At 60.1% G+C, this 51,968-nt stretch carries 71 protein-coding genes and 1 pseudogene; 42 read left to right on the top strand and 30 right to left on the bottom strand.

Translation table 11 applies throughout. The features are described 5' to 3' along the window. Window positions 1–112: 112 nt before the first annotated feature. The 9 genes from ABE528_RS24220 to ABE528_RS24260 all read right to left on the bottom strand — a co-directional run bounded on the left by ABE528_RS24220 (window position 113) and on the right by ABE528_RS24260 (window position 7,666). Complete coding sequence (locus ABE528_RS24220; protein WP_346654246.1) at window positions 113–982, bottom strand: zinc ABC transporter substrate-binding protein; 870 nt, start codon at window positions 980–982, stop codon at window positions 113–115. Beyond that, window positions 979–1,878 (bottom strand): metal ABC transporter permease, encoded by a 900-nt coding sequence (locus ABE528_RS24225; RefSeq protein ID WP_346654247.1) that lies wholly within the window; start codon window positions 1,876–1,878, stop codon window positions 979–981. Before ABE528_RS24225 ends, ABE528_RS24220 begins: the two co-directional genes overlap by 4 nt. Beyond that, window positions 1,878–2,624 carry a metal ABC transporter ATP-binding protein gene (locus ABE528_RS24230; RefSeq protein WP_346654248.1) on the bottom strand — a complete coding sequence of 249 codons (747 nt, stop codon included), beginning with the start codon at window positions 2,622–2,624 and terminating at the stop codon, window positions 1,878–1,880. Before ABE528_RS24230 ends, ABE528_RS24225 begins: the two co-directional genes overlap by 1 nt. Further along, window positions 2,621–3,523, bottom strand: a complete 903-nt coding sequence (locus ABE528_RS24235) for a metal ABC transporter substrate-binding protein (protein WP_346654249.1) — start codon at window positions 3,521–3,523, stop codon at window positions 2,621–2,623. Before ABE528_RS24235 ends, ABE528_RS24230 begins: the two co-directional genes overlap by 4 nt. Window positions 3,524–3,538: 15 nt before the next feature. Continuing rightward, on the bottom strand, window positions 3,539–4,108 hold the full coding sequence (locus ABE528_RS24240) for a DUF6162 family protein (RefSeq protein ID WP_346654250.1): 570 nt from the start codon (window positions 4,106–4,108) through the stop codon (window positions 3,539–3,541). An 11-nt stretch (window positions 4,109–4,119) separates the two neighbouring features. Further along, window positions 4,120–4,440 (bottom strand): hypothetical protein, encoded by a 321-nt coding sequence (locus ABE528_RS24245; RefSeq protein WP_152956106.1) that lies wholly within the window; start codon window positions 4,438–4,440, stop codon window positions 4,120–4,122. Continuing rightward, on the bottom strand, window positions 4,437–4,976 hold the full coding sequence (locus tag ABE528_RS24250) for a thiamine pyrophosphate-binding protein (protein ID WP_346654251.1): 540 nt from the start codon (window positions 4,974–4,976) through the stop codon (window positions 4,437–4,439). The genes ABE528_RS24245 and ABE528_RS24250 overlap by 4 nt, the downstream gene beginning before the upstream one ends. Continuing rightward, the gene (locus ABE528_RS24255; RefSeq protein WP_346654252.1) at window positions 4,973–6,166 is read right to left on the bottom strand and encodes a PepSY domain-containing protein; all 1,194 of its coding nucleotides are present in this window, start codon (window positions 6,164–6,166) and stop codon (window positions 4,973–4,975) included. The genes ABE528_RS24250 and ABE528_RS24255 overlap by 4 nt, the downstream gene beginning before the upstream one ends. Window positions 6,167–6,328: 162 nt before the next feature. Further along, window positions 6,329–7,666 carry a SidA/IucD/PvdA family monooxygenase gene (locus tag ABE528_RS24260; RefSeq protein ID WP_346654253.1) on the bottom strand — a complete coding sequence of 446 codons (1,338 nt, stop codon included), beginning with the start codon at window positions 7,664–7,666 and terminating at the stop codon, window positions 6,329–6,331. 200 nt (window positions 7,667–7,866) lie between these two features. On the opposite strand from ABE528_RS24260, the gene ABE528_RS24265 reads away from it, so the two are divergent. Beyond that, window positions 7,867–8,307 carry a hypothetical protein gene (locus tag ABE528_RS24265; RefSeq protein WP_152956110.1) on the top strand — a complete coding sequence of 147 codons (441 nt, stop codon included), beginning with the start codon at window positions 7,867–7,869 and terminating at the stop codon, window positions 8,305–8,307. A 66-nt stretch (window positions 8,308–8,373) separates the two neighbouring features. Here the strand turns inward: ABE528_RS24265 and pbpG are convergent, their stop codons facing one another. From pbpG to ABE528_RS24310, 9 genes are all read right to left on the bottom strand, one after another. Beyond that, complete coding sequence (pbpG, locus tag ABE528_RS24270) at window positions 8,374–9,300, bottom strand: D-alanyl-D-alanine endopeptidase (protein ID WP_346654254.1); 927 nt, start codon at window positions 9,298–9,300, stop codon at window positions 8,374–8,376. 131 nt (window positions 9,301–9,431) lie between these two features. After that, complete coding sequence (locus tag ABE528_RS24275; RefSeq protein WP_346654313.1) at window positions 9,432–10,583, bottom strand: tyrosine-type recombinase/integrase; 1,152 nt, start codon at window positions 10,581–10,583, stop codon at window positions 9,432–9,434. Then, window positions 10,466–10,810, bottom strand: coding sequence for a hypothetical protein (locus ABE528_RS24280; protein WP_346654255.1), 345 nt, complete (start codon window positions 10,808–10,810; stop codon window positions 10,466–10,468). The genes ABE528_RS24275 and ABE528_RS24280 overlap by 118 nt, the downstream gene beginning before the upstream one ends. Before the next feature lie 37 nt (window positions 10,811–10,847). After that, the gene (locus ABE528_RS24285; protein ID WP_346654256.1) at window positions 10,848–11,171 is read right to left on the bottom strand and encodes a hypothetical protein; all 324 of its coding nucleotides are present in this window, start codon (window positions 11,169–11,171) and stop codon (window positions 10,848–10,850) included. Between the two features lie 55 nt (window positions 11,172–11,226). Beyond that, window positions 11,227–11,550, bottom strand: coding sequence for a hypothetical protein (locus ABE528_RS24290; protein WP_346654257.1), 324 nt, complete (start codon window positions 11,548–11,550; stop codon window positions 11,227–11,229). 46 nt (window positions 11,551–11,596) lie between these two features. Further along, on the bottom strand, window positions 11,597–12,163 hold the full coding sequence (locus ABE528_RS24295; protein ID WP_346654258.1) for a hypothetical protein: 567 nt from the start codon (window positions 12,161–12,163) through the stop codon (window positions 11,597–11,599). Then, complete coding sequence (locus ABE528_RS24300; RefSeq protein ID WP_346654259.1) at window positions 12,160–12,411, bottom strand: hypothetical protein; 252 nt, start codon at window positions 12,409–12,411, stop codon at window positions 12,160–12,162. Before ABE528_RS24300 ends, ABE528_RS24295 begins: the two co-directional genes overlap by 4 nt. Further along, complete coding sequence (locus ABE528_RS24305; protein ID WP_346654260.1) at window positions 12,408–12,917, bottom strand: hypothetical protein; 510 nt, start codon at window positions 12,915–12,917, stop codon at window positions 12,408–12,410. Before ABE528_RS24305 ends, ABE528_RS24300 begins: the two co-directional genes overlap by 4 nt. An 82-nt stretch (window positions 12,918–12,999) precedes the next feature. Next, a complete protein-coding gene (locus ABE528_RS24310) occupies window positions 13,000–13,194 on the bottom strand; it encodes a hypothetical protein (protein WP_346654316.1) in 195 nt (64 codons plus the stop codon). Between ABE528_RS24310 and ABE528_RS24315 the strand changes: the two genes are divergently transcribed. Next, window positions 13,099–13,392, top strand: coding sequence for a hypothetical protein (locus ABE528_RS24315; protein ID WP_346654314.1), 294 nt, complete (start codon window positions 13,099–13,101; stop codon window positions 13,390–13,392). The genes ABE528_RS24310 and ABE528_RS24315 overlap by 96 nt on opposite strands. Before the next feature lie 371 nt (window positions 13,393–13,763). Here ABE528_RS24315 and ABE528_RS24320 read toward each other — a convergent pair whose 3' ends face one another. Together ABE528_RS24320 and ABE528_RS24325 are read right to left on the bottom strand one after the other, a co-directional pair. Then, a complete protein-coding gene (locus tag ABE528_RS24320) occupies window positions 13,764–14,321 on the bottom strand; it encodes a hypothetical protein (RefSeq protein ID WP_346654261.1) in 558 nt (185 codons plus the stop codon). Window positions 14,322–14,329: 8 nt separating this feature from the next. Then, entirely contained in the window at window positions 14,330–15,835 is a 1,506-nt protein-coding gene (locus ABE528_RS24325) for a DNA cytosine methyltransferase (RefSeq protein ID WP_346654262.1), read from the bottom strand. Between the two features lie 69 nt (window positions 15,836–15,904). Between ABE528_RS24325 and ABE528_RS24330 the strand changes: the two genes are divergently transcribed. Then, entirely contained in the window at window positions 15,905–17,155 is a 1,251-nt protein-coding gene (locus ABE528_RS24330) for a hypothetical protein (RefSeq protein ID WP_346654263.1), read from the top strand. Window positions 17,156–17,212: 57 nt separating this feature from the next. Here the strand turns inward: ABE528_RS24330 and ABE528_RS24335 are convergent, their stop codons facing one another. Further along, complete coding sequence (locus ABE528_RS24335; RefSeq protein WP_346654264.1) at window positions 17,213–17,413, bottom strand: hypothetical protein; 201 nt, start codon at window positions 17,411–17,413, stop codon at window positions 17,213–17,215. Between the two features lie 131 nt (window positions 17,414–17,544). Here ABE528_RS24335 and ABE528_RS24340 point away from each other — a divergent pair, with 131 nt between their 5' ends. After that, window positions 17,545–17,724 carry a hypothetical protein gene (locus tag ABE528_RS24340; protein ID WP_346654265.1) on the top strand — a complete coding sequence of 60 codons (180 nt, stop codon included), beginning with the start codon at window positions 17,545–17,547 and terminating at the stop codon, window positions 17,722–17,724. A gap of 86 nt (window positions 17,725–17,810) precedes the next feature. Further along, window positions 17,811–18,050, top strand: coding sequence for a hypothetical protein (locus tag ABE528_RS24345; RefSeq protein WP_346654266.1), 240 nt, complete (start codon window positions 17,811–17,813; stop codon window positions 18,048–18,050). A gap of 25 nt (window positions 18,051–18,075) precedes the next feature. On the opposite strand, the gene ABE528_RS24350 is transcribed toward ABE528_RS24345, so the two are convergent. Together ABE528_RS24350 and ABE528_RS24355 are read right to left on the bottom strand one after the other, a co-directional pair. Further along, window positions 18,076–18,429 (bottom strand): hypothetical protein, encoded by a 354-nt coding sequence (locus ABE528_RS24350; RefSeq protein ID WP_346654267.1) that lies wholly within the window; start codon window positions 18,427–18,429, stop codon window positions 18,076–18,078. Window positions 18,430–18,540: 111 nt separating this feature from the next. Next, window positions 18,541–18,849: a hypothetical protein gene (locus ABE528_RS24355; protein ID WP_346654268.1), complete on the bottom strand. Its 309-nt coding sequence runs from the start codon at window positions 18,847–18,849 to the stop codon at window positions 18,541–18,543. A 161-nt stretch (window positions 18,850–19,010) separates the two neighbouring features. Between ABE528_RS24355 and ABE528_RS24360 the strand changes: the two genes are divergently transcribed. Then, window positions 19,011–19,190, top strand: a complete 180-nt coding sequence (locus ABE528_RS24360; protein ID WP_144000288.1) for a hypothetical protein — start codon at window positions 19,011–19,013, stop codon at window positions 19,188–19,190. Window positions 19,191–19,303: 113 nt separating this feature from the next. Beyond that, window positions 19,304–19,711, top strand: coding sequence for a hypothetical protein (locus tag ABE528_RS24365; RefSeq protein WP_346654269.1), 408 nt, complete (start codon window positions 19,304–19,306; stop codon window positions 19,709–19,711). Between the two features lie 50 nt (window positions 19,712–19,761). Here the strand turns inward: ABE528_RS24365 and ABE528_RS24370 are convergent, their stop codons facing one another. Further along, window positions 19,762–20,181: a hypothetical protein gene (locus tag ABE528_RS24370; protein ID WP_346654270.1), complete on the bottom strand. Its 420-nt coding sequence runs from the start codon at window positions 20,179–20,181 to the stop codon at window positions 19,762–19,764. Window positions 20,182–20,377: 196 nt separating this feature from the next. Between ABE528_RS24370 and ABE528_RS24375 the strand changes: the two genes are divergently transcribed. Then, window positions 20,378–21,133 (top strand): hypothetical protein, encoded by a 756-nt coding sequence (locus ABE528_RS24375; protein ID WP_346654271.1) that lies wholly within the window; start codon window positions 20,378–20,380, stop codon window positions 21,131–21,133. Between the two features lie 51 nt (window positions 21,134–21,184). Here ABE528_RS24375 and ABE528_RS24380 read toward each other — a convergent pair whose 3' ends face one another. The 6 genes from ABE528_RS24380 to ABE528_RS24405 all read right to left on the bottom strand — a co-directional run bounded on the left by ABE528_RS24380 (window position 21,185) and on the right by ABE528_RS24405 (window position 24,114). Next, window positions 21,185–21,643: a hypothetical protein gene (locus tag ABE528_RS24380; protein WP_346654272.1), complete on the bottom strand. Its 459-nt coding sequence runs from the start codon at window positions 21,641–21,643 to the stop codon at window positions 21,185–21,187. Next, window positions 21,640–21,909, bottom strand: coding sequence for a hypothetical protein (locus tag ABE528_RS24385; protein WP_346654273.1), 270 nt, complete (start codon window positions 21,907–21,909; stop codon window positions 21,640–21,642). Before ABE528_RS24385 ends, ABE528_RS24380 begins: the two co-directional genes overlap by 4 nt. Window positions 21,910–21,928: 19 nt before the next feature. Continuing rightward, a complete protein-coding gene (locus ABE528_RS24390; protein WP_346654274.1) occupies window positions 21,929–22,312 on the bottom strand; it encodes a helix-turn-helix transcriptional regulator in 384 nt (127 codons plus the stop codon). 151 nt (window positions 22,313–22,463) lie between these two features. Further along, window positions 22,464–22,769, bottom strand: coding sequence for a hypothetical protein (locus ABE528_RS24395; RefSeq protein ID WP_346654275.1), 306 nt, complete (start codon window positions 22,767–22,769; stop codon window positions 22,464–22,466). 281 nt (window positions 22,770–23,050) lie between these two features. After that, complete coding sequence (locus tag ABE528_RS24400; RefSeq protein WP_346654276.1) at window positions 23,051–23,299, bottom strand: DUF1654 domain-containing protein; 249 nt, start codon at window positions 23,297–23,299, stop codon at window positions 23,051–23,053. 167 nt (window positions 23,300–23,466) lie between these two features. Then, on the bottom strand, window positions 23,467–24,114 hold the full coding sequence (locus ABE528_RS24405) for a S24 family peptidase (protein ID WP_346654277.1): 648 nt from the start codon (window positions 24,112–24,114) through the stop codon (window positions 23,467–23,469). 109 nt (window positions 24,115–24,223) lie between these two features. On the opposite strand from ABE528_RS24405, the gene ABE528_RS24410 reads away from it, so the two are divergent. The 34 genes and pseudogenes from ABE528_RS24410 to ABE528_RS24575 all read left to right on the top strand — a co-directional run. Then, window positions 24,224–24,472 (top strand): Cro/CI family transcriptional regulator, encoded by a 249-nt coding sequence (locus tag ABE528_RS24410; protein WP_346654278.1) that lies wholly within the window; start codon window positions 24,224–24,226, stop codon window positions 24,470–24,472. Window positions 24,473–24,542: 70 nt separating this feature from the next. Then, the gene (locus ABE528_RS24415) at window positions 24,543–25,391 is read left to right on the top strand and encodes a replication protein (protein WP_346654279.1); all 849 of its coding nucleotides are present in this window, start codon (window positions 24,543–24,545) and stop codon (window positions 25,389–25,391) included. Continuing rightward, a complete protein-coding gene (locus ABE528_RS24420) occupies window positions 25,381–26,193 on the top strand; it encodes an ATP-binding protein (RefSeq protein ID WP_346654280.1) in 813 nt (270 codons plus the stop codon). Before ABE528_RS24415 ends, ABE528_RS24420 begins: the two co-directional genes overlap by 11 nt. Before the next feature lie 2 nt (window positions 26,194–26,195). Beyond that, window positions 26,196–26,492, top strand: coding sequence for a DUF1364 domain-containing protein (locus ABE528_RS24425; protein WP_346654281.1), 297 nt, complete (start codon window positions 26,196–26,198; stop codon window positions 26,490–26,492). Continuing rightward, the gene (locus ABE528_RS24430) at window positions 26,489–26,917 is read left to right on the top strand and encodes a VRR-NUC domain-containing protein (protein ID WP_346654282.1); all 429 of its coding nucleotides are present in this window, start codon (window positions 26,489–26,491) and stop codon (window positions 26,915–26,917) included. The genes ABE528_RS24425 and ABE528_RS24430 overlap by 4 nt, the downstream gene beginning before the upstream one ends. After that, window positions 26,914–28,212, top strand: coding sequence for a site-specific integrase (locus tag ABE528_RS24435; protein ID WP_346654283.1), 1,299 nt, complete (start codon window positions 26,914–26,916; stop codon window positions 28,210–28,212). Before ABE528_RS24430 ends, ABE528_RS24435 begins: the two co-directional genes overlap by 4 nt. Then, window positions 28,209–28,529 carry a hypothetical protein gene (locus ABE528_RS24440; RefSeq protein WP_346654284.1) on the top strand — a complete coding sequence of 107 codons (321 nt, stop codon included), beginning with the start codon at window positions 28,209–28,211 and terminating at the stop codon, window positions 28,527–28,529. The genes ABE528_RS24435 and ABE528_RS24440 overlap by 4 nt, the downstream gene beginning before the upstream one ends. Before the next feature lie 11 nt (window positions 28,530–28,540). Further along, window positions 28,541–29,230 (top strand): hypothetical protein, encoded by a 690-nt coding sequence (locus ABE528_RS24445; RefSeq protein ID WP_346654285.1) that lies wholly within the window; start codon window positions 28,541–28,543, stop codon window positions 29,228–29,230. 88 nt (window positions 29,231–29,318) lie between these two features. Beyond that, window positions 29,319–30,917 (top strand): hypothetical protein, encoded by a 1,599-nt coding sequence (locus ABE528_RS24450; RefSeq protein ID WP_346654286.1) that lies wholly within the window; start codon window positions 29,319–29,321, stop codon window positions 30,915–30,917. 142 nt (window positions 30,918–31,059) lie between these two features. After that, window positions 31,060–31,431 (top strand): chemotaxis protein, encoded by a 372-nt coding sequence (locus tag ABE528_RS24455; RefSeq protein WP_346654287.1) that lies wholly within the window; start codon window positions 31,060–31,062, stop codon window positions 31,429–31,431. Next, a complete protein-coding gene (locus tag ABE528_RS24460) occupies window positions 31,431–31,748 on the top strand; it encodes a hypothetical protein (RefSeq protein WP_346654288.1) in 318 nt (105 codons plus the stop codon). The genes ABE528_RS24455 and ABE528_RS24460 overlap by 1 nt, the downstream gene beginning before the upstream one ends. Next, on the top strand, window positions 31,748–32,086 hold the full coding sequence (locus ABE528_RS24465; protein ID WP_346654289.1) for an HNH endonuclease signature motif containing protein: 339 nt from the start codon (window positions 31,748–31,750) through the stop codon (window positions 32,084–32,086). The genes ABE528_RS24460 and ABE528_RS24465 overlap by 1 nt, the downstream gene beginning before the upstream one ends. A 154-nt stretch (window positions 32,087–32,240) precedes the next feature. After that, window positions 32,241–32,741 carry a terminase small subunit gene (locus ABE528_RS24470; protein ID WP_232893603.1) on the top strand — a complete coding sequence of 167 codons (501 nt, stop codon included), beginning with the start codon at window positions 32,241–32,243 and terminating at the stop codon, window positions 32,739–32,741. Between the two features lie 3 nt (window positions 32,742–32,744). Continuing rightward, window positions 32,745–34,424 carry a terminase large subunit gene (locus ABE528_RS24475; RefSeq protein ID WP_301661796.1) on the top strand — a complete coding sequence of 560 codons (1,680 nt, stop codon included), beginning with the start codon at window positions 32,745–32,747 and terminating at the stop codon, window positions 34,422–34,424. Further along, window positions 34,421–34,582, top strand: coding sequence for a hypothetical protein (locus ABE528_RS24480; RefSeq protein ID WP_346654290.1), 162 nt, complete (start codon window positions 34,421–34,423; stop codon window positions 34,580–34,582). Before ABE528_RS24475 ends, ABE528_RS24480 begins: the two co-directional genes overlap by 4 nt. After that, window positions 34,575–35,873 carry a phage portal protein gene (locus tag ABE528_RS24485; protein WP_346654291.1) on the top strand — a complete coding sequence of 433 codons (1,299 nt, stop codon included), beginning with the start codon at window positions 34,575–34,577 and terminating at the stop codon, window positions 35,871–35,873. The genes ABE528_RS24480 and ABE528_RS24485 overlap by 8 nt, the downstream gene beginning before the upstream one ends. A 16-nt stretch (window positions 35,874–35,889) precedes the next feature. Then, window positions 35,890–36,747, top strand: a complete 858-nt coding sequence (locus ABE528_RS24490) for a head maturation protease, ClpP-related (protein WP_346654292.1) — start codon at window positions 35,890–35,892, stop codon at window positions 36,745–36,747. 2 nt (window positions 36,748–36,749) lie between these two features. Then, window positions 36,750–37,934: a phage major capsid protein gene (locus ABE528_RS24495; RefSeq protein WP_346654293.1), complete on the top strand. Its 1,185-nt coding sequence runs from the start codon at window positions 36,750–36,752 to the stop codon at window positions 37,932–37,934. Window positions 37,935–37,982: 48 nt separating this feature from the next. Beyond that, window positions 37,983–38,516, top strand: coding sequence for a hypothetical protein (locus ABE528_RS24500; protein ID WP_346654294.1), 534 nt, complete (start codon window positions 37,983–37,985; stop codon window positions 38,514–38,516). A 4-nt stretch (window positions 38,517–38,520) separates the two neighbouring features. Beyond that, window positions 38,521–38,862, top strand: a complete 342-nt coding sequence (locus ABE528_RS24505; protein ID WP_346654295.1) for a head-tail connector protein — start codon at window positions 38,521–38,523, stop codon at window positions 38,860–38,862. Then, on the top strand, window positions 38,859–39,188 hold the full coding sequence (locus ABE528_RS24510) for a head-tail adaptor protein (protein WP_346654296.1): 330 nt from the start codon (window positions 38,859–38,861) through the stop codon (window positions 39,186–39,188). Before ABE528_RS24505 ends, ABE528_RS24510 begins: the two co-directional genes overlap by 4 nt. Before the next feature lie 8 nt (window positions 39,189–39,196). After that, window positions 39,197–39,376, top strand: coding sequence for a hypothetical protein (locus ABE528_RS24515; RefSeq protein WP_346654297.1), 180 nt, complete (start codon window positions 39,197–39,199; stop codon window positions 39,374–39,376). Between the two features lie 3 nt (window positions 39,377–39,379). After that, on the top strand, window positions 39,380–39,880 hold the full coding sequence (locus ABE528_RS24520; protein ID WP_212632571.1) for an HK97 gp10 family phage protein: 501 nt from the start codon (window positions 39,380–39,382) through the stop codon (window positions 39,878–39,880). After that, window positions 39,873–40,259: a DUF3168 domain-containing protein gene (locus ABE528_RS24525; RefSeq protein ID WP_346654298.1), complete on the top strand. Its 387-nt coding sequence runs from the start codon at window positions 39,873–39,875 to the stop codon at window positions 40,257–40,259. Before ABE528_RS24520 ends, ABE528_RS24525 begins: the two co-directional genes overlap by 8 nt. A 55-nt stretch (window positions 40,260–40,314) precedes the next feature. Further along, window positions 40,315–40,815: a hypothetical protein gene (locus tag ABE528_RS24530; protein ID WP_346654299.1), complete on the top strand. Its 501-nt coding sequence runs from the start codon at window positions 40,315–40,317 to the stop codon at window positions 40,813–40,815. A 40-nt stretch (window positions 40,816–40,855) separates the two neighbouring features. Continuing rightward, window positions 40,856–41,185, top strand: coding sequence for a hypothetical protein (locus ABE528_RS24535; protein WP_346654300.1), 330 nt, complete (start codon window positions 40,856–40,858; stop codon window positions 41,183–41,185). Between the two features lie 290 nt (window positions 41,186–41,475). Further along, window positions 41,476–41,943: a hypothetical protein gene (locus tag ABE528_RS24540; protein WP_346654301.1), complete on the top strand. Its 468-nt coding sequence runs from the start codon at window positions 41,476–41,478 to the stop codon at window positions 41,941–41,943. A 54-nt stretch (window positions 41,944–41,997) separates the two neighbouring features. Further along, on the top strand, window positions 41,998–45,198 hold the full coding sequence (locus tag ABE528_RS24545) for a phage tail tape measure protein (RefSeq protein WP_346654302.1): 3,201 nt from the start codon (window positions 41,998–42,000) through the stop codon (window positions 45,196–45,198). Between the two features lie 43 nt (window positions 45,199–45,241). Continuing rightward, a complete protein-coding gene (locus ABE528_RS24550) occupies window positions 45,242–45,826 on the top strand; it encodes a hypothetical protein (protein ID WP_346654303.1) in 585 nt (194 codons plus the stop codon). Continuing rightward, entirely contained in the window at window positions 45,826–46,431 is a 606-nt protein-coding gene (locus ABE528_RS24555) for a hypothetical protein (RefSeq protein WP_346654304.1), read from the top strand. Before ABE528_RS24550 ends, ABE528_RS24555 begins: the two co-directional genes overlap by 1 nt. A 2-nt stretch (window positions 46,432–46,433) precedes the next feature. After that, window positions 46,434–46,832, top strand: a complete 399-nt coding sequence (locus ABE528_RS24560) for a hypothetical protein (protein WP_346654305.1) — start codon at window positions 46,434–46,436, stop codon at window positions 46,830–46,832. Beyond that, window positions 46,829–50,182: a DUF1983 domain-containing protein gene (locus ABE528_RS24565; RefSeq protein ID WP_346654306.1), complete on the top strand. Its 3,354-nt coding sequence runs from the start codon at window positions 46,829–46,831 to the stop codon at window positions 50,180–50,182. The genes ABE528_RS24560 and ABE528_RS24565 overlap by 4 nt, the downstream gene beginning before the upstream one ends. After that, window positions 50,179–51,234, top strand: coding sequence for a hypothetical protein (locus ABE528_RS24570; RefSeq protein ID WP_346654307.1), 1,056 nt, complete (start codon window positions 50,179–50,181; stop codon window positions 51,232–51,234). Before ABE528_RS24565 ends, ABE528_RS24570 begins: the two co-directional genes overlap by 4 nt. Before the next feature lie 13 nt (window positions 51,235–51,247). Then, window positions 51,248–51,550 (top strand): annotated as a pseudogene (locus ABE528_RS24575) (phage tail protein); the annotation flags it as partial. Window positions 51,551–51,968 lie beyond the last annotated feature (418 nt).

The raw sequence follows: 51,968 nt of genomic DNA on the forward strand, positions 1-51,968 counted from the left end.
GTGGGTTGGGGGGGGGGGTGTTTTTGTTTTTGTCGGGGTCTTTTCCCCTTTTTTTTTTTCGGGTGCGGGCTTTTTGGGGTGTTACCCGGCAACGGGGCCGGCACAGGCGACATCAGCTTTCGCTCAATGCCCCGACCACCTGTTCGACAGAGGCCTTGAGCCCGGCCACCGCATCTTCCGGATCACTTTCCACCACCAGCAACTTCGCCCCAGCCGCCTCTATCACCTTGGCCAGCGCCGCATCCGGCTGCCGATGGTCCAGCACCAGCGCCACATCCTGCCCCTTGAGGTTGTCGCCCAGCGCCTGCAGCGCCGCCGCATCCCACTTGCCATCCGCCGGCAGCGGCTGCTCCACCACATCCAGGTTCATTCCACTGGCCAGGTATCCCAGGCGTTCTGACAGGCTGACCACACTCAGGTTGTCGACCTTGGCCAGCTGCGTCTGGCTGCTGGCGGTCAGCTCCAGCAGCTGGCGCTTGAGCCCCGCCAGGTTGCCCTGGATCCTGACCTTTTCGGCGGGCGCCAGGCGCTCCAGGTCATTGGCCAGCACATCGGCCATGCGCCCGAGGTTGCTCGGGTTCAGCCAGGGGTAGGCGGCATAGGCGTCATCACCGCTGACGGCGATACCCGGCAGCGCACCATCCACCGGCCGCGCCGCGTCGATCTCGACGATGCGGATGTTGCTGCGCCGGGCCATCGGGTACAGCGGGTCGTCACGCCAGATCGAGCGCACGCCGATCACCGCGTCGGCCTGCTGCGCCGCCTTGGCCAGGCCGGCGCCGCCACGGCTGCTGAAATACGACGGCTGGCGGCTGGCCGGCAGGTTGGCCGGCGCGGCGCGCTTGAGTTGCACGGTGGTGCCGTCGAGCAAGGCGCTGGCCAGGCTGTGGGTCACGGGCAGGGTGGTCAGCACTTGCGTGGCCGAGGCCAGCGCAGGCAGGCCGGCCAGGGCGATGGCCAGGGTCAGCTGTTTCAGGTTCATGCCGGGTTTCCTTGCAGGCGGGGGACGAGGGCGCGGGCCAGCGCGGCAAGGGCAAAGCAGATACCCGCGACCAGGATGATCGCCGCGCCTGAGGGCACCGGCAGATCGAGGACGATCGGCAGCAGGATGCCGAGCAGCGTGCTCAGGCTGGCAATCAGCACCGACACGAAGAAAAACCCCTTCAGCGACTGGCTCACCAGGCGCGCCGCCGCTGCCGGGATCACCAGCAGGGCACCGACCAGAATCGCCCCGATCACCTTCACCGAGGCCACCGTGACCAGGGTCACCAGCACCACGAACAGATAGTCCAGGGTCTTCACCGCCACCCCGCGCACCGCCGCCAGTTGCGGGTTGAAGCTGGCCAGCATGATGCGGTTGTACAGCGGCAGGGCCAGGGCCAGGACCAGCACCGCGACGATGCCCAGCACCACCAGGTCCTGGGCGCTGACGGTCAGGACCGAGCCGAACAGCACGTTCTCGAGGATATGCACGTTGATCTTGCCGGCCAGCATCAGCAACAGGCTGGCGCCGAGGGCCAGCGACACCGAAAGGAACACGCCGATCAGCGTGTCCGGCGACAGCCCGGTGCGGTTGCGCAGGAAGTTGAGCAGGATGCCGAACAGCAGGCAGTAGCCGAACAGGCTGCCATAGGGGCCGGTGTACGGCTCGCCGAGCAGGATGCCGATGGCGACCCCGGTGAGTGCGGCATGGCCGACGGCTTCGGAGAAGAAGGCAAAGCGCTTGACCACCACCAGGGTGCCGAGGCCGCCCAGCACCGGGCCGATCATCAGGCCGGCCAGCAAGGCATTGATCACGAAGCCGTAGGCCAGCGCCTCCGGCAGGTAGCCTGCGCCGGCCCAGTCCTGGACCAGTTGGCGGAATGCTTCAAAGCTCATCAGGCAAGGTGCTCGCTGCGTGGGTGGACGGAAAACAGGCCGAGCAGGCGCTCCGGGGTCAGGGCCTGGGCGGGTGGGGCGTCGAACAGCACCTGGCGGCTCAGGCCGGTGACCCGGTCGGCCAGGCGCAGCACGGCCGCCAGGTCATGCTCGATCCACAGCACGGTGGTGCCGGCCTGGCGCCAGCCTTGCAGCAGCTGTTCGAACACCTGGATGCCGGCTTCGTCGAGCGCAGACATTGGCTCGTCGAGCACCAGCAATTGCGGTTCCGGAATCAACCCCTGGGCCAGCAGCACGCGCTGGCGTTCACCACCAGACAACGCGCCCATGCGCCGCGTGCGTTTGTCGAGCATGCCGACCCGCGCCAACGCCGCATCGATCGCTGGCTGCACCTGCCGCGACAGGCCGAGGAACGCCGGGCGCCGTTGGCACATGGCAGCCATGAAGTCGTCCACGGTCATCGGCAGCCCGCGGTCGAACTCCAGCGCCTGCGGTACATAACCGATCACCTGCTGCGCGGCTGGCCAGTGCAGGGTCAGCTGGCCCTGGTGCGGCATCTGCCCAAGCAGGGTCTTGATCAGCGAGCTCTTGCCGCCGCCATTGGGCCCGACGATGGCATGCACGCTGCCGGCGGCGACGCTGAACTGCACCTGTTCGAGAATGCGCGTGCGGCCCAGGGTCAGGTCGATGCCGGTAAACTCGATGCGTGGCCCGCCGGCTGCGGTGAGCTTGGCGGCAGCAGTCATGCGCGGTTCTCCTGGATGGCGCGGACCACGGTGTCGAGGTTGCGCTTCATCTCCACCTCGTACTTGTCCTGGGTGTATTCCCCGTAGGAAATGTGCGTCAGCGGATACAGGCGTACGCCGGATTCGCGCTGGATGGTTTCAACATAGGCCGAAGGGAAATCCATCTCCGAGAAGATCACCTTCACATCCAGCGCCTTGAGTTGGTCGATGGTCTTTTTCAGCTGTGCCGGGCTCGGTTCGATGCCATGGGCGGGCTCGACCACGGCAGTCACTTCCAGGCCGAAGTCGCGCACCAGGTAGTCGTAGGCCGCATGGATGGTGGCCACGCGGAAGGTGGCGCTGGGCGCTTCGGTCACCTTGGCCAGGGCTTCGGCACGCAAGGCGCGCAGGCGCTTGGCGTAGGCGCGGGCGTTCTGCGTGTAGAGTCTGGCGTTGTCCGGGTCGAGCTTGCCGAGCTCCCGGGCGATGTTGTTGACCTGGGCGATGGTGGTGCTGATCGACAGGAAGGTGTGCGGGTTGACCACTTTGCCGGCGCCGCGTGCAGCGATCCCGGTGGCCGCCAGCAGCGGTACGTTCTGGTTGGCCTCGATGGTCTGGATGCCGGGCTTTTCGCTGGCGGCGATCATGCGGTCGGCGAAGTCGTCATGGCCGACGCCATTGAGCACCACCACGTCCAGCGTGCCGATGCGCTTGATGTCTTCGGCGCGGGGTTCGTAGGCATGCGGGTTGAAGCCCGCCGGAATCAGCGGCACCACTTCGGCCTTGTCGCCGACGATGTTGCTCACGTAGCTGTAGTAGGGGTGCAGGGTAATACCGATGCGCAGTGGCTTGCCGGTATCGGCGAGGGCCAGCGCCGGCAGGGCGCAGGCCAGGAGCAGGGCGAGGGCGTTGCGGAACATGGGGAATCCTTGGGTTCAATGACGGTGTTCGCGGGTGACCCCGGCGTCGTAGTGGCTGACCACCTGCTGCCAGCCGGCGGCGATCAGTGCGGCCTGGCCGAGGTCGTCGGGGAGCACGGCGGCGCTGTCGCGGCGCAGCCACATGTCGACCTCGGTGCTGCCGGCGTTGGGCAGGATCATCAGGAAGCTGCCCGCCAGCTGCGGCGCCTGGCTGCGGCCCAGGTAGGCGCCAGCTGCCAGCCACTGCCACTGGTGGCTGCCACGGCTGTGGCTGCCGGCGTCGGCCACGAACGGTGGCAGGCCTTCCTCGGCCAGCGTTTCGACGCTGGGCGTGGCGGCGCGCTCCTCGCGCAGCAGCTGGATTTCGTCGAAGGCCACGCGCAGGTCGGTGTAGATACCTTGTTCGGCAGCGGTCAGGTCGCGGCGGGCGTCGATCTGGTGGCTGGCGATGGCTTGTTCGTCCTCACGCTCGCCGCGCAGCAGGACCACGCTGGCGGCGAGGGCGACGATCAACAGGCTGACCAGCAGCACGTAGAGGGTTTCGTGCCCGGCGCCGGCCGGGCGCACCACTTGGGTATGGCGCATGGCTGGGCTGCTCATGGTTGTGCAATGTCGGCGTGGTCGACTTCCACGACATGGCCAGGGCCTGCGTCGAACAGCACGTAGAACTCGCCGTCGGGGCGTTTGAAGGTCAGGCTCGAGTCGTCACCGAGCTTGCCGCCGACCAGCACCTGCTCGTCGTAGCCGATCACGTCGAGGGTCACCCCAGGCGCGCCGCTGCCATCGGAAAAGCCGCCAGTGCATTTCACCTGGCCACCTGCCACTTCCTCGCACTCGCACATCGGGTTGTGGGCCAGGGCCGGGCCTGCAGCCATTACCAGCAAAGGCAGGGCGAGCCTGCGCATCAGGTGTTTCATGGTTTGCCTCCTTGTTTTTCGAGCCAGGCCACGGTGGCTGGCGAAGCCTTGGCCAGCGGGACGGAGGCTTGGTGCAGGCTGCCGTCCCAGCCTTCGAGGGTGATCCAGACCTGCGCGTCGGTGCGGGTGCGCGGTGGTATCGGCAGGTTGGTGACCATGCGGTACGGTGCGCCGAAGAAAATGGTGCCGGCGGTGCGCAGGCTGCGCGGCTTGCCGATGCGCAGGTAGACCGCCTTGACGTCCTTCAAGCAGGCCTTGCACAGCGCCGCGTTAAACAGCTTGAAATGGCCAGCGGGGCCATTGGCACGCGGTGCTTCATTGCGCAGTTCGGCGAGGTCGAGGCTGTAAGGGCCAACCTGGATATTGCTGATCGGGTTCGCCCCAAGCCCAGCGTCACCGCGAAACAGCCTGACGTCGGCGAAGTACTTGGGCATGAAGCCCAGCGGAATGAGGAGCAGCAGGATGTTCAGATGGAAGCGCCATTTCAGCCACCATTGCTTGAGTGGGCGAGCGGGCAGTGCGTGGGCCTGGCTCATGGGCGGGCCTCCAGGGTGGTTTCGCGGCTTGCACTACGCGGTGTGCGCTCGCTGCGCTTGAGCGCCGCGGCGGTGGCCTGGGCGGTGCGCTTGGTCCAGATCAGCAGGCCGCTGAACACCATCAGGGTCAGGATCAGGCCGAAGAAGAACCAGATCAGCTTGATCGGCAGGCCACCGAAGTCGCCGGTGTGCAGCGGGCGCATGGACTCGGTGACGAACTCCAGCGCCGAGCGGTCGCTGAGCAGGAACTGGCTGTCGACCTGGCGGGTATACGGGTTGACCGAGGCGCTCTGGAACATCAGCGGGTACCAGCCACGCCCGCCCATTTCGATGTGGCTGTAGGCGGTGGCCGGCAGCGAGATGGAGGTGATGTCCAGGTTCGGGATGGCCAGGCCGGCAATGCGTGCGGCCTCGTCCAGGTCGATGCGCGGTGCCGGGCTGCCATCGACAGTCTGCGGCACTTGCTCACGGGCGATTACCGGCACGACCGGCTCGCTGGAGATGGTGATCTGGTTGTCGGAGAGGATCGCCCGGATCAGGAACCAGATGCTGGTAATGGCAATGACCGCGATGAACCAGATCGACCAGACCCCGGCCAGGCGGTGCAGGTCGCCCCAGAAGATGCGTGCGCCATGGCCGGTGCGGACCGGCTTGAAGAAGCCTTTCCAGAACTTCTTGTACACCACCAGGCCGGTCACCAGCGACGCCAGCATTGGCAGGCCGAGCAGCGAGACCATGTACCAGCCCCAGCTGAAACCATGGGTGAACGGCACCAGCCACCAGCCATGCAGGGCTCGGGTGAAGGCTTCGAAGTTGAAGTCCGGCATCTTGCCCTGGATCGCCCCGGTATACGGGTTGACGTAGAGCATCGGGCTGGAGCCATCGGCGTAGGTGACCTGCGCCGTGAGCGCGAAGTGCGAGCCGTCCGGCTGGCTGAGCGAGTTGACTGCCATGTCTGGTTCGGCTTGGTGCAGTGCATCGAGCACTTGCTGGAAGGTCAGGCGTTCGGCGTTGTCGTCGGGCTTGCTGGCACGCACGTCGGGGTTGGCCAGCCAGACGATCTCCTGGCTGACCACGGCCAGCATGCCGGTGAAGCAGACGATCAGTACGAAGAACCAGATCGGCAGGGCGAGCCAGCTGTGGACCAGGAACCACAACTTGGACGTGGACTTTTTGGGTGATTTGGCCATCGGTCAGTCTTCTGAAGAAAAGGGGCAAGCACAGGCCCAACCAATGAGGGCTGTACTTCAAAAGACGAATGAGAATGAAAATCCTGCAGGATTAAGTGCAAGCAAATGTTTCAAGGGGGCACGATGCGACAGGGCGCTGTTGGCGCCCTGTCGCTTGTCGAATCAGGCGCTGGTCAGGGCTACAGCGGGTTGTTGTGCGTTGCCCTGTTGACGCGCCAGGTCGTGGTACAGCGCCTGGCCGATCTCGGCGGCACGGGACGGCAATACCGAGAGCAAGGTGTCGCTGAGGCCGTGGCTGTTTTCGCAGAAGCCTTGCAGGTAGATCGAGGCCTGCAGGTCCGGGCTGGCCAATACCCGGTAGTTGCGGTCGACGCTGAAATCTTCCACATAGTTGGCCAGCGGTGCGAGCAGGTCGCGGTGCGAGCGGCGTTCGTAGCCGGTGGCGAGAATCACCGCATCGTAGCGGTGGGTCTGCTGCTGGCCGGTGGCCAGGTCGCGCAGGGTCAGTTCGATGCCGTCGCCGGTGGCCACCACGGCTTCCACCTGGCGCCGACACAGCACGTTGTGGCGGAACTGGTGGGCGACTTTCTGCCGGTAGAGGATGCCGTAGATGCGCTCGATCAGGTTGAGGTCGACCACCGAATAGTTGGTGTTGTGGTATTCACCGAGCAATTTGGCACGCTGGTCGGCCGGCTCGTTGTAGACCAGGTCGGTGTAGTCGGGGGAGAAGATCTCGTTGACGAACGGGCTGTCATCGGCCGGCTTGAGGGCGGAGCCGCGCAGCACCATGTCGACCTTGACCGACGGGTAGCTGTCGTTGAGGTCGATGAAGGCCTCGGCGGCGCTCTGGCCCGAGCCGATCACCGCAATGCGCATCGGTTTGCCGGCCGTGCACGGTAGTTTGTTCAGGCTGCTCAGGTACTGGGAGTGGTGGAACACTCGTGGATCGTCCTTGAAGGCGCCGAATTTCTCAGGAATTTTCGGCGTGCCGCCGCTACCGACCACCACCGAGCGCGTGCGCCGGCTGAATTCCCGGCCTTGCCCATCGCGTGAGACCAGGCGCAGGTGCTCGACGCGGCCAGCTTTCACTTCAGGCTCGATGCGCAGCACTTCTTCGCCATACACCGCCTGGGCGGCGAAATGTTCGGCGGCCCAGCGCAGGTAATCGTTGTATTCCAGCCGGCAGGGGTAGAAGGTGCCGAGGTTGATGAAGTCGGCCAGGCGCTGCTTCTGGTGCAGGTAGTTGACGAAGCTGTACGGGCTGGTCGGGTTGCGCAGCGAGACCAGGTCCTTGAGGAACGAAATCTGCAGCTCGCTCTGGGTGGCCAGGGTTTCGCCGTGCCAGCGGTATTCCTTCTGCTTGTCGATGAACAGCGCATCGAGGGCGTGGCCCTGGCTCTGGGCGAGTTCTTCCAGGGCGATGGCCAGGGCCAGGTTGGACGGGCCGAAGCCCACGCCGATCAGGTCCTTGATAGTTTCCGGGTGTGCAGACTGGCTCATGGCTGCGATTCCATAATGGGGCGAATGTGGGCGCATGCCGGGGCTCCGGCGCTTGCGCTTGTACATGGGGTGGAACGAGCCAGCGGAAGGGGAATTTACTGCCCGGGGCTGTGCCTGCGGCCGACCGGACCTAAAGGTCTGCGCCTGTCGGCCGATACGCAGGTCAACTCAAGGACCTTTGCAAAAGCAGGGAGAAAGACATGGTAGGCATCGCAGCAGTCAGCATCAGCAACACGTCGGCCCAGGCGGCCAGCACCCTTCAGGCCAGTGACAGCGAAAAGACCGTGGCAGGCAGTTCGCCGCTGCAGGTCGACACGTCGAAAGTGCGCGGCGACGACAAGCAGGCCCAGGCAGCGGGTGGGGCGCAGGGCAGCAGCGAAAGTAGTGAGCCGGCGCACATCAAGCAGCTGCGCGAAATGATCAAGAATCTGCAGAAGCAGATGGCGGAAGAACAGAAGCAACTGGCCAGCTTGATGGCGCAGAATTCCGCTGATACCACCAAGCTGGCGGCAATCACTGCCAAGCAGGCCAGTATCGCTACCCTCAGCGGGCAGATCATGACGGCGACCGCGCAACTGCTCGAAGCACTGCAGGAAGCCGGTGGCAGCAGCGCCGGCAGTGTGGTCGACACCCAGGCCTGAGCCCGACTGCACCGACCTATGGGGGGCGGGAAAGCCCGCTCCCTCAGGTAATCTGCTGGCCTCGGGTTACTCCGACACCAGGCGCGTCTTGCCGTGCTTGTCCGTCTTGTACTGCATGGCCACTGCCGGTGCCGGTTTGGTCGCGCCGGTCTCCAGCCATTGACGCATGCGGGTGGCGTCGGCGAAGTGGGTGTACTTGCCGAAGGCGTCGAGGATCACCATGGCCACCGGGCGGTTGTCCATCTTGGTCAACAGCACCAGGCAGTGGCCGGCATCATTGGTGAAACCGGTCTTGGTCAGCTTGATGTCCCAGTTGCTCTTGTTCACCAGGTGGTCGGTATTACGGAAGCCCAGGCTGTAGTTTGGCTTGCGGAAGGCCACGGTCTTCTCGCGGGTGGTCGACAGCTCGCTCAGCATCGGGTACTTGCGCGATGCCATCAGCAGCTTGGCGAGGTCATGGGCAGTGGAAACGTTCTGTATCGACAGGCCGGTCGGCTCGACATAGCGGGTGTGCGTCATGCCCAGGCTGCGGGCCTTGGCGTTCATCGCCTTGATGAAGGCCGGGTAGCCGCCCGGGTAGTGGTTGGCCAGCGTGGTGGCGGCACGGTTTTCCGACGACATCAGGGTGATCAGCAGGGTTTCCCGGCGGTTCAGCTCGCTACCCAGGCGCACGCGCGAATACACGCCTTTCATGTTCGGGTTGTTGGCGATGGTCATGGTGAGCATTTCATCCATGGGCAGCTTGGCATCCAGCACCACCATCGCCGTCATCAGTTTGGTTACCGAGGCAATGGGCACCACGCGGTCGGCGTGGCTCGAATACAGTTCCTGGTTGGTGTTCAGGTCGATCAGCAGGGCGCTGCCAGATGCCAGGTGGAGCTTGGACGGGTCGCGTTGGACCTGGGCCGGGGGTTGTGCAGCAGCGGTCGACGGAAGGGTCGCAGTACCTGTGAGCAACAGCAGCAGGCTGAGGATGGACAGGGATGTTTTCACGTTGAGGCTCACTAAAAGTTGGTATGTCGTTGGCTGTGCAAGGGTTTTCCCCCAAAAAACCGATGCATTGTGGAGTATGGCCGAAGTACTGTCGAATGCCTTATATCCAAAGGGCGCAACGTGAAGGAAATTTAATCCTGTACCAATTTCGTACCAATTACCTGCTTTTCCAGCTTCGCCAATTCGGACCAATCGTTGGCCGAATTCAACCACTTTGCATAGGTCGTCAGCAGCACTTGGACAGAGTGCCCAAGCTGTCCAGCGATGAAGGCTGGGTTCATCCCTGACATGAGGCACATCGTGGCATAAGTGTGCCGGCAGTTGTACTGGGGGCGATGCCTGAAACCCTTTGCTTCGATTGCCTGGTTGAAGTGATTGCCCGCCGTGTCCGGTACTGAGATGTGTGGCGATGAACCGGACGGCTGGAACACAAATGGGGATTCGGTCGACACGCGGCGCTTCTGCTTGGACCGGTAGTGCGCAATCTCCCTTGCCTTGGCCAGCGCACCCAGGGCTCGGCTGTTCAACATCACCGTGCGGGTGTACTTGGTCTTTGTCCTCTCAACCACCTGTTTTTCGACCACGATGCGGCATATGTGGGCTGTCTTCTTCTCGAAATCGATCTCATCCCAGCGCAGCGCCATGATCTCCCCTGTGCGCATGCCGGTGTAGAAGGCGAACTCATAGAACGCTGCGAATATCTGCGATTGCCTGGAAAAGTTTTCGTACATCCAGGCGATCAACGCATCTGCCTCTTCGACCGAAAACGGATCGATCTGCTTCTTGCTCTTCTGCGGGAGCTGGATTGAGACCGTAGGGTTCCTGTCTACCACCTCGTCATAAACTGCCGCGCGGAACATCGCCTTGATCCGGGCGATTGCGGCACGCTTCACTGTCGGGCTCTTCCACTCGGTCCTCGCGACCACCTCCTTCAGCACCATCGGCGTCACGGCCTTGATAGGCAATGTGGCCAAGTGGGGCATCCAGTAATTGTTCATCAACCCTTTGTAATTGACCCTGGTGTCGTGCACGACTTCCAGGCTGTCCAGCCAGGTCTGCGCATATTCGCCAAACCGGATTTCGTTCGCTGCCGCGATGTAGCTCGAGGCGGGAAACAACTCGGCGTACCGCTTCTCATCCAGTACGCCGTGCTTGGCCAGGCTGACTACTTGAGCGCGTAGATCAGCGGCCGCCTTGATCCCCTTGGCGGTTTGGGGATGTGCGAGCGTTTCTGACCGACGCTCACCGTTCCAAGTAAAACGGATTCGGATTGACTTGCCGATGAACTCGACTCCAGTGGGTAGCCCCAGCTTCCTTCCAGCCACGCTTCGTATCTCCTGATGCTGTAAAAAATCCGGCCGTCGATCTTCTTCCAGACCCCCTCGGGGATCACGCCGCGGCTTCTCTTGCCTTCCAAGGCCCGCTTGGTCGTCCCGACCAGTTCGGCCATTTTCTCTTCCGGGACCTTGTCGGACACGTAGGTCACCGGCTGGCGTTCTTCGTCTTGCATGATGGTCTCCACGCCGCCGGTGGCGGCAGGTTGGTGGTCAGTCGACCTGGTAGTAGACGTAGCAGTTGACGCACTGGTCTTTCAGAGACTTATGCATCGCCTGCACTCCGGCGCTGTGCTGGTTGCCCTGGCCAGGCCAAGGGGTATCGAGGTGAACGCCTTGCTGGTGGTAGCGGCTTTTCTTCTGAACGTAACCGGGAAGGCCTTGCAACTGGCTGGCTCGAAGCCCAGGCACCGGGATCACTACGCGGTCCAGATTGGCGCTGCCTCTGTCATCGGTGCACGCAGCTGCTGCAGCCTTGCCGGCTTCGATCGCAACGCGGACCTTCCCGGGCAGGCTGTCCAGTTCTTCTTTCGTCATGGCAATAGCTCTCCATGCCCGCGCATGTCGGCGGGCTTGAGTTGTAGGGGAGGGGTTAGGCGGCTTTCTTGAGCTTGGGCGGGCTCGGCGGATAGCCGAAGCGAATTCGGCTGCGTCCGGTGTAGCCGCATTCTCGGCAGCCGGCTGGCCGGTGGGCGTTGTAGCCGTAGCTGCAACTTGAGCAGTCGCAGCTGCAGCCTGAGCAATCCACAGAGCAGACGCCCAGCACCTCGACTTCACCTTCCCGGTTGATGCAGTAGTTGTGGCGGCGGTCCAGGCGGAAGCCGGTGATCTTCTCGGCTTCCTCGTAGGTGGCCGGTACTACGCGAAAGCCCCACTTGGCCGCGGGGTCATCGACCGTGCGGGTTACCTTTCTCATCGCGGCCCCCTGTAGATCAGGTAGGCCATGTACATCAGGCGCAGGATCATGGCGCCACCTGCTTGCGGTAGCCGGCATCCCACAGGTCCCGGACAACATCCTCGTGGATTTTCAGCTCTTGCAGATGGCCTACTCCGTGAGTGCCGTGAGGATGATCCTTGATGCTGCGGATCATCTCGTTCAGGCCTGCGTGGCGCTCTTGCTCTGCGATCTGCTCTGGCGTGAGGATAGGGCGGAATCTGATGCCAGCCGGGTTCATGGAACCTTCAAACTTGCCATCGCCCTTACTGCTCTCCTGCTCCATGAAGATCATCTTCTCGCCGTAGCAGAGGACTTTGCCTTTCAGCCAGTACCCCCAAGAGTCATATGTGCACTCGATTTCAAGGCCAACTGGTGGCAGGCCTTCGCCATTCCACTGCGCGCCGGTGATGCGGCGCTCGATCGCCGCCCAGGTCGGTTCATACTCTGGCCAGTCGGCTTCAACGACCACCGCGTCGACGGTCGGGATGTCGTTGAGCCTGATCACGTCGCGCACCCAGCCGAGCTTGTGCTCGCTCAGGTCCTTCACCTTGAAGACGATGTAGCGCTCTTCACGCTCAAATTTCTCGCTCACAGCTCATACCTCTCATCAATCCAGCGCCCAGGCGCCAGTGCGGGTGTAGGTTCGGGTTGGGTTTCGTGCGGGGAGAGCTGGCGCTGGTTGCCGGCCTGTAGCTGGCTGTCGGGGATGCAGCTGATGCCGACCCCATTCAGCAGGTAGCAGGTGACGCCGCGCTGGCTGTCGTGCTGCGCGTCGATGACGTTCTCGGATGCGCTGGCGCCGGTGGCCAGCAGCAGGAGGCAGAGGGCGAGGCGGGTCATTTGCGCAGACCCTCGTCCGGGTCCAGCCCGTAACGCCGGCACAGCGCTTGGGCTACGCCTGATCCGCAGACAAAGGCGTCCATCATGAGCACCCAGCGCGGGGTCTTCTGCCTGCTGGTTCCGCTTACGCTCCGGACCGCAGTGCCGATCAGGTCATCTTCTGTGTATTCGCACCCCGCCAGCGTGATGGTCCGGCTCTGGCCCTTGAGCCGTTCAATTTCCGCCTGCAGCTCGGCAACTTGGCCGTGCTCGCATTCGTCGCTTTGGTCGTCTATCAGCTTGAGGCCCACCATTTCGTCGTCGCGCCAACCACCGTAATCGTGGTCGTACCGCTCGCAGCAGAAGCCTTCGTCGCCGTCGCGGGTCGGGATCGTGTAGCTGTCGAAAGGACCACCATAGGTCGGCACCATGCCGCCATCGGGGTGCTCGATCCACATGAAGAACTTGCGGCCTGTGATCGGGCATTCGTCCGGGCACCACCGTGCCGCCGTTTGTGCGCTGGGCATACGGATTCCTTGGCCGCCATATCGCGGCAGTAAGTTGTACAGAAAGAAGGTTTTGTATAGGAAGTTGGCCCGGCGGTCAGATTTACTGCTCGCCTCGGAACAATTTATTGGTGCTCAAAACGAGCAGCGCTATCGTGGTTATCCACTTAAAGGACGGCAGGCGAAGGGGTTCGGTATGCGCATACGCGGTGATGTTTTCTGGGCATGGGCTGACCCAACGCTTCACCACCGGAATCATGACGAAGAGCTGGCCGATGGGAGCTGCCTTGATGTTCAAGTCCGTCTGTCGCGCACAGGCCAAACGCAAATGTTCATCGGGGTGTATGCCCCGGGCGGCATGGCTATTCACGAGGAAGCATTTGACTCTCGCCCCGGTGAATCGATGACGAGAGCGATGGCCTGGGGAGTAGGCCGGGCTCGCCGGATTGCAACCGGAACTCTTCCTGAATTCGACCAGATCGCTTGCTCGAAATAGAGGGAAGAGGGGTTGCAGCTGAGGAGTACAAATGTGCTCCGTGCCGATTTACGGAGTAGCCGCTTCGATTTGATGTCACAATGAATGCACAGGGACATCGGCACGTATTCCCGAGCCAGCCCTTCAGGACATCAGTCCAATGTTAAACAACGATGATTTTCGATACGCGGCTCATCGGCACCTCCTCGAATTGGATGCCTCAAATTCGAGGCTTAGGCACCTAATTTCTAATGGCGAGATCAACGGCGTTCCTTGGGACGACGCGGTGGTCTGGCACCAGAAGTCATATGATGCTTGGGCCATCTTCCTGAGCCAGAAAACTCAGCCTTCGTTACCGACCTGATCCGAAATCGCAGATGGATCTGCGATACTCAGCCTGGATCCTGCTCAGACTTTCCAAACAGCGCGGCCCTGGCAATCGAGCCGTCCTCGACAAACCAAGCTTCCTGTTCGTGCCAGAGGATGTTGGCGGGTTCGCCGCTAACGCTGTCCCAGTCGTTGCCAATGTCCTCAGCGAAGTGGTCCCGGTCGGCGTAGAACTTCAAGGCAGCACGCAGCCGCTCAACCTCATCGGCGTGGGTCATCGCTCCCAGACCAACGATAGGCAGCCCAGTCGCCGCCGCATCCCGCTCTGCTTCTTCTTTGGTCCACCAGATGGCAGTACCAACCATCCAGGCTATAGGGTCGGGGTGGGGCTGCTGGACTGGAAGTAGGTCGGCCAGGGCGATATCGGGTGCTTTGCACTGGGCGGCGTCTATGGCAGCCATCGCCAAGTCGCGGTCGCGCATGCCGTGCACGCCTTTCAGGCGAGTGATGCAGGCTGTGGCGGCCTCGACCTGCTGCTCTGTCCAGATGCTGCGCTCTACCAGCATGTAGCCTTCGGGCACGCTGACCATCTCGGTGTTGCTGGATCGGTTTTCTGTGGGCATGGGTAACCTCAAGCGAGACGTTCAAGTTGTTGTTGGATGCGCCGGCCGATCCAGCGGACGACGAACACGGCCTTGCTGTTGCCGATCGCCTTGTAGCGCGGCCCGTCCGGGCATTCCTCGGCGGGCTTGCCGCGATAGGGGATTCGAGTGTGGTCGCCGGGGAAGCCCTGGAGCCATTCGCACTCGCGCGGGGTGAGCCTGCGAACGGCCTGGCCATGCTGTATCGAAGGAGCGCCTTGTCCTGGTTTGCCCCCCCCTGCACTGAGTGTTCCGGCGATCGAGCCGTCTCCGGCCTCGTATCGGAGTTCCGCGCGGGAGTTTTCAGCGAACGCAGCAATCACATGGCCACCGCAGGCTCCGTCTGTTCCAGGAAACCCGCCACCCTGTGTTCTGGCGTCCAGGGTGGCAACCGTCTCAAACCCGGGACTGGCGTCGACCAGGATCGCGTTTTCTTGACCGCTGTTTCTGCCCAGCGGGTGGCTCAGGCCATTCAATACATCCGGATCTTGAGTTCCGTGCACAACCAGGTGGCCATGGCCATGATTGGCATCCTGGCCGCTGCAGCCCTGTAGTCGGCCGAAGCTGGCGTCAAGCGTGGGTGCCACGCAGAATGTCTCGCTTTCGATATCAAGGCGTGTGTCCTTGGCCGTCAGCGTGGCGGCCTGGCTGACATCGCTCTGAAGGCTGTGGCCGCCGTAGGCAGGAACTCCGGCAAGCACCTCAACCGCTGGCCCTTCGTCGCCCTCGCAGTTCGGGCAGCCGTACTGGCCCAGGTCTAAGCCGAAGACGTATCCGCATCCGCACTGGAGCGCAGGGCCGAATGGAGCTCGTCCGGCAAGGTCTTGCCCCTCGCCTCTGCGCGGCGGAGTATCCCGGCGCACGCCTTCGCGCTCAAAAAGTACTTCGAGGGGATCGAATCCTGCTCGAGCACTTGCGACAACGAACACACGGCGGCGTCGTTGGGCCAGGCCGAAATATTGGGCATCCAGAACCCGCCATGCGACTGTTCGCGTGGGTCCATACACACAACCAGCGTCCTTCCATTTGCCCCCTGGCGGTTGGAGTTCTTCGGATTCGCCCACCAGGGCGCCGAGGAAGCAGCCAAACGCGTTACCTTTGTCGGAGAGAACTCCGGGGACGTTTTCCCAAGTGCAGACGGCCTCGGGCTCGCCGCGCATGGTTCGAACATGGTCAATTGCATCGAGCAGCTCCACGTATTTGATAGTGAGGGCGCCGCGGGGATCGGCCAGGCCTTCGCGCATGCCTGCCACGCTGAATGCTTGGCAGGGTGTGCCGCCGACTAGCACCTCTGGCGCCGGAATCTTGCCGGACAGCACCATGGCTGCCAGGCGGGTCATGTCGCCGTGGTTCGGCGTAGCCGGGTATCGGTAGGCCAGCACCGCGCAGGGGAACGGCTCGATCTCGGCGTACCAGTCGGCGCTCCAGCCCAGCGGATGCCAGGCTTCGGTCGCAGCTTCAATGCCGCTGCAGACGCTTCCGTAGGTAATGGGCATGATGGCTCCTGGCCGGTATCATTATTGGCGTGACAGCTGCAGTACGCTCAATCTAAGAAAGGAATTGAAATGATGGTTGCGGTTCGCGACGAGGAAGTTTCTGAAGAATTTTTCGCAAGGCCTGAAATTAGGGAAAAACTACAGAAATGGTTGCTGTACTTCAGGGGGTACTCTGGAAATGAAATTTCAAAGCCTCTCAGCCCATTGCAGGATTTTTTGTGGCGCAGTTTGAATTTTTTAGATACCTCATGCGTCCAGATTGACAAAAATTGTCGTTACACCATCGAGAAAATAGGTCCGGAATTTCATAATGCTTTAGATGTTCAGGATGTCGAAAGCGAGCGAGCTATTGAGGGCTTGGCTGTGCTCTGCTATATGGTTGTGTGTGAGGCTCAAGTAATAATGCCTAATGGTCTGCCAGAAGATGTGCTGGCATTCATGGATGGCGTAAGGGAGTATGATTTCTCAATTCCAAAGCATGGAGTCATTGTAAAGTACGCCCAGCATGAAATGATTGCTAACGTACTCCGAAGCTATATTCATAAGCCAGAGGTGAAAGCCATTTCTGATTTGCCCCAACTGCTCAAGCGAGGTGAGAATTTTTCGCATCAAATTGAAGGGGAGCTAAATAAGAGAATAGGAGAAGTTGGCAAGATTCGAAAGAGTTTGGACGAGTATGAGCAGGCGTTCAATTTCGTTGGGTTGAACCGTGCATTTCGTAGTATGCGGATAATGAAAGTTAATGAGGCGAAAAGGAGTTTTTATCTTTTATTGACAATTGCATTTCTGATGGTTATTCCGCTGTCGGTTAAGGTTTTTGCTATAGTCGTATCTGGAAGTAATTCTCGCGAAGCTTCACTGTCAAGTGATTCCGTGAGAGTCCCTACCCAGGCCCAAGCCCGCGATCAGGGTCAGAAAGTAAATGTTGACAAAGAAATAGATAAGTCTAATCAAAAGGAATTGATCAGTAAGGGGGTTGTGGAGGATAAGTCTGCGCAATATTTTAGAGAGGTTATGAACGTACTTGTGACGGTTGGCCTTGAGCTACTGTTGTTGTATTTATTCAAGGTGTGTTTGCAGAGCTATAGATCCTTAAAGTCGCAGTTGCTGCAGTTGGATCTGAGAATAGCTCTTTGTCAGTTTATTCTGAAGTACTCCGAGCTGTTGGGGAAGCTGCGCTCGACAGAAGGTTCTGCTGAAACACTTGTTCGATTTGAGCAAGTTATATTTAGTGGGATTGTTGGTGGGGAAAGTGAAATTCCCTCGACGTTCGATGGGTTAGAGCAAATGGTTAAGATTTTGGAAAAAATTAAGCCATAACGTCTCATGTTTGACGGATACCCGGGCTGCCATGGAGTGCTTTGCGCTCCCTGGCACTCAGTTGAACGATGCAGAGGAGCCAGGCAGCGTCTGTCGGCCCTCGGTGCGCGGGTACTTGGAGCTACCCGTTGTGTCGTCCTGGACTGAACACCAGTAGTTGGTGTGCCCGTTCTGGTCTATCCAGAGCCGATCTGCTGGCGCCTCGGCGGGATACAGATAGACCTTTCCGTTCGCGGTGATGTTGCCGAAAGTCTTCATCGTTTTCTCCAGTGCAGGCGCCGCCCTTGCCGGGTAGCGTTCATCGTTTGAGAGGGGAAGGCGCCGTAGCTGGCGCGCAGTGTTTTGGTGAGCTATCAGTTCATGGCTGACTCGACCTGATGGAGGTCGCCATGACACTGAAAAGCGATACCGAGGCCCTTGCCTCGATCGAGGAAGAGGCAGAGGCGATGCTGAAAAAGATCGGACTGCCGGACGACCACATGAAGAAAGAGATGGTCATCTGCCTGCGCCAGATCATCGCGATTGCCCGCTACCGGAAAGGCCTGGGCGCCGACCCTGTCGTTGAATAGTGGAAGGCGCTGGCGGGCAGCGCTATATGCGTCGCTCGGCGAGGCGATGGTATGCTTCGCCAAATCATGAGCAGGGAGGCCTTATAGTGGCCAAAAAATATTCGAAAGGATGGTTCTGTGTTGGCTTTGCAATGTTCTTGTTGGGGGGAATCGTGGCGGTTCCAGCCCCCGGCCCGTTGGCTTTTTTGTGTTTAGTCGTCTCGGTTGTTGGCGTCATTATCATGAGCCAGAACTATGAGAACTACCTGAACTGCGACAAGGGCTGCTATTCACAGCAAGAGCATGAGAAGTACTGCCTTAAGCCTGAGGACAAAGAACAGGTCTGAGGCGCTGGCGGGCAGCGCCGGAGGGTCAGGCGGCGACGGGGTACTGTTTCGCCAAGGCCTGCTGCACTGCTGCGATGATGCGGCAGAGGTAGTCCCAGTCAGGGTTTCGCTCCATGGCGTCGGTTGGCAGACTCCACCAGTCGTCCCCGAACACGCGGTGCATGAACTCGCGGTGGGCGCCGCCGCACTCGTCGAGCGAGCTGGTATGGCTAACATCCTCGGCCTCGTCGAGAAGGCTCCGGGCGTCTTCTGCGTCCAGATCCCGGTCACGCCGCATTTGTACGATCACCTTCCGAGCCTTGTCGGCCAGGACCTCAGCACTAAACCTGCGAGAGTTGCCGAAGATGAAGAGATCAAACACTTCGTAACAGGGCTTCATTCTTACGCTATGCCGCTTCTTGAAGAGTGCGAGGTAGCTATGGACACGCTGTGTCGCCGTATTACTGGCGGACCTTTGTCTGAACGAAAACTGAGATCCTACGTGTAGATCTCACTCCAGGCATAAGCGATTGGCCTCTCGCTGATACGCACGCTCAAGCTTCCGCGCCACATCCGGTGTTACTGTGATTTCGTGGCGCGGAGGCTCCAGCAGCGGCAACGCGCCACCCGGGCCCAAGCCATGCAGGTGATGAATCATCAGCGTCATCGCCTCGCCCTGTTCCTCGATCCCGGCCCACTCCATCAGCTCCTGCAGGGCCTTCCTGGTGCCGGGTCGAACCTTAAGGCGCAGATCCTCTTCCTTCACTTTGTTGGCCTTCTCGCGCCGACGCTTGTCGCGCGCCGCCTGGTCCATTGCCATATCCAGTACCTTCCAAGCCGCTGGGCGGCAGATTGATGTGCTGCTGGCGCCGCCCTCGCCGGGGAGGTGTTCATCGTTTGAGAGGGGAAGGCGCCGCAGTTGGCGCGCATTGTTCAGGTGAGCTATCAATTCATGGCTGACTCGACCTGGTGGAGGTCGCCATGACACTGAAAAGCGATACCGAGGCCCTTGCATCTATCGAGGAAGAAGCCCAGGCAATGCTGAAAAAGATCGGTCTGCCGGATGACCACCTGAAGAAGGAAATTGTCATCGGCCTGCGCCAGATCATTGCGATTGCGCGCTACCGGAAAGGCCTGGGCGCCGACCCTGTCGTTGAATAGGGGAAGGGGCTGACGGGCAGCGCCGAGTGATATGCTTCGCCGCTTACCAAACAAGGAGAGTGGTAATGCGGTTGCGAGATCGAGGAAGATCGCCAAGATCAGGATCTGCCGCGATGAAGATCCGAACGGCCTCATTCATAGGGCTTGCGATTTGGATAGCGTTTCTTGGGCTGGGAAAGCCATCTGCGTCGTTGATCAGCTATTCCGTGCCGTTTGGAATTGCTCTGATCGCCACAGGCCCCCTCGAACTGATCCCAGATCGTTTGCACAGGCTTAATTTCTTCGTCAATGCCCTGGCGACTGGATTCTTCATCGTCAGTATCATGTTTGCGATAGTGGCAATCTCTTTCGCCCTGTCATTGAGCAAAAGCGAGCGTTCGATTTTCTGCCTTGCTGGATGGGCAATGCTGTTGATTGTTTACCATTTCGCAATCCCTTGGCTGAAGCGGTCGCCTTTTCACCGACTCAGCGAGGATAGAGGGATGTACAGCCCTCCAACGGATAACGATAAACGGAACTGAGATAGGCCAATGTCGGAGCAGATCAGTCGCTGGCGGGCAGCGCCGGAGGTTCAGGCGGCTTTCGCGTCTTCGAATTTGATGATGAGCCGGGTGGTTTCGGGCTGCCCCTCTACCTTCACTTCGAAGCAGCCCGGGGTGTAGTCGCTGATGCCAGTGATCAAGCCCTGCTTGATGTTGTCACCGATGGCGAACGGCGGTTGAGGGTTGTGCTCTTCGAACCAGGTCTTCACTGCATCGCGCTCTGCCTCGTCCACCAGGTGACCAAGTTCATCTAGGGTATCGATGTCGTCGCGTTGCATATCCCAGCCGGCCCACTTCGCCAGCTCTATGCAGAGATCGAAGCCATCCATGTGGCGGCTGTAGTGCTGCGCCAGGGTCTCGGCGTCGGCCTCAAGCTTCTCGGCGATGGGCTTGCAGCATTCGAGGATCATTTCCTTGGTGGCAGTTGGGCGCGGTGGAATGTGGTTCATGGCTTTCTCCATGCGTGCGCCACCCTACGAGATAGCGCCATTGGTCGAAGTGAGTTATTGCTATCCCTAACCGAGCGAGGTGCTTTAATCTGCAGACTAATCTCAAAGGTCGCCTAGCGCTGAGAGTCGCAGGTCTCCCAAGAAATCAGTATGAGTTGTCAAGTGTTCGGCGAGTATTGTTAGAAAGATATCAATAATGCTGAGGTTGATTGTGACTAATTACAAAGACTCCACCGAAGTTCTTGATGAGGCAGAGCGCCTTACCCGGGAAATAGAATCTCATTACCACGCTGCTCGATTTGCTGAAGGGGAATTAAGTGTAAAGAGGGTTCAAGTAAAGGCCGCAATAGAGTGCATTAGGAGCGCCCTGGAGTATACGGCTCAAGACATTTGGCGGTCTTATACAAAAAAACAGAATAGCGTGTACTTTCCCTATGGGGAGGACTTGTCTTCCTTCCAGAAAGGCGTGAAAAAGAATCTCCCAGATGTTGATGTTCAAGCCCCAGAGTTATATCGATTGATTGAATCCCTTCAGCCTCATGCATGTGGTGATAACTGGGTTTATCAGCTTTGCAAAGCTTCGAACTATAATAAGCACAATGGATTGAGTGAGCAGGTTCGAAAAAATTCTCAGTCCAATAGGTTGGAGATAGGAAACGTTTTCTCGTTTGTTGACTGCGAAGGAATAACTCTCAAGAATTGCTCTATTGATGGCGTGCCAATAGGAAAGTCCGCCGTCGTTAAAATTTCTAACTCGGATACCATGGAGGATTTGATGAAGCAAATAACTCCAGGTATCACATTGGCCAGGGAGTTCCAGTGGGTTGAGTTTCACCTTGAGGCGTGCGACAGAGATCTTCTGGAACTTCTCAAGCGTGGCCAAGAATCGGCACGCTTATTTGTTGAGAAAGTAAATTCTGCGTTAAGTGGGCAAGGGAATGAAAAGGTTTGATAGTTGGCTCATTTGAGGGGGCGATATGAAGAAGCCGCGCGGTGATGCGTTTCATGCTGCTTTCTGCTGATTCCATGCGCCGACGGCAATAAAGATCTTGGCGGCCTCTGCTTCATCGAGTGTTGTGTCAGTAGGGATGGCGATCCAGCCGGCCGCCACCAGGTGATTAGGATTGGCCGTGGCGCGTAGGCCTAAGTAGGCCGCCTCGATTACGTCGGTCAGGTGCTCGGCGCGGTAGTTACCTTGCGGCGCAACCTCTATCGACTTGTTGTACCGCTCGCCGAACTCAGTCCTGCACAGCACGCTGAGGTAGATGGTCCAGCGGTACGGGATGTCGCAGACGGCGTCGACGACCTGGCGCACGCGGATCTGCTTGAGGTTCTTCCAGTTGATCAGCACCTGCTGGCCGCTGGGGTCGATGTTCACCACCGCTGCGTGGTTGGCCGAGACCAAGGCCCGGCACGTCCGCTCCAGGCGTGCCCGTATATTGTGGGGCTTGCGCTTGCTCATTGCCGCGTGCCTGTCTTGCTTGCCGCCCCGGCCTCGCAGGCATCAACAAAGCGCATCGCGGCTTTGTAGCTGTAGGCGAAGCCTTGCACGGCGCCGGTGGCAATCTCTACCACATCCCACATGCCTCCCTTGCCCGAAGCTTGGTAGCGCGGGGCCGGCTGGCCGATCTTGTCGTGCGCCTCGGTCCTGGCTGACTTGCTGCGCTCGAGCAGGGCCGCGAGCACGGCAATTTTCTGCTCGAAAGCAGGGTGCATTGCTGTCTGCATGGGGTGATCCTCGGGTGGGTCAGGCGTGGTATTCGAAGGCCTCGGCCTTGCGAACGATTCGAACTTGGGCGGTGCGGCGCTCCGGGGAGCGGCGGTCGCGGCGCATGGGGTCGCTGTCGTCAATCACCGCATGCATTGCGATGAGGCCAGCGAGGGCGATGCAGAGCGGGCTGATGATCTGTTGGCGCATGGCCTTGGTGACGGCCTCGATGCGGCGCCCGGCTTCGAGCTTGAAAAGCGCGGCCTCGATGCGATTGGCCACCGTGCCCGGGCTGACCGCCATCTGGCGGGCGATCTCTTTGGTGGTGAGGCCTTGGGCCACCCACAGCAATGCTTCGAGCTCGCGGGGAGCCAGCGCCTTGCCGAGCTGGCCAATCCATGAGCCGCAAGTGATCGTTTCCATGAAGTGTCCTCGGTGGGCTGCATTGGTCGTGACGCTCGCTGCCGCGAACCTCCCGGACCAGGGGAGGGCGAACGCCACGACCGATGCAGCCTGGTGATGGGGAACCAGGTAGATCGGGCAGTTAACGACAGGCTGTCGTGGCGCTGGTTGTTCAGGCGGCGCGATCAAGCGCTTGCTGCGCCAACAGCTCAGTTACAGCCTCGGCCGGAGTGCAGCCGTCGGCGTGGAAATCACCCAGGTCGCTTTCCTCCTGCGAGCCTAGGGCAACTTGATGGCCCAGCAGCTTGGATGCCTTGTCGATCCCGCGGTAGTAGGCGCGTTCTTGAGCGTCTGCGCGGCATTCATCAGCCGCCATGGTTGCCATGTTGAACATTGCGGTGCCCTCCGGGCGGTTGATTTCCCGTCTGGCCCTGTCGCCAAGGCCAGCCAGTGAAATCGAAGTGATCCAGGCGCCCATCGTTCTCTGGGCTACGCGCTTCCCCGCATTGGCATGCGCGCCACTTGGTTACCTGAACCCAGCTCACTGCATGAGGCAGCTGCTGCCCTCATGTGCCGCTGAGGGTGACGGGTGTCGAGTTGTGTAAAGAGCGGTGGCTGCCGTAGCTGCCCGCCGGTGTTGCTCGGCGCTGGGTGAATTTAAGCAATCTGAAATTCATAGGTCAAGCATGCTGAATAAATATTTTCAGTAATCTGAAATTCGTGGGCGAAAAAAAGCCCGCGAAGGGCGGGCCAAGGGATTCAAATCTCGCTGTAGTCTCGCCATCCAATGCGGACCACTCCCGACGTTAGGCGATCGATTCGGATGCCCGTCGTCTCTTCCAGATCGCTAAGAATCCTTGCCCAGTCCGCTGCTGACTCACCTGGTGCTGGCTTGAGCTCCACGAACTGGCGCTTCTGCACGTGAGGTGACGCAACGGCCTGCTGGATTCGATATCCAAGGCGCTCGTATGAACGAGATGGGGAATGTGAGAGCGCGAGCGGCAACATCTTTGTAGCTCCTTGTGCTGTATATGCGTACAGTTATCGTGAGGCGGTCGATTTTTCAAGACCTTCGGTGCTTTGTTCGCCGCGACGTGTAAACAATTGGCGCATATCGGATTTCCTGCAGGCATAAAAAAACCCGGCTTCTGGCCGGGTTTCCGCTGATCTGAGGGTTAAAGCTTCATCATTGCTCGAACAACCACGCCAACGATGCGACAACCTTCCGCACACATCTCAGTGGGATATGCGGGATTGAGGGGTTTCAGGAATCGGCGTCCGCCATCCTCAACCAGCTTTTTGAACGTGGCTTCATTGCTATCAGCGAGCTTGGCTACGACCAGCTTCCCAGGGATGGCATCTGCTTCAGTGTCAACAAGGATCATCATTCCTTCGGTGATGCTGGTTCCCACCGGCGAAGTCATGGAATCACCCTTGACCTCCAGCCAGAATGCGACGCCCTTTGAATCGTAGTCGGAGACTTCGTAGCGATCCGAGAACCCCGGGGGAAAGGGTTCAACAGCTTCCGCCCATGCTCCTGCAGCCACCCAGCTGATCACGGGGTAACGGTACGACATCTTGGGCTGCGGTATGGCCTCGACGTTGCTTTCCTCGACCTCAGGCCCCTCACCAATGGCAAGCCATTCCGCGCGGAACCCAGTAGCTTTGGCTAGGGCATAGAGGTTCTCAGGCCTCAGGCTTTTGCTTTCGCCTGAAATCCATTGGGTGACTGCTGAGTTCGCGACTCCGCAAGCGGCCGCAATCTCGCCTTTTTTCATGCCGCTGACCGCAATGGCCTTGGCTATTCGCTCGTGTCTTTCCATGCGCTGAGTTTAAGTTAACTGAATTTAAGTATGCAGCTTGCTGAATGGTGTCGTTGACTATGCGTCTTCAGCATGCTGAAATTCACGAACGCACCATCGAGGAAGCGCAATGAAGACGCGTGACGCCGCTAACCACTTCGGCAGCAAGAAGAAGCTCGCCGACGCGCTCGGTATTCAGCCGAGCGCAGTAACCATGTGGGGAGAGGTCGTGCCGATCTCTCGCCAGTACCAGCTGCAAATTCTCTCAGGCGGAGTACTCATGGCTGAAACAAAGTCATCTGCCGAGGAGTGCGACAAGTCTGACAAGGCTGGCGTTGCGCCAGTAGATGACCGAAACACCTGCGAATCCATCCAGTAGCGGAATTGCAGACGAAAAAAAAACCGCCTGGCAGGGCGGCTTTCTCTACAGCTTTAGATCGAGATGAAGCATGACAAACATAGTCCCACTTGACAAGTCCAGGGGGTTCACCCGGATGGCCAACCAGCTCATGGATGGCCTGCTGGCTATCGATCTCCCAGCCCGGGAGATGAAGATTGTGCTGTACGTGGCCAAGGCCACAATCAACTTCGGGGCAGGTGCTCAACGCATCCCGGCTACCGACATCGCGAAAGCCATTCACGCTCACCCTGACACAGTGTCCAAGGCTGTATCCAGCCTGCTGCGTCGCCGCGTTCTGTTCCGCGAGGGTGGTGCTCGGGGTGACATCGGTGTGAATGACCCGAAGGACTGGATCTACGTCGATCCGAAACAGACCAAAACAGCCGACTCGGCCGAGGTGGTCCGAATCGGATCAGAGTCGAAACAGACCAAAACCGCCGACTCCCTTCTTTATTCTAAGAATCTAACCCCCTATGTATTTCTTCCTTCGGAAGAAAATACATGCCCCCCCAGCGATGAGCAGCCGGCTCCGGCCAAAGCTGACCGCAAAGCACCGTTCGGGAAGGCCGCCATGTTGGCTAACAACCCTCACGGCCTGGATGAATCGCTGATCGCTGACTACCTGACGGTTCGCAAAGCCGCCAAGGCTCCAGTGACCGCCCGGATTTGGGCAGGCCTGAACGTCAAGCTCGAGCAGTGCAAGGCCTTCGGCATCCAGCCAGCTCAAGCCCTGGAAGTCGCCGTCGAGAACGGCTGGCGCGGCTTCGAAGTGGAGTGGGTCACCAAGCGCATCGGCACCCAGATGCCTGCCAACCCCAACAGCCGTCACCACGGCTTCAACGAGCGCAACTATACCGCCGGTTTGGCCGAGCGTGAGGACGGCACCTATGCGATCTGAATCGGTGATTACCATGTCCGAGGTGCGAGGCGCCGCTGGATTTCGCGTACAGCCAGCGCACTGCGAGCATCACGGCGACTTCGAGCAGCGGGTGACCATGCTGATGGGGCGCGAGATTGTTGGCCGCTGCCCTGAGTGCGAAAAGGTCGCCATTGCCGAGCGCCAGGCCAAGCAGCAGGCCGAGGAAACCCGCCTGAAGCGCGAGGCCATGACCCGCAAGCTGGGTTCAGCGCTGATCCCGAAGCGATTCGCCGAGCGCACCCTGGCCAACTACCGCGTGGAGCACGAAGGCCAGCGCAAGGCCTTGGCCTACTGCACGCGCTACGTGGCCGCGTTCGAGGAGATCGAGCGTACCGGGCGTTGCCTGATGCTGCTGGGCAATGTCGGTACTGGCAAGACCCACCTGGGGGCCGGTATGGCCAACGAGCTGATGCGCAACACGTCGGCGACGGCCGTGTATCGCACGGTGGGCGCGATCCTGCAGTCCATCCGCGCCACTTACGACCGCCACAGCGAACAGTCCGAGGCCGACATCCTGTCCAGCCTTATCGAGCCGTCGCTGCTGGTGTTGGACGAGGTCGGCGCGAGTAAGGAACAGCCGAGTGAATTCGAGCTGACCATCCTGTTTTCGATCATCAACGGGCGCTATGAGCAGATGCGCCCAACGGTGGTGATTTCCAACCTCGACCGGGACCAGCTGCGCCATGCCATGGGCGAGCGCTGCTACGACCGCCTTCGCGAGGGCGGCGGGGTGATTGTGCCCTTCGAGTGGGAATCGCACCGCGGCGAAAAGGAGTCCTGAACGTGCGTCAAACCAAACTGACCAAGGCCGCGCGCGGCCGGGAGTGCCAGGTGCGCATCCCGGGGGTGTGCAACGGCAATCCCGAGACTACCGTCCTTGCGCATTACCGCCTCGCGGGCACCTGCGGCGTGGGCAAGAAGCCGCACGACCTGCAGGGCGCCTGGTCCTGCAGCGCCTGCCACGATGCCTGTGATGGGCGCAGCCAAGCCGTGGATCGAAACACCGCACGCCGGTACCACGCCGAGGGCGTCATGCGCACCCAGGCGCTGCTGCTGAACGAGGGGGTGCTGTTCGCATGAATGCTCCCGCCCTTCGTCCTTTCAAGGCCAAGCCGGCTCGCGCCAAGCCCGTCGACCGGGAAGGGCAGGAGCAGGCCGCGCTGATGAAAGAATTGCAGCTGCGCTACCCGCAGGCCTACAAACTGATCTACCACGTCCCGAACGGCGGGCACCGGATCAAGGCCGTGGCTGCCAAGCTTAAAGGGCAGGGCGTCAAGGCCGGTGTGCCCGACCTGGTGCTGCCGATGGCGCGCGGCGGGTACTTCGGGTTGTACATCGAGTTCAAGGCCAAGCCGCCGTTCGATGCGCCGGTTTCGGCCAGCCAGGATGCCTTTCTGCAGCTGCTGACGAATGAGAACTACCTGGCCATCGTCTGCCGGGGCAACATCGACGCGGTCGAGGCCATCCGCTCGTACCTGCTGCTGCCTGCCACGGTGGCTGCATGAGCGCGACCCGGGAAGTGAAGCTGAGCGAGGCCGAAGTGCGCCGGCAGGCCGCCGACAAGTCAGTGCGCGACCTGCGCGACCCGCGTCACCCGGGCCTGTACCTGCGCTTCTGGAGCAACCGCGAGCGCGGAACTTGGCACCTGGTGCGCGGCAAGAAGTGGGTGCCGGTCGCCCGCTGGCCTGACCTGACCGTGGCGGCGGTGATTGCCGAACTGCCCGCGCTGCGTCAACGCCTTCTGCGTGACCCGGCCACGGCGCCCGTGGCGTCGGGCATGGCCACCGTGGGCCAACTGCTGGACTGGTACGGCGACCGGATGGCGCGTGACCGCTCGCTCTCGACGAAGCGCAAGGCCGGCGCCCGATCCGCCATTGCCCAGCACCTGAAGCCGCGCCTGGATGACCTAGCCGTGGCCGGTGTGAATGCCGATGCGCTGGATAAGCTCCTGATGTGGCCGTGCCAGGCCGAGGTTTCGCTGTCCTACCTGCGGCAGATGTTCGCGCTGCTGCTGACCGCCTTCCGCCAGGCGCTGCAGCTGGGCCTGATCGACCGCAACCCAATGGCCGGGATGCGCTTCAACGACTTCACCAAGGCGAAGATCCTGCCCAAGGCCGCCCGCCTGCGTGATGTGCAGCTGCCGGAGCTGATGCAGCAGCTGGCCAAGGCCTTCGACGAGGAGCCCGGCGACGCCATGCTGGCCCTGATGATGCTGGCCCACGGCACCCGGATTGGTGAAACGCGTATGGCGCGCTGGAGCGAGATCTCCCTGGCCGCTGCCGAGTGGTTCATTCCAGCGGCCAACACGAAGACCCGCACCGAGCACCGTCTGCCGCTGACCGCCCAGGTGTCGGCGCTGCTGAGCCGGTACCGGGCGATTCAGCAGACCCGGGGCTACGAGGGCGTGTATCTGTTCCCGAACCGGCGCGGGCTGCCGCTGAGCGAAACCCAGGCGAGCATGGTGTTCACCCGGCTGGGGCAGGGCGAGTGGACCAGCCACGACCTGCGCAAGGTGTCCCGTACCACCTGGACTGACCTCGGCATCGACGGCCACATCGGCGAAATGCTGCTGAACCACACGCTCGGCAAGATCGCCAGCACCTACATCCACACCCAGGCCATGCAGCAGCGCCGGGCAGCCCTGGAGAAGTGGCACGCCTGGTTGGACGGCATCGGCTTTGGTGCCATTCACGGCCTTACCAAGGCCTTATCCGAAATTTCACAGAATTCGGGCGAGCCAGCGGAACACAAGGCTTCCAGCCACCTTGCCGAATTTGTAATTAGCGAGGATTCAAAGTGACAAGGAAGAGCCATGGCCCTGCCTTCAAGAAGGCTGCGATCAAGTTGGCTCCGTGCCCTTTGTGCCGTGGGAGAGCAGTCACACAGGGTGTGTTTCACGAACTGCCATGCGGCCACTGCCATGCCTCGGGCTTTGTGGCGGCAGCAACCGGCGAGGCTCTGGCCCTGGATGAACTGGTGACCCAGCTCAGCATGAGGCTGCGGGCAGCGCTCCGGCATATCGAGCAGTTGAAGAACCCTCAGGCATCCGGGCCTGAGGCGACATATCAGGGAAGCAACCAGCGCGGCGCTGGAGGCTCCAACTACACCGGGGATTAGGGGGAAGGACCATGGTTTACAGAAGCGTTTCGGGTGCAGTAGTTGCCGCTCTGGCGGCGGGCGAGAAGGGATCGGCGAAGGCCCAGGCCTGGCAGAAGCTGTACAAATCGGCAGAGGAGGAGGGCGGCTGCTTGGCCTCATTGGGAGGCCGATCGGGCGGCATTGACCGCACCCAGGTGGATTACTGGCTGTCGGCGCGCCTGCACCACATGCTCACGGGAAGGCACTGGGATGCACTGGTCGCCAAGTACAGCACCAACAAGGCGAAGAAGGTTCAGGCGATCACCCTGATTCGGCCACTCATCGCGAGCCCTGCACCGACACTGTTCATCTACAAGGCCGTGACCGCGTGGGCCATCCCACAGCTCAAGGGCGCACGCCGGAAGGCGCCGCAATCTGTGTCGGTAGATATCTCCCTGGATGCGTCGGCGTGGCGCCGCGAAGCAACAGTCAATGCTGCGGTCGCCGCAGGGCATGCCGCGAAGAAACGCATTGAGGCGCTCGAAGAGGATGTGATCATCCTGCCGGACAGCTTCTACGACATGAACACCTGGGATCTCGATGCTACGCCGGAGTCGACCCGCCGGCGCTGGAGGGGCGATATCTACGAGAAGCTAAACGGACTGGTTGCGGACGCCTTGGCGGACGTAGAGCAAATCCTCCTTAGGGAGGGCTTGCTACTAGCAAGCTATGCTTCCTAGCCGTCAGCAGAAAGATAGATGAGCGTGCCGTAGCCGTAGCCGTGCGACGTGGCATAATGCCATCTCACTTTTTCAAAGGAATTGAGAGATGCTGGTGTATGCGAATAAGTTTGATTTCGAGCCTGAGTATGGTGTCGAGGAGGTCATAAAGATTATTGCCGCTTGGGCCGGTCGGACTGCTAAAACGTTCGTTGATCCTGTAAAGCTGAATGGAGGTATACGTAACTTTTCGGTCAATGGATATTCAATTTCCTCGTGGACTAATTGCGCGGTGATCGATGAGCTTAACGTACCGTACTTGTTCAATTTTCGTTTGGTACATCAGGATAGCAAATTAAAAGGTCGTCAGTGGATTACCGAGGTTGGGGTGAGGCAGCGGCCCGGTAGCGAAATAGTTGAGTGCTCCGTTCTATTAAAAACTGATGAGGTTAGCGCAAAAGTTGTATCGCAGATTAAGGTGACGAGGCCTGGTCTTGTGAATTCGCTGGTTGAGAAGTGTAGGCCGGTATCAGGGACTCCGGGCCTTTATCCTAAAAGTCTCACAATTGATAACGCATCCGCTTATTTGGCCGATGTGAATCACGAGTCCCGGGTGAGTCCGCTTGTTGTTGTTAGTGCTAGGGATGGTGAATACCCGGTGAGCCCTGAGGTCATCAGGCGTCAAGTTTTGGGGTTGGCTAATGTGGTTTGTATACCAGCTGATGAGGATACATTCCAGCTGGAAGAGATTGTTGGACGTAGATATATGTCTTTCTCTGGTGGAGTAAGAGTGATATTTCCCGGTCGAGACTCCAGTTCCGGAAGGTACGTAGAAACCGTACTTTTGCGATCAGAAGACTATGCAGAATTTGGACGAGATGAACCGACACTTGCGTCTGAGGTGTTGGCTGTTATCACTCATCGGAGCAATATATCGCTTCAGCGCGCCCACATTTCAAGCGAAGCGGTAAGGCTTGAAGTATTGAGAAGTAAGCTTGGGAATGCTGCAGCCCAGGCGAGATCAGAAGATAGTTCTGAAGAAATGAAGGTGTATGCGCAGTTGCTAGAAGCAGCTGATGAAGATTTAGCGTGCAAAGATTCAGAGGTTGCGGCTCTAACTATTAGGTTGGAAAGCTATGAGGCAGATCTGAGGCGTGCCCAGTCAACTATAGAAAGTTTAAAGCATCGCATTGAAGGCAGGCTCGCGGCAGAGGATGATGATAGTGAGCTTTCTAAGGTTTTTCTTACAATTCGCGAAGCTTATATAAACATAAAAAATGGTTCCGCGATGTTGTTCGAGGTTCTGAGTGTAATTGGTGCGCTATACTCGGATCGAATCGTGGTTTTGGAGTCGGCTTACTCATCTGCGCAAGAATCCGATAAGGCTGGTTTCAAGCATAGTTCTAAGGCTTATGAGCTTTTAGAGATCCTCGCTAACGCCTATTGGCACTTAATGGCAGAAGGTTACGGCGACCAGCAGGCGAAAAATGTATTCGGCAACTCGTTCACAGCCAATGAGGCATCTTTGTCGAAAGATGGGCGTAAAAGGCGCACATTTGATTACAGAGGTCAAAAAATATTCATGGATCGCCACTTAAAGTATGGTGTAAAAGACAGTGCGGCGGAAACACTTCGAGTGCATTTTGATTGGTCAGCTTCGGAGAAGAAACTCGTTATCGGTCATTGCGGGAAGCATTTGGATTTCTGAGTGATCCGATACTCTCAAAAATAGCTTGACAACCATGAGCGCATGAGCGATTTTGTGTTCATCCTGTCATTCCTGCGCGTGTTAAGGACTGATTTTCTGAGCCCAGCCCCCAAGCTGGGCTTTGTCGTTTATGGAGAACTGGATGGACCCGACCGACCTCGGCCCAGGCACAGCCACCTGGCTGGGCGGCACGGGCACAGTATTGCTAGGGGGCTTCTTATGGTTGCGGAAGTTCCTATCGAAAGATGCCGCAGACCGAGCTATGGACAACGCCGATATAGGCACAGTCCGCCGTTTGAACGAACTGCTCGACTCCGAACGGGAGGCCCGCAAGCTGGCCGAGGCCCGTGCTGATCAGTTCGCCAAGGAGCGTAACGAACTCGCAGCAGCAGTAGGGCGGATGGAGGGAAAGATCGAAGCCCTCACCAGCCAGGTTGGCCAGCTCACCGAGAAGGTGACCACCCAGAGCGCCGAGATCTCCCGGCTTCGCTCCCAGCTTGGAGGCATAGCCTGATGGATAAATGCGCAATTGAATTCATTGCTCGTCGCTGGTGGCGTCGCGCTGAGGTCTGGGTTATCGCCATGCTGCTTATTGCAGGCGGTGCGGTGCTGGGTTGGCAGTCGGCATACTGGGCGATGGCCAGCACTCAGGCCCACCAGGTGGATGACATCCGCCAGGCCTACGATGCCGCCATGGCCGAGCGTGACAAGCGCTTGGACGAACTGACCAGCAAGACCGAGAGCGCCGCGACCAAGGCTTCGAAGGCTGCAACCACTGCAACCCAGGCTGCAGACAAGGCCGACGAGGCGCTCAACCGGGTGACGCAGTGATGGCTCGGCTCAAAACGTTGGGCTCAAGGATCAAGGAGTGCGCAGGGTCACGGGTCAAAGTGGTTACGCCCGGCAGCTGGCGGAGCGGCATGACCAGCTCGCAACGCGGTTACAACTACCGATGGCAGAGGGCCCGCGAGCAGTACCTGAGGGACCATCCACTGTGCGTCTTCTGCGCAAAAACCGGCAGGACCACTGCCGCGAACGTGGTTGACCACATCGTCGCGCACCGCGGCGACAAGGACCTGTTCTGGAATCAGGACAACTGGCAGTCGCTGTGCAAGCTCTGCCACGACTCGGTCAAGCAGGCTGAGGAGGCTGCAGGGCTGGGCGGGTGAGTCCCGCGAGCTGGCGAAACCCAGTCAGATGGCTTCAAAGCACGCCAATGACGTGCTGCGAGGGTGGGGGAGGTCAAAATGTAGCGATTCTCACCTCGCTAGACCGCCTCCGACCCCACGTAGACATTTTTCTCCCCCCTAAAGGTTTTTGTTAATGGTGTTAACAGACAAACAGCGACAGTTTGTTGACGCTAAGGCCCGGGGTGCGTCAAACAAAGAAGCGGCGGAAGCCGCGGGCAGCAAGCCCTCGACGGCTGCTGCAGCCGGTTCTCGCTGGTCCAAAGATCCGAAGATCGCATCTGCAATTCTGGCTCGCCGGGCAGAGCTCAGTGTTAACCCTGAGCCGAAAAAACGCAGAGGCAAACCGAAGGATGATGAGCCCGCCGATGAATCCGTCGAGGTCAACGAGGCTGACGGCGAATTCCTGAGTTGCCTGCCGTCCACTGATGATCCGTTGGTATGGTTGCTCGCGCTGATGAATGAGCCCAGGGCGAAAGTCTTCGATCGGCGCAACGCTGCGCAGACGGCTGTTCCCTACATCCACGGGAAGAAGGCCGAGGCAGGCAAGAAAGAGCAGAAGGCGGAAGCCGCGAAAGAGGCCGGCAAGGGCAAGTACTCCCAGAGCAAGCCGCCCCTCACTGTCGTCAAGGGGTGACGCATGCTTTGGACTACGGCCTGCCCAGACTGGTGGCGGCGGCTGGCTGCCAGCGAATCCATCATCCCGGAGCCGCTCTTTCCACAGGAGGCCGAAGAAAGCCTTGAGGTGTTCAAGGGGCTTCGCATCGTCGATGCACCAGGCAGCCCCACTATCGAGAGCGCATGTGCCCCCTGGGTGCTTGCTTTCGCCGGGGCAGTGTTCGGCAGCTACAACAGCGAGACCGGTGAGCGTCTCATTCGGGAATTCATGCTCTGCATCCCGAAGAAGAACAGCAAGTCGACCATTGCTGCTGCGATCATGTTGACTGCGCTGGTCCGCAACTGGCGTAAGTCGGCAGAGTTCATCATCCTCGCGCCGACCAAAGAGATTGCCGACAACGCCTTCGTCCCGGCCAAGGACATGGTCAACAACGACGAAGAGCTAAAGGACCTGCTGCACGTGCAGCCACACCTTCGGCTGATCACTCATCGTGAGACGGGCGCCACGCTCAAGGTCGTCGCCGCTGATAGCGACGTGGTGGGCGGCAAGAAGGCCGTTGGCGTGCTGATCGACGAGGCCTGGCTGTTCGGCAAGAACCCGAAAGCCGCTGACATGATTCGGGAGGCCACCGGTGGCCTGCTGTCCCGACCTGAAGGCTTCGTCATCTGGTTGACCACGCAATCGAATGAGCCACCGGCCGGGGTGTTCCGGTCGAAACTGAATTATGCTCGCGGCGTGCGTGATGGCCGCATCAACGACAATCGCTTCCTGCCGATCATCTACGAATTCTCGAAAGAGATGATCGACAGTGGCGCCGCGCGCAAGCCCGAGAACTTCCACCTGGTGAACCCGAACATGGGGTTCTCGGTAGATCGCCCCACGCTTGAGCGTTTGTTCATGCAGGCTGAGATCGACGGCGAAGCGGAGCTGCGTGGTTTCCTGGCCAAGCACCTCAACATCGAGATCGGCCTGGCCCTGATGTCGGACGCCTGGGTAGGCGCAGAGTTCTGGGAGCCACAGGCGGTCACCTGGCTCAACCTGGAGCAGATCCTTGAGCGGTGCGAGGTCATTGATGTGGGCGGTGACGGCGGCGGCCTGGACGACTTGCTCGGGCTTGCCGTCATAGGCCGAGAGACAGGTACGCGACGGTGGTTCCACTGGGCGCATGCCTGGGCCCACCCCTCGGTGCTTGAGCGGCGCAAGTCCGAAGCACCCAGGCTCAAGGATCTCGAAGCGATTGGCGATTTGACCATCGTCAAGCGGATAGGCGACGACGTCGAGGAATTCGCAGCCATCGTCAAGCGCATCAACGAGACGGGGCTGCTGGACAAGGTCGGCCTCGACCCCGCGGGAATCGGTTCTGTTCTCGACGCCCTGGCTGATGCCGGTGTCGAGGAAGACAAGATTGTTGGCATTTCCCAGGGCTGGAAGCTCACCGGCGCGATTAAGACGACCGAGCGCAAGCTTGCCGAGGGCACGCTGCTGCACTGCGGCCAGCCGCTCATGGCCTGGTCCTGCGGCAACGCCAAAGGGGTGCCTTCGGCCAACGCCTTCTTGATTACCAAGCAAGCCTCGGGCACGGCAAAGATCGACCCGCTGATGGCTACATTCAACGCCGTTTCTCTGATCAGCCTCAATCCTGAGGGGCGCGGAGGAATGGACAATTTCATGGCTGGCATTCGGGACCCACTGATCGCATGAACGCACTTCATATCTTCATCGCTTGCGCTCTGGTGGCTTTCTGCCTGGCATGTGCCGGGGTATGGGTTCTGGCCGGCACTGGCTGGGCCCTGCTGGCGGGGTCGGTGAGCTTCTTCTGCATCGCCGGCTTCCTTCGCCGAGGGCTGACCAGTGATTAAAACCCTATCCCAGGCATTGGGTGCTGCAGCCACCAAGCCTTCAGCCAGTGTTGGTGAATGGCTGGGCAGGACCATCAAGCTGTCGGATGGCGGATTCTGGAGCGCATTCTCGGGCGCTCAGTCCAGCAGCGGCAAGTCTGTCAGCGTGGACAAGGCGATGCGCCTTTCTACCGTGTGGGCCTGCGTCCGCATCATTTCCACCTCGGTGGCGGGGTTGCCGTTGAGCATCTACAAGAGAATGCCAGATGGTAGCCGCGAGAGTGCTCGGGACTTTCCGCTCTACGACGTTGTGCACACCAGTCCCAACGAGGACATGGCCGCTTTCCACTTTTGGCAAGCAGTCGTTGCCTCGATGCTGCTGTGGGGGAATGCTTACTGCGAGATCCACCGTTCCGCAGGACGCGTCATCGCGCTGGACTTCCTGATGCCGTCCCGGGTTGACCTGGAGTTCGATGATGACGGTCGGCTTAGGTACTTCTTCAGGCCGCGAAAGGGCGCGCGTCGAGAGATCGTACGGCAGAACATGCTGCACATCCCGGCCTTCACCCTGGATGGTCGGGTCGGCCTTTCCGCCATTCGGTATGGCGCGGATGTATTCGGTTCGGCGATGTCAGCTGACGATGCCGCCAATAGCACCTTCCGCAACGGCATGATGCCTACCGTCGCGTTTTCGGTGGACAAGACGCTTAACCCTGCGCAGCGCGTTGAATTCCGCGAGTACGTCAAGACGATCTCTGGGGCCTTGAACGCTGGCAAGAGCCCAGTGCTTGAGCAAGGCGTGAAGCCGGAAATGATCGGCATCAATCCTGCTGACGCTCAGCTGCTGGAGTCGAGAGGGCACAGCATCGAAGAGATCTGCCGCTGGTTCGGTGTGCCGCCCTGGATGGTGATGAAGACGGACAAGGGAAGTAACTGGGGCACAGGCCTGGAGCAGCAGCAGATCGCGTTTCTCACCTACTGCATCATGTCCTTCACGGCGCCGATCGAGCAGTGCGTGAACAAGTGGTGCATGACGGCGGTGGACCGCATCAATTTCTATTCGGAGTTCTCCCTCGAGGCGTTCTTGAGGGCTGACAGCTCCGGACGCGCCGCGTACCTCAGCACTATGGCCCAAAACGGCTTTATCACTCGGAACGAAGGTCGTCGCAAAGACAACATGCCGCACATGCCTGGCGGTGATGTCCTGACGGTTCAGTCAAACCTGGTGCCGCTGGACCAGTTGGGCAAGCAAGATGATGGTCAGGCCGCAAGGGCCGCATTGATGAACTGGCTGAAACAGCCGGAAAAGTAAATCTCGGGAGCAATCCATGAAGTACAAAATCCAGTCTCGCGGCCTTCGCAGCGAGATGAGCCCGCGCGCGCTCGATAAATGGAACCCCGCGATCCAGGCGGCCGTTGAGAACACCTCGGACACCATCACCGTGTACGGCGTGATCGGCGAGGACTGGTATGGCGAGGGTGTCACGCTGAAACGAATTGACGCTGCGTTGCGGGCAATCGGCGAACGTGATGTGACCGTCTACATCAACTCGCCAGGTGGCGACATGTTCGAAGGCATTGCCATTTACAACCGCCTGCAAGAACACAGCCATCAGGTTACCACCAAGGTCCTCGGCATGGCGGCCAGCGCTGCTTCGATTGTCTTCCTGGCAGGCAAGAAGCGAGAGGTGGCCAGCAGCGCCTTCCTCATGATCCACAACTGCTGGACCTGGCTCGCCGGCAATCGCAATTACCTGCGCGACATCGCCGACGACATGGAGGAGTTCGATGCTGCGATGGCCGACCTCTACGCCGAGACCAGCGGGCAGTCGCCCGAAGATATGGCCGAACTCATGGACGATGAAACCTACCTCCGCGGCAAGCGCGCCGTGGAGCTCGGCCTCGCCACCGGACTGTTGTCGGCTACCGAGGTCACCGAGCGCGAAACGGAAGAAGCCACTCAGGCCAATGCGCTCAAGGCCATGGATGTAGCCCTGGCTAAAGCAGGAATGACTCGCTCCGAGCGCCGCGAACTGTTCGCCAATTTTAAGTCCGGCATGCCTCGCGCTGCCGGCGGGGGCACGCATAACGCTGCCCCGACCGATAAGCCCCGCGCTGTCGCGCCAGACCTCTCCGCCTCTCTCAGCGCGGCAACCAATCTCCTCAATTCTCTGAAAGGAAAGTGACCATGGACTTTGAAGCCCAAGTCAAGGAACTCAACGCCAGCCTCAAGGGCATTGGCGACCAGATCAAAAGCCAGGCCGAGGCGGTCGAGAAACAGATCAAGGCCTCCGGCGAAATGAACGCCGACACTCGCGCCAAGGTCGACGAGCTGCTGACCAAGCAGGGCGAACTCAACGCCCGCCTGGGCGAGACCGAGCAGAAGCTTGTGAATGCCAACCGTGACCGCTCTCATCAGGATGAGCCGCAGAAGTCGGTCGGCGCATTGGTGGTCGGCAGCGAAGAAATGCAGGACATGAGCTCTTCCTTCCGCGGCTCGCGTCGTGTTTCCGTGCCGCGCGCCGCCATCACCACTGCTACCGGCGGTGACCTGGTTTCTGCCCAGCGCTTGGCCGGCGTCGTCGCACCGCCACAGCGCCGACTGACGATTCGCGATCTGGTGGCGCCGGGTGAGACGGAGTCGAACTCCATCGAGTACATCCGTGAGACTGGCTACACCAACAACGCGCGTACGGTCGCGGAGGGTACCGCCAAGCCGTATTCCGACATCACCTTCGCCCTGGCAACCGCGAACGTCCGCACCATTGCTCACCTGTTCAAGGCGAGCCGCCAGATGCTCGATGATGCCAAGGCGCTGCAGAGCTACATCGACGCTCGCGCTCGTTACGGCCTGAACATGGCGGAAGAAGCCCAGCTGCTCTACGGCAGCGGTACTGGCGCCAACCTGCAGGGCCTTATGACTGTTGCTCAGCTTTATGCCCAGCCCACTGGCGTGACGGTGGTCGGCGAGCAGCGGATTGACCGCCTGCGCATGGCTCTGCTGCAAGCCGAACTGGCCGAGTTTCCATCCGACGGCATCGTGCTCAACCCGATCGACTGGGCAGCCATCGAGCTGACCAAAGACGGGGAAGGCCGTTACATCATCGGTCAGCCTCAGGAAGGCACCAACGCCAAACTCTGGAATCGTCCGGTGGTCTCCACCCAAGCCATGACCCAGGACGATTTCCTTGTCGGTGCGTTCAAGCTCGGCGCTCAGATCTTCGATCGTATGGAAATCGAAGTGCTGATCTCCACCGAGAACGACAAGGACTTCGAGAACAACATGGCAACGATCCGTGCGGAAGAGCGCTTGGCCTTTGCCATCTACCGCGACGAAGCCTTCGTCACCGGCCAGTTGATCGGCACCCCGTAACTTCTTCTGACCGGGGCGTCAGCAATGGCGCCCTTCTGGAGTATCCCTATGGCACGTAAACAGGAAAAACCAGAGTCCACGGTTGAACCGAAGGGCCCTGTTTCGAGCACCGAAATCAGCGGCAGCCAGCTCGAGGATCGGGCTTTGACCCTTCCTCCTAGCGGTACAGCCTCGCCGAATCTTGACGAACCGGTCGCCTCCGCAACCGTTCCAGGCTCGACGGAGAGCGCAGAGCTAGCACTACCGGAAGCGCCTGTGGGCACGGGTACCGGATCGGGCTTCTCTGCAGGCGACCTGGGCACCAATACCGAAGCCCTCGCTAAGGGAGCGGTTTGGTCGGAAGGCGCAGGTCAGAATGCACCAGAGCTGCCCGGCAACACCGACGAAACAGTGCAGTCGGTCGGAGAGGACCCGGGTGCGGCTAACCCCAACCCGGCAACTCTTCAAATCTATCCGATGCGGTCCTACATGGATGAAGGCGAGCTGCGCCGTCGCGGTGGTCCGGCCTATTCGGTGCCTCGTCGTCACGCTGAAGAGCTGGTTGAGCGAAAGCTGGCATCTCTTGAGCCACTGAGGGAGTGAGCGTATGCCGGTCATCAGCTTGGACATTGCCCGTCATCACCTTCGGGACCCCGACGATAATGACGAATACCTGGAGCTCCTGATCGAGGCGGCAGAAGGGCAGGCGATGGACTATCTGAACCGTCGCTTCTACGCAGATCAGCAGGCGTTGGACGAAGCAGTCGCTGCCGACGATGCCGGCGAGTCCCCCATGGTCTGCAATAAGCAGATCAAGGCTGCCTGCTTGCTGATCCTCGGGCACCTATACGCTAACCGGGAAGACGTCGTGATCGGGACCATTGCCACTGAGTTGCCGAAAGGCTCGGTAGCGCTCCTGACACCACATCGAATTGGGTGGGGCATATGAGATCCGGCCCGCTGCGTCATCGACTCCAAGTGACCATCCGGCACGAGGAGCGCACTAAATCCGGGGGCGCCACCGTGACGTGGCTTCCAGCTGAACGCCCTGAAATGTGGGGCGAGATCCGGACCCCCAGCGGCCGGGTAGCACCGGTCGCTGAGAAGCTGGAGGCCGTCGTAACTACCGAAATTATCTCTAGGCCGCGCACCGATATCGTGGCGGGTCGCTGTCGGCTCACTCGACGAGGGGTCACATACGAGGTCCAGGCTGTGCTCCCTGACAACGAAAACACGCTGATGAGGCTTCTCTGCTCATCGGTGGCAAACCCATGAGGTGAACCATGAAAATTCAAGCATTGGGGCCGCTTACCGGCGCCTCTGGTGAGCGCGAGAAGGGCGAGGTCTTCGTCGTCGACAAGGCATATGGCGAAGGGTTGATCGCCCGGGGCTATGCCGTGGAAATCAAAGAAGAGGCCTCCACCGCTGATAAGCCAGTGAAGGGCGCCCAGGCCAAGGAGTGAGCCATGGCACGCCGGTCCAGCATTCGTGGCGATATCCGGCTACGCCGGACGCTGCGGAACATTCACAAGACGATGGACAACGAGCTTCAGCCCGCGATGCTGGAGGCGGCGAACCGGATTCTGGAGACGCAGCGGCAGTTGATGCCCAAGGACACCGGGGCGGCGGCCGCAGCCTTGACGGTGTACGTTTCGCCGAGCGGCTTGGACGCGCAGATCGGCATCCGTGGCAAGCGCGCCAACCGGAAGTTCTACTACCTGCGCTTCATCGAGTACGGGACCAAGGGCTACCTCGGCGGGAAGCGCGCCGGCAACCGAAATCGCAAGGCCACCAACAAAAGCGACGGCACGCACTTCTTCGGCAAGTACCCGGACATCCCGGCCAGGCCAGCCCACCCGTGGCTCCGCCCGTCGATGCAGGTCAACAGGGAGTACGTGATGGCGGACATCGAAGCGGCCGTGCGCCGCACGTTGCGCAAGGCAAGTCTGGGGGTGGGTAATGGCTGACCCATCACTGGCTCTGCAGGAGGCTATCTTCGCCAGGCTTCAAGCTGAGGTCAGCTGCCCGATCTACGATGGCGCACCGCTGAACGCTGACATGCCGTACGTCTCCATCGACCGTGAGGTCTCGGTCAACAACAGCCCGATCTCGGGTCGCAAGCGCGAAACGCGCCTGCTGTACCTGTCGGTCTGGTCCGATGCCGTGGGGCAGGCCGAGGTCAAGCGCATCAACGGCGAAGTCATCGCCGCCCTGGATGAGCGCCGGCTGCCGCTAGAGGTGGGGCGCGCGGTTTCCGTCCGGGTCGAGCAGTCCGACGCCCAGCGCGACGCCGATGGCATCACTTACCAGGGCTCGATCACCGTTCGTGTGATAACCACCCACTGAATCATCCACCTGCCGCGCTGCGGCTTTTATCCAATGAGCCTTTGGAGGAACCCCCATGGCCGACGACAACCTCAACACAGCCGCCGGCTGCCGATTCTTCATTGGCGGCAAGACCGGCGCCGACACCGAAACCGAATACAAGGCCGACACCTACGTTGAAGTGGGCGAGATCGAAGACCTGGGCGAGTTCGGCGACACCTTCAGCAGCGTGACCTTCGTGTCGCTCAAGGACGGGCGCGTGCGCAAGTACAAGGGCACTGCTGACGCCGGCGACCTGACCCTCACTGTGGGCTTGGATAATGGTGATGCCGGCCAGACTGCCGTCAAGACCGCGCACAAGGACCGCAGCAAAGGTGACTACAACATCAAGATCACCCTCAACGACGGCGATCCAGATGCTAGCCCGGTGGTAAATCCATCCACGTTCTACTTCCGTGGCAAGGTGATGAACAACACCGTCGCACCAGGTGCTGCTGACAACGTCGTGCGGCGCAACGTCACCATCGGCATCAACTCGGACATCCTCGAGCTGCTGCCGGCTCCCGTCACCCCGTAACCCAGCCGGGGCTCCTGCCCCGGCCTCACAGGATTGAACGATGAACAACACTCTGCACGGCACCGTGACCGTCAAACTTGGCGACGAGCAATTCACCCTGAAGCCTACCCTGAAGGCTGTTCGTACCATCGAGAGCCGGTTTGGCGGTCTGCGCGGCGCATCAGGAGCCCTGCATGCAGTCGGTGTAGATTCGGTGGCCTTCATCATCGCCGCTGGCGCTGGCTTAGAGGGGAAGGCTGCCGAAGCTCTGCCCGAGAAGGTATGGCAGGAAGGCGTGGCCGGGTTGACCCCGGTAGTCACCAAGTACCTGGGCGATTTATACAATCCGCGAGGCGGTGACCAGGGAAACGACCAAGCCGGGACGGCGTAAGCGCTGTCGAGGATGGCAGCTACGTTGACCGGCTGTATGCGATCGCCACGGGCTGGCTTGGATGGGCGCCTGATGTGGCCTGGTCTACGCCGCTCCCTGAGCTGTTCATGGCCATGGATGCCAGGATCGAGTGGGCGCAGATGACCAACCCGTTCGGTAGCGGGAAGAAGCAGGGAGCGAAGGAGAAGCCGAGCGCGTCTGGTGTGGCTGACAAGCTGAGGATGGCGCTAACTGGGAGAAAGGGCTGACCTGCGTGTAGAATTTCGTGTTCCACAACATGGAAGTTGAACATGACCTTTCTGATGATCCTATTCACAGTTGCTGTTGTTTTTGTGGTCTACGTGACCTGCTCTGTGATGGCAGCAACCTCGAAGAGTGCTGAGGGTAAAATTCGATCTACGCTCGCTGTTGCGGCAGTGGTGCTTGTTGGAAGCTGGGGTTGGTTCTACTCATGGAAGAACAGCCCTCAGCGCGATATCGAGGCCCAAGCAAGGGACTGCGGCGATACGACGATGGCCTTTGTGATGTCTCAGAACTTCGTCAAACAACGGCTGAAGTCTCCAAAGTCTGCAGAGTTTCCATATGTCAGTGATCGCGGGGTTAATGTGTTCGCTGATGGGGTTTGCGGTTTCCAGGTCTCAGCTTATGTAGATTCGCAGAACGGATTCGGTGCAATGATTCGCAGCGTTTATCAGGCAAAGATTTCCTACGATAGGAAGACGAAGCTTTGGAGCGTTGGTGAATTAACCATCCAGTAAGAAATATTCTTCAAACAACCCGCTTCGGCGGGTTTTCTTTTTGTGGGGTTTTTTGTGGCCGACCAACAAGTTCAGGGCATGCTGGTTCAAATAGAGGCGACCACTGCTCAGTTGCGCCGTGAACTGGCGACGGCTGACCAGTTGGTATCCAAATCAAGCCAGGCAATTGATCGAAACCTGGCAACTGTTGATTCAGCATTCGACCGAGTTGGCGGTGCGGCAGAGGGGGCTGGGGCCCTCATGCGCGGCGCCTTTGCTGCGGTGGCAGGCGCTGGATTAATTGGCGGAATCATCAAGCAGGTCGATGCTTACGGGCAAATGTCGGACCGCATGAGAGCCGCTGCTGGCAGTGCTAGCGAGTACGAGATGGTGCAGAAGCACCTCTTGGAAACAGCGAACGATACCTATCGCCCTTTAGCGGAAGCACAAGAGCTCTACATTCGCACGGCTGATGTGATGCGAACCCTGGGCTTCAGTACCCAGCAGACGCTCGATATCACTGATAGCTTCAGTTTCCTTTTAGTTACCAACGCAGCATCGGCAGACAAAGCGGGATCTGCGCTGGATGCTTACTCGAAGGCGCTTCAAACTGGAAAGGTCGAGGCAGATGGCTGGATTTCCATTCAGACCGCGATGCCCACAATAGTAGATGCCATTGCCAGCGGTACCGGTAAGAGCGCGGATGAAATCCGCAAGCTTGGCAATGAGGGAAAACTAGCTCTGGAGGATATCAACACAGGTCTTTTACGGACTGTTGAGGTCAACCGCAAGGCTGCAGCGGAGATGACAACGAGCGTCCAGGACGCACTGACGAAAATCAGCAACGCTGTTGGTACTTTCTTGGGGGGGCTGGAGGACAAAACCGGCGCGGTCGGCACCTTGTCGAAGGTTCTGCTGGTTCTCGCTGACAACGTCGATCTCGTGGCCGTGGCGATGGGCGGAGCCGGCGTCGCGGCGCTGACAAACTATGTCGCCAAGGCCGGTATAGCGGTATCTACCGCTCTGAAACAACGGGTTGCTGAAGTTCAAAATGCCAAAGCCGCCCTCAGCGCTGCCGAGGCTCAACGTATTTATGCCCAGGCTCAGTTGCAACAAGCTCAGGCGTCGGTGGCCGCTACCACGGGGCTTCAGCGCCTATCGATGGTGCAGTCGCAGCTACTTCCAAAGCAGTCTTCGCTGACAGCCTCTACTGAAGCGCTTGCCATTGCTCAAGCCAACTTAACCCGTGCTACAACTGGCGGCCTGCTTTCAGCGCTGGGAGGTCCAGTTGGGCTCGCGATACTGGCCGGCACAGCTGCGGCCAGTTTCCTTCTGCTGCGAGATAACGCAGACCAGGCAAGCGTGAGCCTAGACGATCTGCACAAGCCCGTTGCTCAGCTTCGAGATGAGTTCGAGAAACTCAACAAAGACCAGCGCGAAGCGTCGCTGGTGAAGTGGCAGCAGGAGCAGGTCAACGCCGCAGATAAGGTCAAGGATGCGTATGGCGAATTGGCCCAGTCCATCCGGTCTGCCGTAGTCACGGCTCCTGCTCGTGACTCTGGAGGGCAGTACAACCGCCAACTGGCGGAGTATCAGGGCCTGATTGATCGTCTCAACGAGGCGCGTGCATCTGGCCAGGGGTTATCTCCAGTCCTGCAAGAAGTCGGCAATCGTCTGCAACTTCCAGCCGGAACAGTGCAGAAGTGGATTGCTCAAGCCGGCGCGGTCAGCGATGCCGATCAGCGCTCAGGGTTGATCGCCGAAACGCTGCGCGTCCTGACGGGCGTAACTGACCAGAACACCGCGTCGACGCAGGCGAACAACGCCGCGAAGGCCGGAATGAGCACCGCCGGGCAGACCTACCTTGATACCCTGCAAAAGCAGCTGGCCGGACTGCAGGACAACGGCGACGCCACAAAGATCGCTAATCGCTACATTGGGGAGCATACCGACCTCACCGAAACTGATCGCCAGGCAATCCTGTCGGCAGCGAGTGCGATCGAGGCGCAGAAAAAGGCTAACCAGGGTGCGAAGCAGGAAACCAAGGACGCCACTACCGCCCAGACCAAGCTGGCGCAGCAACTGAAGGAAGCGGCGACGGCATACCAGCAGCTCAAAAAGGCGTACGACCCAGTCGGTGCTGCTTCCGATGAATTCCAGAAGCAGACCAAGAACCTCGATTTGCTGCTGGCCGAGAAGAAGATCACCACCGAAGAATATGGCAAGGCCATTGGCGCGCTCGCCGAGCAGTTCAACACTGCTGTGCAGGCTTCGAGCGGCCTGAGTCGAGCAATGAAGTACCAGGCAGACCTTGAGCGTCAGCTGGCGATTGCCAGTGAACAGGGTGATGCAGCTGCCGCAGCGGTGGGCATGGGCGACAAAGCCGCTAGCCGCGCGCAGGCCAGGCTGGCGCTGGAGCAGGACAACAACAGCAAGATCCTGGCCCTGCGCGAGGAGTTGGCCACCGCGTCGACCGCGAAGCAACGGCAGGAGCTGGAACAACAGATCGCGCTGAGGCAGGAGTATGGCGCCAAGCTGGTCCAGGTGCAGGAAGACAGCTTCGCCAAGATCGATGCAGCACAGGCTGAGTGGAGCAATGGTGCATCGGCGGCCCTTCAAAACTACCTGGACAGCGCGGCGGATGTAGCCGGGCAGACTCAGGACCTGTTCACCAACGCCTTCGGCAACCTGGAGGACGGTGTCGTCGAGTTCGTCAAAACCGGCAAGGCGAATTTCAGCGACTTCGCTGACTCGATCATCGAGGACCTGATACGGATTCAGGTCCGCCAGGCCGCAGCTGGTTTCCTCAGCTCGGCGTTCGGCTTCCTGAGCGGCGGCAGTTCAGCGCTCGGCCAGGGCACCATGAGCGGGTTCAGCGAAGGATCGTTCGTGAAGAATGCCAAGGGCGGCGTCTATGAGTCGCCAAGCCTTTCGGCCTATTCCGGCCAGGTGTACGACAGTCCGCAGATGTTCGCCTTCGCCAAGGGCGCTGGCATTTTCGCTGAGGCCGGGCCAGAGGCAATCCTGCCGCTGCACCGTGGGCCGGACGGCTCTCTCGGTGTCATGGCCGCCGGTGGAGGTGATGGCGGCGGTGGGGATTCCTCGATCAGCTTCGGCGGCATAACTCAGCACATCCACTTCAGTAACGGGACGGGCTCTCTGTCCAAAGAGGATATCCGGAAGGTAATACTGGATGGCGCCCAGGGTGGTTACGAGCTGATGCTGCGCGACTTTAAAACGAACGGCGCGGCGAGGCAGTTGCTCGAGCGCAGATGATTGATCCAGCCCGCTTCGGCGGGCTTTTTCTTGGAACTATCCAATGGCGGAGGAATGGCCGGAATCCCTGGAGCCCACTGAGGTCACCTGGGGAATCGTCTACAACAACCGGGCGTTCACCTCGTCGCTGTCGAATTCCCAGCAGATCGTGGCGCAGCCAGGTTCGTACTGGATGTGCACGCTGAACTTCGGTGTGCTCTACGAGGAGGACGAGCGTGAGCTGACATCGCTGCTGGGACGCCTGCACGGCATGTTCGGCACGGTGAAGGTTCCATCGATCACCCGGACCCGGGCCGATAACATCGGCGCACCGACAGTGGCCTCAGCCAATGCCCAGTCGACGTTCCTGCAGCTGCAGGGCATGACGGCGAGCCGCCAGGTGTTCAGTCGTGGTGACCACATCACCATCAGCGGTGAAATGTTCGAAGTGGTGGAACATGCCTCGACCGACGGCGCAGGCAAGGCAGTGGTCTACGTGAACAAGCGTGTTCGCAAGGCCATTCCCGCCGGCACCCCGGTTGAGTACAAGAACCCCTACTGCGAGATGCGACGGATGGATGACACCAACCAGTGGAACATCCAGCCGGTGGTGTCGAACGGTAGCTTCCAGTTTCGAGAGGCATTCTGATGGCCACAGGTGTTTTCCCCTTCAGCCAGACGGTTGTCGACATCATCGCGAAAGGCAACTTCATGGCGGTTTATGCCTGCCAGCTGGACTTCCCGGACGGCATGGTCTTCGCGCACACCGGTACCGGCGACCTGGTCATTGATGGCATCACTTACCAGGGCGTAGGCAGCTTCGGCGAGGTCGGCCAGTCGCAAGAGAGCAGCAACTCAGGTTCGCCGATGTCGGTCGACCTGACCCTCAACGGCCTGGACACGCAGATCATCACCGAGACCTCGCTCAAGGGTTGCCGTGGGCGGGCCGGCAAGCTGATGTTCGTGGTGTTTGACGAGGACGGCAGCTACGCCGCCGACATTCTGTTCAGTGGGCGCATGGATGCAGCCAAGTTCTCGTACGCCGGCAATGGCGAGGAGGGCAACAGCATCACGGTCCCGCTCATTGATCGCATGGCCGAGTGGAACCGCACCGGCACCGAGCGGTGGACTGATGAGAACCACCGGGCGCGCCGGCAGGACGACCGTTTCTTCTTCGCGATCGCGCAGATCGCCGACTGGCCGATTTACTGGGGCGCCTCCAAGGATGCCCCGAAGTTCACCTACGAGAAGTGACCATGCGAAAGCGCGATTGGACGACACAGCTTGCCCACACGATCAAGGCCGCCATAGAGCGGCCTTTTTCATGGGGTGAATTTGACTGCTGCCTGTTTGCCGCCGACTGCGCCGTGGCGGTGTGCGGGGTTGATCCTGCCGAAGCATACCGGGGTAAGTACTCATCCGAGGCCGGCGCGAAGCGGTTGTTGAAGCAGCTGCACGGATCCTTGGAGGCGGCATGGGATGCCAGCTTTGCCCGGGTACAGCCTGGCTTGATCCAGCGCGGCGACATTGCACTGTATGACGGCCCCAATGGCCGGGGCGTGGCGGTGTTCTGGGCGGATGAGTTCTGGTCGGTATCCCCCGATGGGGTGGGGCGCATCGAGTGTGAGCCGTTGACGGTGTGGAGAGTTGAATGAGTTCTGCAGTCAAGAAGGTGGCCCAGGTTGCCGTCGGCGCCGCGATCGGCTTCGCCCAAGGCGGGCCGTGGGGTGCCTTAGCAGGTGCTGCGCTGGCGTTCTATGTGTCGTCCCAGCAGGACCAACTGGATACCGGTTCGCTCCGGGCCAGTGAGCCGTCGAGTCAAACCCTGCGTTCCTCGAAGGCATCCGCCCGCTATGTGCTCGGTCGCGTCAGCACCGGCGGCGTGCTGGCCTGGGGGCAGGAGCAACCCGGCGACCAGACCGCTGGCGAATGGCTGCACATGGTCTATGTGCTGTCTGATGGCGCGATCGATGGGCTGGAGGAGATCTACCTTGGCGAAGAGGTCGTCCAGGCCTACGGTGAATACGCATCGTACGAGCTTGTCGTCGATCCGACTCAGGTGAACGCCTTCCTGAGGGCCAGCTGCCCAGACTGGCGCGACAGCCAGATCGGGCGCGGCCTGTCTTATGTGCGCCTGTCGTTCAAGTACAGTGCGGAAAGGTACCCGTCGGGCATCCCGGATGTCCGCTTCGTGATCCGTGGGCGCCGGGATATCTACGACCCGCGCACCGGCATGACAGGCTACAGCGCAAACACTGCACTGCACATCCTCTGGTTCCTGCGGAATCGCTGCGGCGTGCCAGATGACGAGATCGTCTTCTCCAGCTTCGCCAATAGTGCCAGCGTGTGCGATGAGTCGGTCGCCAACCCCGACGGTACTACTTCACCGCGGTATCACTCGGGCTGCGTGATCGCTGCCGACGAGTCCCGAACTCAGGTCATGCAGAAGCTGCAGGCGGCCTGTGGTGGCAAGCTGATCCGTGTTGGTGGCCGCTGGATGTTGCAGGTGGGCGCCTACTACGGCCCGTACGATTTCGAGATCACCGAAGACATGGTGACCGGCACCGTTACCGGCAGCACTGAGCCGTCCAACGACTCGGCGATCAACACCGTGCGCGGCACCTTCGTCGACCCATCTCAGGCTTGGGCCGAGACCGATTACCCTGAGGTCTCCGTGGCCGAGTGGGTTGTTGCCGACGGCGGCGAAGCCGCAGAGACACTGGCTTTTTCGTACGTGAGCGAGCCGTACCAGGCGCAGCGCCTGGCCAACATTGAGCTGCGCCGCCGGCGCGCGGGCGGCACGCTCAGCCTCCCAATGAACTTCATGGGCTACAACTGCCGGCCAGGGCGATCGGTCAAGGTCAACCTGCCTTCGCTGAACATCGTGGGCGAGTTCATCGTTACCGACTGGTCGATGTCTGCTGAGTCCGGATGCAATGTATCTGTCGCTCAGAACGAGCCAGCGATCTTTGACGACGCGGTAGGGCAGCCGTACAAGCCGATCGGCTTCATCAGCCTCCCGACCGGCGGGCTGGGAAGTCCGACCAGTCTGACCTGGTCGACCAATGATGCTGCCGAGGTTGTGCAGGGCGTGCTTTCTTGGGCGCCGCCGGCGGGCACCGTCACCGGCTACGCGGTCACCGTGCGCCAGGGTGCCACTGCAGTTCGGGCACAGCAGGTTCCTGCCACCGCCTTCCAGCTGCCGCTATCGGGTCTGCCATCCGGCAATTACACCATGAGCGTCGCTGCGCTGGGGCCGCTGACCCGCTCCGGCGAGGCCAGCATCACGGTGAACATCGATGGCCCGCCGATTCCAGAGGCGTGCACGGTGCAATCCACCATCGACACCATCACGCTATTCCCGAGCAACGTGCAGCACGGGCTGAACGGCGGCACCTACGAGTACTTCTACAGCGAAGACCCGCAGACCCCCGCTGCGCAGGCGGCTTACCTGGGGCAGGGCCTCAGCTTGACGCATACCGGCCTGGCGTTCTTCACCAACTACTTCTACTTCATCCGATCCCGCAACGCTTACGGGGTCAGCGGCTTCCTCAAAATCGCCGCGTCCACGTCGAACGATGTGACCGCGATGCTGGAGGCTTTGGCTGGCCAGATCGAAGAAACCCAGCTCGCACAGCACCTGCAGGAGGAAATCGAGAATATCTCCAGCGATGTGCCCGGGTCGGTCAACGATCGAATCAAGCAGGCCAAGCAGGAGCTGGAGGAACTGATCGGCGATATCACCGATCCGCTCGAGTATGTCGCAACCCAGGCTTACGCCAAGAACGATACCGTTCGCTCAGGCCAGCGCCTGTACCTTGCAATTTCTGCGGTACCGGCGGACGCCAACGGTGGGAACTCGCCGCCAAACCCAACCTACTGGAAGGACATCGGCAGCATCGCTGAAACAGCAAACGGCCTGGCCAGCGCAGTGAGCAAGAACACCAGCGACATCGGCGTCATTGACGGCAAACTCACCTCACAAGCTTCGATGTTGCAGGCTGTACAGGCCGCTTACCGCGGGGATGACGGGGAGGGGGATCTTTCCGACGCCATCGATGGGTGGAATTCCAAGGCGACCTTCGCGCAGGAAGTGCGGACCAGGGCAAGTGAAAATCTTGCGATGGTCGAGCGCATCACCAAGCTAGATGCTGACGTAGGCGAAAACAGCGCGACGCTCGGCGAGTTGGAGCGAGTTGTGGCCACCAATGAGGAGGCGTCTGCGACCCGCTTCACCACGCTTGAAGGCCGGGTTGGAGAGAATGAGGCAGGTCTGTCGCAGGAGGAAGTGGCCAGGGCCAACGGAGACGAGGCGCTAGCGGAGCGCATCGGGCTTATGGAGGCAACCTATGTCACTCCACAGGCTGATCGGGATGACAACGGAGAAGGCGATCTTGCGGGTGCGATGAAGTCGTGGGAGAGCACGGCAAAAATTGCCGATGAGTCCCGTGTTCGCGCTACTGCTGACGAAGTCCAGGCTCGTCGATCGGAGACCCTGGAGGTATCGATTGCTCAGACCAATGCCAGCGTGCAAACGGTCAGTCAGGCCCAGGCAACGCTTGACGGCAAGGCCAGCGCCATGTGGGCGGTCAAGGCGCAGCTCACTGCCCAAGGGCAGTACATTGCCGCCGGCATCGGCCTTGGCATCGAAAATGGACCGGCGGGCCTGCAGAGTCAGTTTCTGGTGTCCGCTGACCGCTTTGCTGTCGTGAATGGATTGGACGGCACGCTTTCGTCGCCTTTCGTGGTGCAGAACGGCCAGGTCTTTATCAACCAGGCCTTCATCAACACGGCTTTCATACAGCAGATCATCCTTGGAATGACGCTGCGATCGCAGGCAGTGGATTCGCAGGGCCGCCCTCTGATCGAACTGAACATGGTCAACGGCACCTTCACGCTGCGTGGCCAGGATGCAAGCGGAAGCCTCCTGATCAACAACGGCGGGGTCTACGTCTACGACGCCAATAGCATCGAACGAACTGCGGTGGGGAGGATGACCCAATGACGGACGTGTACGGCCTTCGGACGCGAGATGCGTCCGGGGCCATCACCCTGGACACCACCATCACGCCGATCCGCTCGCTGAAGATGATGCAGGTTGTCGGCAATAACGCCTTCGACCAGTACATCGCGATACCGGAGATCCAGGCAGCATCCTTCGTCGTGGTTGATGCGCTGTTTGACGGAGGTGACAACACCTGGAGCCCTCCTGCCTGGGCAACGGCAGGGCAGCTGCAGCTGCGACAGCCCGGCACCAGGACCTGGCAGGTAATGATCCTCTCGCAAGGTGGTGAGTCATTTTCTGCAGCCGGTAGCTACGGCATAAGGGCGGCAAACAACAACATTCGCACCCAAATTGACGCCATCAACAGGGTGCTTAGCGTCAGGTATAACGGGCGCATGAACATAGGGTTTCAAGGGGCGGGCAGCGGGAATCAGATCCAGTACGGCACTGTGACTTTTCCTCAGCCTGTCACCACCTACGAGCGTCCTTTGATCTTCCTGAATGCCGATAACTACATGATGGTGGGGAGCTTCTTCGTCACTGGGTATCCCGGCAACTGGACGGGATTCCGCATCAAGGCCTACAACAACCAGGCGGCTCACGGCAGCGTGGCGTTGAGCCCGATGATGATCAACTGGTTCTGTGCAAGCTACATGACGCCGAACACGCTTGTGGATACCTACGGAGCGTCAGTTCGGGATGCGGCTGGGAACAGAACTTTCGTTACATCTGCGAACCTAGCCCTGCTCAACAGCCAGCCCGCGAACAACTCATTCTCGACTGCAGGAACACCTATCACTGGAGCAGGCTATTACGCCTCGCCGGCACAAATGGGTTGGACTGGCAGCTACTCGGATTTCATTCTCGCCAACGCGCTGTTCTCTGCCACTAACGTGGTCCAAACCACTCAACCCATCCGGGCAAATTACGGCGGTTTTCTCCCAGGCCGGCGCGACGTGATCCAGATGTATTGCGAGAACTTCGACGGCAGTAACCCGCTCAGCGTAAACGGCAGAACGCTTTTCGCTTCACGCCCAATGAAACCTCTTTGAAAGGAAACACGGTATGCCATGGTACAGAACAGGCACGGTCGCGATCACGGCTGGCCAAAATACGGTGACCGGTACCGGCACCAACTTTTCCGCGAATGCGCGAGTCGGGGATGCATTCCAGGGGCCTGATGGGCGCTGGTACGAAGTAAACAATATCGCCAGCAGCACAGTGCTGAGCATCCTTCCGGCGTATCAAGGTGCAACCGTCACAGCGGGTACCTATGGATTGGCGCCCATGCAGGGCTACGTGAAGGAGTCGGCTGATCGGCTTCGCCAGATCGTTGACCAATGGGGTAGCACGCTGGCCGGCCTCGGGGCTGTGTCTACCGAAAACGTGGTGCCTGTTGCGAAGGGAGGCACCGGCGGAACCACGCAAGAGCTGGCCAGGTCGGGACTGGGCCTTGGCAATGTGGCCACGGCAGCCTTCGGAATGGGGCAAGGGCAAGTCCCTCGCGCGGAATCGCTTGGCTATGCGCTGGTCTCGTCCTCGACGAAGAGTTGGCTCACCGACCTCGATCAGGGCTTCGATCCCGTGTTGTATGCGCCTGGAGCGCCTTCGGTGCCGACGGGTGGTACCGGCTATTGGTACAAACAAACTTTGCGATTTGGAACCGGTGGAAATCGGCTGATGATTGCTTGGCCATACGGCATTGGCAGCGTGACCGGGACTATCAAGATGCGCTCCGTTTATAACGGAAGCCTGACCCCCGAGATCGAGCTCTATCACACCGGAA

It is taken from the genome of Pseudomonas sp. TWI628 (genome assembly GCF_039673865.1).
Taxonomy (GTDB): Bacteria; Pseudomonadota; Gammaproteobacteria; order Pseudomonadales; family Pseudomonadaceae; genus Aquipseudomonas.

What these genes read in the sequence shown, in the direction of transcription:
- ABE528_RS24220 (WP_346654246.1), bottom strand. Translation starts at nt 982, where the DNA reads ATGAACCTGAAACAGCTGACCCTGGCCATCGCCCTGGCCGGCCTGCCT.
- ABE528_RS24225 (WP_346654247.1), bottom strand. Translation starts at nt 1,878, where the DNA reads ATGAGCTTTGAAGCATTCCGCCAACTGGTCCAGGACTGGGCCGGCGCA.
- ABE528_RS24230 (WP_346654248.1), bottom strand. Translation starts at nt 2,624, where the DNA reads ATGACTGCTGCCGCCAAGCTCACCGCAGCCGGCGGGCCACGCATCGAG.
- ABE528_RS24235 (WP_346654249.1), bottom strand. Translation starts at nt 3,523, where the DNA reads ATGTTCCGCAACGCCCTCGCCCTGCTCCTGGCCTGCGCCCTGCCGGCG.
- ABE528_RS24240 (WP_346654250.1), bottom strand. Translation starts at nt 4,108, where the DNA reads ATGCGCCATACCCAAGTGGTGCGCCCGGCCGGCGCCGGGCACGAAACC.
- ABE528_RS24245 (WP_152956106.1), bottom strand. Translation starts at nt 4,440, where the DNA reads ATGAAACACCTGATGCGCAGGCTCGCCCTGCCTTTGCTGGTAATGGCT.
- ABE528_RS24250 (WP_346654251.1), bottom strand. Translation starts at nt 4,976, where the DNA reads ATGAGCCAGGCCCACGCACTGCCCGCTCGCCCACTCAAGCAATGGTGG.
- ABE528_RS24255 (WP_346654252.1), bottom strand. Translation starts at nt 6,166, where the DNA reads ATGGCCAAATCACCCAAAAAGTCCACGTCCAAGTTGTGGTTCCTGGTC.
- ABE528_RS24260 (WP_346654253.1), bottom strand. Translation starts at nt 7,666, where the DNA reads ATGAGCCAGTCTGCACACCCGGAAACTATCAAGGACCTGATCGGCGTG.
- ABE528_RS24265 (WP_152956110.1), top strand. Translation starts at nt 7,867, where the DNA reads ATGGTAGGCATCGCAGCAGTCAGCATCAGCAACACGTCGGCCCAGGCG.
- ABE528_RS24280 (WP_346654255.1), bottom strand. Translation starts at nt 10,810, where the DNA reads ATGCAAGACGAAGAACGCCAGCCGGTGACCTACGTGTCCGACAAGGTC.
- ABE528_RS24285 (WP_346654256.1), bottom strand. Translation starts at nt 11,171, where the DNA reads ATGACGAAAGAAGAACTGGACAGCCTGCCCGGGAAGGTCCGCGTTGCG.
- ABE528_RS24290 (WP_346654257.1), bottom strand. Translation starts at nt 11,550, where the DNA reads ATGAGAAAGGTAACCCGCACGGTCGATGACCCCGCGGCCAAGTGGGGC.
- ABE528_RS24300 (WP_346654259.1), bottom strand. Translation starts at nt 12,411, where the DNA reads ATGACCCGCCTCGCCCTCTGCCTCCTGCTGCTGGCCACCGGCGCCAGC.
- ABE528_RS24305 (WP_346654260.1), bottom strand. Translation starts at nt 12,917, where the DNA reads ATGCCCAGCGCACAAACGGCGGCACGGTGGTGCCCGGACGAATGCCCG.
- ABE528_RS24320 (WP_346654261.1), bottom strand. Translation starts at nt 14,321, where the DNA reads ATGCCCACAGAAAACCGATCCAGCAACACCGAGATGGTCAGCGTGCCC.
- ABE528_RS24325 (WP_346654262.1), bottom strand. Translation starts at nt 15,835, where the DNA reads ATGCCCATTACCTACGGAAGCGTCTGCAGCGGCATTGAAGCTGCGACC.
- ABE528_RS24330 (WP_346654263.1), top strand. Translation starts at nt 15,905, where the DNA reads ATGATGGTTGCGGTTCGCGACGAGGAAGTTTCTGAAGAATTTTTCGCA.
- ABE528_RS24335 (WP_346654264.1), bottom strand. Translation starts at nt 17,413, where the DNA reads ATGAAGACTTTCGGCAACATCACCGCGAACGGAAAGGTCTATCTGTAT.
- ABE528_RS24340 (WP_346654265.1), top strand. Translation starts at nt 17,545, where the DNA reads ATGACACTGAAAAGCGATACCGAGGCCCTTGCCTCGATCGAGGAAGAG.
- ABE528_RS24350 (WP_346654267.1), bottom strand. Translation starts at nt 18,429, where the DNA reads ATGAAGCCCTGTTACGAAGTGTTTGATCTCTTCATCTTCGGCAACTCT.
- ABE528_RS24355 (WP_346654268.1), bottom strand. Translation starts at nt 18,849, where the DNA reads ATGGCAATGGACCAGGCGGCGCGCGACAAGCGTCGGCGCGAGAAGGCC.
- ABE528_RS24360 (WP_144000288.1), top strand. Translation starts at nt 19,011, where the DNA reads ATGACACTGAAAAGCGATACCGAGGCCCTTGCATCTATCGAGGAAGAA.
- ABE528_RS24365 (WP_346654269.1), top strand. Translation starts at nt 19,304, where the DNA reads ATGAAGATCCGAACGGCCTCATTCATAGGGCTTGCGATTTGGATAGCG.
- ABE528_RS24370 (WP_346654270.1), bottom strand. Translation starts at nt 20,181, where the DNA reads ATGAACCACATTCCACCGCGCCCAACTGCCACCAAGGAAATGATCCTC.
- ABE528_RS24375 (WP_346654271.1), top strand. Translation starts at nt 20,378, where the DNA reads ATGCTGAGGTTGATTGTGACTAATTACAAAGACTCCACCGAAGTTCTT.
- ABE528_RS24380 (WP_346654272.1), bottom strand. Translation starts at nt 21,643, where the DNA reads ATGAGCAAGCGCAAGCCCCACAATATACGGGCACGCCTGGAGCGGACG.
- ABE528_RS24385 (WP_346654273.1), bottom strand. Translation starts at nt 21,909, where the DNA reads ATGCAGACAGCAATGCACCCTGCTTTCGAGCAGAAAATTGCCGTGCTC.
- ABE528_RS24390 (WP_346654274.1), bottom strand. Translation starts at nt 22,312, where the DNA reads ATGGAAACGATCACTTGCGGCTCATGGATTGGCCAGCTCGGCAAGGCG.
- ABE528_RS24395 (WP_346654275.1), bottom strand. Translation starts at nt 22,769, where the DNA reads ATGGGCGCCTGGATCACTTCGATTTCACTGGCTGGCCTTGGCGACAGG.
- ABE528_RS24400 (WP_346654276.1), bottom strand. Translation starts at nt 23,299, where the DNA reads ATGTTGCCGCTCGCGCTCTCACATTCCCCATCTCGTTCATACGAGCGC.
- ABE528_RS24405 (WP_346654277.1), bottom strand. Translation starts at nt 24,114, where the DNA reads ATGGAAAGACACGAGCGAATAGCCAAGGCCATTGCGGTCAGCGGCATG.
- ABE528_RS24410 (WP_346654278.1), top strand. Translation starts at nt 24,224, where the DNA reads ATGAAGACGCGTGACGCCGCTAACCACTTCGGCAGCAAGAAGAAGCTC.
- ABE528_RS24415 (WP_346654279.1), top strand. Translation starts at nt 24,543, where the DNA reads ATGACAAACATAGTCCCACTTGACAAGTCCAGGGGGTTCACCCGGATG.
- ABE528_RS24420 (WP_346654280.1), top strand. Translation starts at nt 25,381, where the DNA reads ATGCGATCTGAATCGGTGATTACCATGTCCGAGGTGCGAGGCGCCGCT.
- ABE528_RS24430 (WP_346654282.1), top strand. Translation starts at nt 26,489, where the DNA reads ATGAATGCTCCCGCCCTTCGTCCTTTCAAGGCCAAGCCGGCTCGCGCC.
- ABE528_RS24435 (WP_346654283.1), top strand. Translation starts at nt 26,914, where the DNA reads ATGAGCGCGACCCGGGAAGTGAAGCTGAGCGAGGCCGAAGTGCGCCGG.
- ABE528_RS24445 (WP_346654285.1), top strand. Translation starts at nt 28,541, where the DNA reads ATGGTTTACAGAAGCGTTTCGGGTGCAGTAGTTGCCGCTCTGGCGGCG.
- ABE528_RS24450 (WP_346654286.1), top strand. Translation starts at nt 29,319, where the DNA reads ATGCTGGTGTATGCGAATAAGTTTGATTTCGAGCCTGAGTATGGTGTC.
- ABE528_RS24455 (WP_346654287.1), top strand. Translation starts at nt 31,060, where the DNA reads ATGGACCCGACCGACCTCGGCCCAGGCACAGCCACCTGGCTGGGCGGC.
- ABE528_RS24460 (WP_346654288.1), top strand. Translation starts at nt 31,431, where the DNA reads ATGGATAAATGCGCAATTGAATTCATTGCTCGTCGCTGGTGGCGTCGC.
- ABE528_RS24465 (WP_346654289.1), top strand. Translation starts at nt 31,748, where the DNA reads ATGGCTCGGCTCAAAACGTTGGGCTCAAGGATCAAGGAGTGCGCAGGG.
- ABE528_RS24470 (WP_232893603.1), top strand. Translation starts at nt 32,241, where the DNA reads ATGGTGTTAACAGACAAACAGCGACAGTTTGTTGACGCTAAGGCCCGG.
- ABE528_RS24475 (WP_301661796.1), top strand. Translation starts at nt 32,745, where the DNA reads ATGCTTTGGACTACGGCCTGCCCAGACTGGTGGCGGCGGCTGGCTGCC.
- ABE528_RS24480 (WP_346654290.1), top strand. Translation starts at nt 34,421, where the DNA reads ATGAACGCACTTCATATCTTCATCGCTTGCGCTCTGGTGGCTTTCTGC.
- ABE528_RS24490 (WP_346654292.1), top strand. Translation starts at nt 35,890, where the DNA reads ATGAAGTACAAAATCCAGTCTCGCGGCCTTCGCAGCGAGATGAGCCCG.
- ABE528_RS24495 (WP_346654293.1), top strand. Translation starts at nt 36,750, where the DNA reads ATGGACTTTGAAGCCCAAGTCAAGGAACTCAACGCCAGCCTCAAGGGC.
- ABE528_RS24500 (WP_346654294.1), top strand. Translation starts at nt 37,983, where the DNA reads ATGGCACGTAAACAGGAAAAACCAGAGTCCACGGTTGAACCGAAGGGC.
- ABE528_RS24505 (WP_346654295.1), top strand. Translation starts at nt 38,521, where the DNA reads ATGCCGGTCATCAGCTTGGACATTGCCCGTCATCACCTTCGGGACCCC.
- ABE528_RS24510 (WP_346654296.1), top strand. Translation starts at nt 38,859, where the DNA reads ATGAGATCCGGCCCGCTGCGTCATCGACTCCAAGTGACCATCCGGCAC.
- ABE528_RS24515 (WP_346654297.1), top strand. Translation starts at nt 39,197, where the DNA reads ATGAAAATTCAAGCATTGGGGCCGCTTACCGGCGCCTCTGGTGAGCGC.
- ABE528_RS24520 (WP_212632571.1), top strand. Translation starts at nt 39,380, where the DNA reads ATGGCACGCCGGTCCAGCATTCGTGGCGATATCCGGCTACGCCGGACG.
- ABE528_RS24525 (WP_346654298.1), top strand. Translation starts at nt 39,873, where the DNA reads ATGGCTGACCCATCACTGGCTCTGCAGGAGGCTATCTTCGCCAGGCTT.
- ABE528_RS24530 (WP_346654299.1), top strand. Translation starts at nt 40,315, where the DNA reads ATGGCCGACGACAACCTCAACACAGCCGCCGGCTGCCGATTCTTCATT.
- ABE528_RS24535 (WP_346654300.1), top strand. Translation starts at nt 40,856, where the DNA reads ATGAACAACACTCTGCACGGCACCGTGACCGTCAAACTTGGCGACGAG.
- ABE528_RS24540 (WP_346654301.1), top strand. Translation starts at nt 41,476, where the DNA reads ATGACCTTTCTGATGATCCTATTCACAGTTGCTGTTGTTTTTGTGGTC.
- ABE528_RS24550 (WP_346654303.1), top strand. Translation starts at nt 45,242, where the DNA reads ATGGCGGAGGAATGGCCGGAATCCCTGGAGCCCACTGAGGTCACCTGG.
- ABE528_RS24555 (WP_346654304.1), top strand. Translation starts at nt 45,826, where the DNA reads ATGGCCACAGGTGTTTTCCCCTTCAGCCAGACGGTTGTCGACATCATC.
- ABE528_RS24560 (WP_346654305.1), top strand. Translation starts at nt 46,434, where the DNA reads ATGCGAAAGCGCGATTGGACGACACAGCTTGCCCACACGATCAAGGCC.
- ABE528_RS24565 (WP_346654306.1), top strand. Translation starts at nt 46,829, where the DNA reads ATGAGTTCTGCAGTCAAGAAGGTGGCCCAGGTTGCCGTCGGCGCCGCG.
- ABE528_RS24570 (WP_346654307.1), top strand. Translation starts at nt 50,179, where the DNA reads ATGACGGACGTGTACGGCCTTCGGACGCGAGATGCGTCCGGGGCCATC.